Below are 49,411 nucleotides of genomic sequence, written 5' to 3'. Positions count from 1 at the left end.
CACTCCAAGTCAAGTCTGTGGCCGCAAATCCGTCCCGCCCCATCGCCTCTCGCAACCACTCTGCGTGGTCGTAACCTCGGCAGAACAGCGGTGGCGGTGCCGCACGAAACGGCACCGCCACCGGGGGTGAATCGATCAGCTCTGGGTCGTGGTGACCGAATTCAGGATGACATCGGCGTTCGGACGGCCGTCCTCGGTGCCGAGCACGACACCCGCGTTGGCGACCTTCTCCAGGACGTCCATTCCGCCGGTGATCTTGCCGAAGGGGGTGTAGTTCGGCGGCAGCGGCGAGTCCTTGTACACCAGGAAGAACTGGCTGCCGTTGGTGTCGGGGCCGGCATTGGCCATGGCGACCGTGCCAGCGGGGTAGGTGGCGCCGTCGAGGTTCTCGTTCGGGAACTGGTAGCCCGGGCCGCCCATACCGGTGGCGCTGGGATCACCGCATTGCAGGATGAAGATGCCGCTGGTGGTCATGCGGTGGCACTGGGTGTGATCGAAGTACTTCTGCCCGGCCAGGAATACGAACGAGTTCACCGTGCGCGGGGCGCGGGCGGCATCCAGGGCGATGGTCACCGTGCCGCAGGTGGACTCCAGCTTCGCGGTGTAGGTCGCGCCGGTATTGATCGCCACCGCGGGTTCGGCGTCCCACTGCTTGATCTCGGGCTTGACCATATCCGGGGCCACGCATCCGGCGACCGGCGCGCTGCCCGGATTCGCCGAGACGCCGCCCGCGGCGAAGACCGCGAGGGCGGTACCGACAGCGAATACGCCGAGGCCCCGTAGCAGGGCGGACCCGACTCGGCGAGGCTGGCGCCTGCTGGGCTGAGGGTGGTCGAATTGCCGCGCCTGCACGTCGCTGCTCACCGGTCGAGGTCTCCTTCTGTTAGGTATCGCATCGGGTGATGCTCAGCGGATCATTCCATCTCGACGCTGCGCGCGGAACGAGATGGTGCATTACGACTGTGTCGCAACAGGAACGCGGACGTATTCAGCCCGGTGAATGCGCTTGGGCCGGGCGGAAAATCAGCGGAAGCGGCTGGAGGTGTCGGTTAGCATGGCTGCGACGGAGGCACATCTGATCGACCATGGCTCGGCACGTACTGAATCTCCGGTGATACCGCCTCCGCAGGAGGTGTATCGACTTGTCCGGATACGCATTCGGCAGCATCGCGCAGCGATTCGATGAGGGGTGGCGGACCGGTGGCGGGTGGGCCATCGTTCGTCTGCTCACCGCCGTGGTGTGCGTCGGTGCGCTGGTCGGTGGGTGCACCGCGAGCACGGATACGAAATCGTCGTCGTATAAGGGTGCTTGGCCGCCCAACGAAGACCGGGGTTCGTGTGCGGTCGACAAGCAGACCGATGTCGCGGCGACGATGCGCGACGGCACGATCCTGCGCGCCGATGTGTACCGTCCGCAGACCAGCGATCCGCTGCCGGTGGTGCTGATGCGCACCCAGTACGGCAAATCCGCAGCCCAGATCCAGCCCTCGCGCTATCGACCGCCGGACTGGTTCGCCTCGCACTGCTACCTGGTGGTCGTCCAGGACGTCCGCGGCATCGGGAATTCCGAGGGCACCTTCACCGAATTCGGCAATGACACCCACGACGGCTACGACACGGTGGAATGGGCCGCGCGACTGCCCGGTTCGAACGGCAAGGTCGGTATGTACGGTTCGTCGTATGTCGGTGCCACGCAATGGCTTGCCGCCATCGAGACGCCACCGCATCTGAGCACCATCGTGCCCGCCAATACCGCCTCCGACTATTACGACGGCTGGACCTACGAGGGCGGCGCATACCGGCTCGGCTTCGTCGAACCATGGGCCATGGGCACAATCGGACTCGAATCCGCCGAGCAGCGTGCCGACAAGGCCACCGCGGACCAACTGGGCACGGATCTGCAGAACATCACCGCATGGCTGAATTACCGCCCGTACAAAGACTTTCCGCCGCTGCAACCGGGCAATCCGGCCGTCGCGCCGTGGTACTTCGACTGGATCCGCAACTCGGTGCGCAACGACTACTGGAAGCAGTGGAGCATCCGCGACCGCTACCCGAATGTGCGGGTGCCGGTGCTCGATATCGAGGGGTGGTACGACGCCTTCCTCGCGGGCGGCGTGGAGAACTTCACCGGCATGGTCGAGCGCGGCGGCGACCCGCAGGCGCGGCAGAACCAGCGATTGGTGATCGGCCCGTGGGACCACCTCGGTTGGGGACGGCCCACCTCGACGATCGCCCCTCGACTCGAGCAGTTGGGGGCGGTCGGCGACAGCCCGATCAACGAGTTGATGCTCGCGTGGTTCGACCACTTCCTGAAGGGACAGGACAACGGCGTATCGGGTAAACCGCGCGTCGACTACTTCCTCATGGGCGCGAATCGATGGAAGTCGGCGCCGAATTGGCCACTGCCGCAAACACAGTGGAAGGAATACTACTTCGCCGATAGTGGCGCCAACAGCGTGGCCGGGAGGGTCGGCAAACTGGTCGAGCGGGCGCCGAACGGACCCGCGGCGCTCGACCGGTACGTCTACGACCCGGCCTCCCCGGCACCGAGCATCGGCGGACATTCGTGCTGTTCGGTGGGCTCGGGCCCGCAGGGACCGTTCGACCAGTCGGCGGTCGAGCAGCGTTCGGATGTGCTCACCTATACGAGCGATCCACTCACTGCGGATACCGAGGTCACCGGTCCGATCACCGTCAAGTTGTGGGCATCGTCCACCGCACCGGATACCGACTTCGTCGCGCGGCTGGAAGTGGTCGCACCCGACGGATCGGCGGTCAACCTCAACAATGGCATCATCCGCGCCGCATTCCGGGACTCGCTGTCCGAACCCACCGCCCTGGTGCCCGGTCAGCCGTATGCGTTCACCATCAAGATCTGGCCGACGAGTTATCAGTTCACGGCGGGCGACCGGATCCGGGTGGCCATCAGCAGCAGCGACTATCCGCAGTACGCGCCGAACCCGAATACCGGCGAACCCTTCGGCGACAGCGCCCGGACACAGCCCGCGACGCAGACCATTTATAAGGATGCCGAGCACCCGTCGTCGGTGGTGCTGCCGATCATTCCGGCCGGAAATAGCGGCTCGACCAGCTTCGACCTCGAGCCGGGGTCTTAGCCGCGCCGGACGCGGCGGTAGGTGGGCGCGGCAGCGGTCGCGGCGGCGAGTTCGCTGGTGAGCCAGTCCAACTCGCCGTCGGCGATCGCGGCGACGGTAATGCGCAGGTGGTCGCCGTGGGGGTGGTCCTCGACCTCGAAGGGGCGCCCGGGTGCGGCCTTGATACCCGCGGCGGCCAGGGAGATCATCGCCGCGTTCTCATCGGCGACCGGCAACCAGAGGTTGATGCCGTCACCACGGGCGACGGTGATGCCCCTGCGCGCCAGGGCGCGGCGGAGTTCGGTTGCTCGCCTGCGGTATTCGGTGCGAGCGGCCGCGACGGTACGCAGGGCGGTGTCGTCGTCGAGCATCGTGAGCAGCAGACGCTGTAGCAGGCGGCTGGTCCAGCCGGGGCCGAGCATGCGGCGATCGATCATCGGGTCGAGCAGATCGGCCGGACCGCCGACCACCGCGAGACGCAGATCCGCGCCGTGCGATTTGGAGTACGAGCGGATGTGCACCGTCTGGTTCGGCAGTCGCGATCCGAGGGAACGCAATGCGGTGGAAGCGATTCCGGCGGAGTGGTCATCCTCGATGACGAGGGTGCCGGTGCCCGCGAGGATATCGGTCAGTTCGCGCGTGCGGGTGGTGGTGAGCGAGGCACCCGTCGGATTCTGCGCACGGGGCTGCAGTATCACGGCGGTGACATCGTGCTCGGTCACGGCGCGGTCGAGATCGTCCGGTAGGAGGCCGGATTCGTCCATGCGAACCGGAATCGGCCGCGCACCCAGACGGGCGAGCAGGTCGAGAAACGGTGGGAAGCAAGGATCTTCGACCGCGACCGCATCGCCGAGGCGGACATGACTGGTGAGCAGTCGGTCGATGGCGTCGAGTGCCCCGTCGAGCACCGCGAGACGTTCGGCGCGGAAGGGCCAGTCGGCGCGCACCTTGGCGGCCAGCTCCGGCAGCACGGCCGCATCGAGGTAGTCGGCGGCCAGACCGCCGCCGCGACCGTGCTCGGTGATCGTCTGCAATGCGGCGACCAGGTCCGGCAGTAGTTCCGGATCGGGGGTGCCGCGGGACAGATCGATGCGGAAGGCGCTATCCGAGGGGGGATGCAGGCGCTGGTAGCGGCCTGTCGGCGGTGCCGGACGGGTGGCGGGGCGTTCGCCGACAAATGTGCCCGCGCGCCCTCGCGCGACGATTGCGCCGGTGGCCGCCAGCGCCCGCCAAGCCTGGTTGACGGTGGCGGGGGAGACCCGCAACTCGCGGGCGACTTCGCGCACGGTCGGCAGCCTCGACCCGGGTGCGATGGCACCGGACCGAATCCGGCGGCTCACCGCGGCCGCAATTCCCGCCGGGGTTCGATCATCGAGATCGGTGTTGAACAGGCCGGACCCGGCTACGGCAGGTGCTTGCGGGGTGTCTCGCACATCGTCTGCGGGCACCTGCGGCGCGGTAGCGGGGTCGAAGTTCACAGCGTCATTCTGCGTCGGGCACAGCGCCGGAACGATGACCGGCCCCAAGGTTTACGGCTACGAAACTGTTTCCGCAATCTTGTAACACAACCGAATTGGTTCGCAGTGAAGTATAACAAAGCATGGGAATCGTTCGAGCCGCGCTCGTCCAGACCAGCTGGACCGGCGATAAAGAGTCCATGATCAAGGCGCACGAGGACTACGCCCGTCAGGCCGCCGCGCAGGGTGCCAAGGTGATCTGCTTCCAGGAGTTGTTCTACGGCCCGTACTTCTGCCAATTGCAGGACGCGAAGTTCTACGACTACGCGGAATCGGTGCCCGGGCCGACCACCGAGCGATTCGCCGCCCTGGCCGAGGAACTGGGCATGGTGATGATTCTGCCGGTGTACGAGCAGGAACAATCGGGTCTGCTCTACAACACCGCGGCGGTCATCGATGCGGACGGCAGCTACCTCGGCAAATACCGTAAACACCACATTCCGCAGGTCAAGGGGTTCTGGGAGAAGTTCTACTTCCGACCGGGCAACCTGGGCTGGCCGGTCTTCGACACCGCGGTCGGCAAGGTCGGCGTCTATATCTGCTACGACCGGCATTTCCCGGAGGGCTGGCGCGCACTCGGTCTGGCGGGCGCGGAGATCGTCTTCAACCCCTCGGCCACCTCACGCGGCCTGTCCGGCTATCTCTGGAAGCTGGAGCAACCGGCCTCGGCGGTCGCCAACGAATATTTCATCGGCGCCATCAACCGGGTCGGCATCGAGGAATACGGCGATGACGATTTCTACGGAACCAGCTATTTCGTGGATCCGGAAGGTAAATTCGTCGGAGACGTCGCCTCGGACACCGATCCCGAACTGGTGGTCCGTGACCTCGATATGGATCTGATCAAGGTGGTGCGCGACCGCTGGGCGTTCTATCGCGATCGCCGCCCCGACGCCTACGGACCACTGGTGGCTCCCTGAGGCTGGTGATATCGATATGACGAAAACATTCATTCACGGCGGCACGGTGGTCTCGGCTACCGGATCGCAATTGCTCGATGTGCTGATCGACGGCGAAACCATTGTCGCGGTCCTGCAGCCCGGCTCCACCGCGCACGGCGCCGACCTGACCGCGTCCGCGGACGCGGTCATCGATGCGACCGGCAAATATGTGATCCCCGGTGGCGTGGACGGCCACACCCATATGCAGCTGCCCTTCGGCGGCACCGAGGCCTCCGACACCTTCGAGACCGGCACCCGCGCCGCCGCCTGGGGCGGTACCACGACCATTGTCGACTTCGCCGTGCAGAAGCCGGGGGAGCGGGTGCAGGACACCCTCGGTCTGTGGCATGAGAAGGCCGCGGGCAACTGCGCGATCGACTACGGATTCCATCAGATCATCGGTGAGGTGAACGACGAATCCCTCAAGGGCATGAGCGAATTGGTGGCCGAGGGCGTCACCAGCTTCAAATTGTTCATGGCCTATCCCGGCGTCTTCTACTCCACCGACGGCCAGATCCTGCGGGCCATGCAAGCGGCGGGCGACCTCGGTGCACTGCTGATGATGCACGCGGAGAACGGCATTGCCATCGATGTGCTGGTCGAACAGGCGCTGGCGCGCGGGGAGACCTCGCCGTACTACCACGGCGTCACCCGGCCGTGGCAGATGGAGGAGGAGGCCACCCACCGCGCGATCATGTTGGCGCAGTTGACCGATGCACCACTGTATGTCGTGCACGTCTCGGCGAAGCAGGCGATGGAACAGATCGTCGCCGCACGGGGTAACGGGCAGAACGTCTTCGGTGAGACCTGTCCGCAGTATCTGTACCTCTCACTCGAAGAGCAGTTGGGCGCACCGGGTTTCGAGGGCGCCAAGTGGGTGTGCTCGACGCCGCTGCGGTCGCGGGCCGAAGGGCATCAGGACGAGTTGTGGCGCTATATCCGCACCGGTGCGGTCACCTCGGTCAGCACCGACCACTGTCCGTTCTGTATGAAGGATCAGAAAGAGCTGGGCGTCGGCGATTTCAGCAAGATCCCCAATGGGATCGGCGGTGTGGAACACCGGATGGATCTGATGTTCCAGGGTGTGAAGAACGGCTGGATCTCGCTGGAACGCTGGGTCGAGGTGTGTTGCACCACGCCCGCGCGGATGTTCGGGATGTACCCGCGCAAGGGTGTCATCAGCCCGGGTGCGGATGCCGACATCGTGATCTACGACCCGAACGGGCACACCAGCATCGGATTCGGCAAGACCCACCACATGAATATGGACCACTCGGCCTGGGAGGGCTTCGAGATCGACGGGCACGTCGACACCGTGCTCTCGCGCGGCCGCGTGATCATCGATGACGGTGCGTATCTGGGCACTGCCGGGCACGGCCGGTTCATCATCCGCGAACTGTCGCAGAACTTGATCTGACGCCGCCGACTCGCACGGCCCGCGTTCTATTCGAAACGGCCGACGTTCTTGACCCGAAATGGAGAGTGCCGCATGGATATCGGTGTGGTGCTGCAATGCACACCTCCCGCCTCGCGGGTGGTCGAATTGGCCAGGCAGGCGGAGACACACGGCTTCTCGCATGTGTGGACCTTCGATTCGCACCTGCTGTGGCAGGAGCCCTATGTCATCTACAGCCAAATTCTCGCCGCCACCCGCAAGGTCGTCGTCGGCCCGATGGTCACCAATCCGTCCACCCGGGACTGGACGGTTACCGCGTCGACCTTCGCGACGCTCAACGATATGTTCGGCAACCGCACCATCTGCGGTATCGGCCGCGGCGACTCCGCGGTCCGCACCCTCGGCGGCCGACCGGCCACATTGGCGACATTGCGCGAAGCCATCGAGGTGATCAGGGAACTCGGCAATGGCCGCAGCGCCCGCGTCGACGACACCATCGTGCGCTTCCCGTGGGCCAGTGCCTCGCGACTGGAAGTGTGGGTGGCCGGATACGGGCCGCGTGCGCTCGAGCTGACAGGTGAGGTCGCGGACGGATTCATCCTGCAGCTGGCCGATCCGGATATCACCGCGTGGACGATTGCCCGGGTCCGTGCTGCTGCCGAGCAGGCGGGCCGCGATCCCGGATCGGTGAAGATCTGTGTTGCCGCACCGGCCTACGTCACCGACGGATCCGCCGCCGCGATGGCGCACGCCCGCGAACAGTGCCGCTGGTTCGGTGGCATGGTCGGCAATCACGTCGCCGATATCGTCGCGAAATACGGTACCGACGGTGATATTCCGCATGCGCTCACCGATTACATCGCGGGCCGCCGCGGCTACGACTACAACGAGCACGGCCGGGCGGGCAATACGCACGCCGAATTCGTGCCGGATGCGATCGTGGACCGCTTCTGCCTGATCGGCACGCCCGACGAGCAACTGGCCCGGCTGCACGAACTGGAGAAGCTCGGCGTCGACCAGTTCGCGGTCTACCTCCAGCACGACGCCAAGACGGCCACGCTGGAGGCATACGGGGAGTCGGTGCTGCCACGGTTGGCGCATCCGGTCACTGCGACGGAGGGCGCCGAATGATCGTCGCGATGGTGGTGACCCTCGCGCTCGCGGAGTCCGAGGCGGAGCCGGTTGCGGTATCGGCGGGTGATCGATGAGAGCGGGAGCAATGCGGGCACGGCAGGTCGGCTATGCGGTCGGCGTTGCGGTGCTGGTCATCGCGGTCTGGGAGCTCGTCAAGTACTTCGTGCCCGAGCGCGGGGTGAGCATCGGTGACACCCGGATCCTGCCGCGCACGAGTGATGCTGCGCTGCCGCATGTTTGGTCGGTCATCACCGTACTCGGCGATAAGGACGGCACCGGCACCGTTGGTGCGACACTGCTGCGCACGGCCGGATTCACCTTCGGGCTCGCGATGCTGGCACTGGTGATCGGCACTGTGGTCGGCACAGCCCTCGCGGTGGTGATGCAGCGCTTCGCCTTCGTCGAGCGCGGATTGCTGCCCTATATCGTGGTCTCGCAGACGGTTCCGCTGATCGCGCTGGCGCCGCTGGTGGCCGGATGGGGCGGCAAGATCGTCATCGCCGGGCAGCCGTGGCGGCCGTGGATGAGCATCGCGGTCATCGCGTCGTATCTGGCCTTCTTCCCGGTCGCGGTCGGCATGCTGCGCGGCCTGCAGGCACCGTCGAAGGCGTCGGTGGAACTGCTGCACAGCTACTCGGCCAGTTGGTGGGAGACATTGGTGCACTTGCGGTTTCCCGCCGCGGTGCCGCATTTCCTGCCCGCACTGCGCTTGGCCGCGGCGGCATCGGTGATCGGTGCGGTGGTCGCGGAGATCTCCACCGGTACAGCGGGTGGTATCGGCCGCCAGATCATTGTCTTCGCACAGCAGGCCACCGGCGATGCGGCCCGGCTGTACGCGGCCGTGCTCGCCGCGGCACTGCTCGGTGTTGCCGTCACCGCCGTCGTCGGCCTGGCCGAAATGGCACTACGTCGTTACAGCCGTCCCGCCGGGGCGCGCGGCTCTTCAGGAGGTACTCGTTGACCGGGAAAGTGGAATCGGCCGCCACGCATACCGAGGCGGCCGACGAGCCGATCGAGGCATCGGATCCGGTCGGCGTCGAGGCCGATGATGTCGCGGCGGTCGACCTCACGAATGTCGGGAAGATCTTCGACGCGGGTTCGGTCACCGCGCTGGCCGATGTATCGCTGAAAGTGCGCGCGGGGGAGTTCGTCTCGCTGATCGGGCCGTCTGGCTGCGGTAAATCCACCCTGCTACGCATCATCGCCGATCTGGAACAGCCGACCAGCGGCGGCCTGACCGTACACGGCAAATCCGCTCGGCAGGCCAGGATCGACCAGGACTACGGCATCGCCTTCCAACAGGCGGGCCTGCTCGACTGGCGCACCGTACAGGCCAATGTCGAACTGCCCCTCGAACTGCACAGGGTCCCCAAGGCCGAAAGACGCAAGCGCAGTGCGGAACTCCTCGAAATGGCCGGTCTCACCGATTTCGCCCACCGCTATCCGGCGGAACTGTCCGGCGGCATGCAACAGCGCGTGGCGATCGCCAGGGCATTGGCCCGCAAGCCTTCGCTGCTGCTGATGGACGAACCATTCGGCGCGTTGGACGAGATGACCCGCGAACGCATGCAGGGCGAGCTACTGCGCATCGCCGGAGAGACCGGTGCCGCGGTGGTCTTCGTGACGCACTCGATTCCCGAGGCGGTCTTCCTCTCCGACCGCGTGGTGGTCATGTCACCGCGGCCGGGCCGCATCACCGAAATCGTGCCGACCGGCGGCTGGGGCCGTGAGGCGGGCGTCAGCGGCGACGATATCCGTTCCAGCGAGGCCTTTTTCGAGGCCGTCGCCGCGGTTCGCACCGCGCTGCGCGGTGGACACGAGGCGGCCGACATCATCGTGGCGGGACGGGATATGCGATGAGAACCTGGCTACCACCGGTAGTTTTCGGCGTCGGCGGCCTGGCGCTATGGCAGATGCTGACCGTAGTGGCCGGCGTGCCCTCGTTCCTGCTGCCCGCACCAACCGCGATAGCGAAACAGTTCACCGAGAATTTCGACCGCATCGTCGATGCCGCCACCGCCACCGGCACCAATGCCCTCATCGGATTACTGGTCGGCGCCGTCCTCGGCATTGTCGCGGCCATGCTGGCGGTGCGGTTCCGGCTGGTCGAGGGCCTATTGACGCCGCTGGCCGCCGCGGCGGCCGCGGTACCGATCGTCGCGCTCGCCCCGCTGCTGAATTCGATGTACTCGACCACCACCGACATTCCGCGCCGCATGGTGGTCGCGATTGTGGTGTTCTTCCCGATGTTCGTCAGCACCGCGCGTGGTCTGCGGCAGGTTCCGCAGGTGCATGCCGATCTGATGACCTCGTATGCGGCGGGCGGCTGGCAGATCACTCGCATGGTGCGCTTGCCCGCCGCGCTGCCGTACCTGTTCACCGGTCTGCGCATTGCGGCGCCGGGGGCGGTGATCGCGGCCATCATTGCCGAATACTTCGGCGGCCTGCAGAACGGACTCGGCAGTCGGATCACCTCGGCCGCGGCGAATACCGCCTATCCACGGGCGTGGGCCTATGTGGTCGGCGCCATGATCGTCGGCCTGATCTTCCTCGCCGTCGTGCTGATCCTCGAACAACTGACCCGCCGACCTCGGACCATCCTGATTCGTAATATCTTTGGGAGATCAAAATGAGAAGTAACACAGGGCGTTTGCGTGCTTGTCTCGCGCTGGCGGCGTTGGTGGCGGCCGCGCTGACCGGCTGCAGCACCACCGACAACAGCTCGGGGACCACCGCCGAAGGGCTGACCAAGGTCCGGTTACAGCTGCAGTGGTTCAAACAGGGCCAGTTCGCCGGTTATCTGGCCGCCGTGGACCAGGGCTTCTACCGGGAGCAGGGCCTATCCGTCGAAATCCTCGACGGTGGTACCGATATCGTGCCGCAGACGGTGCTGGCGCAGGGCCAAGCCGATTACGCGATCGCCTGGGTGCCCAAGGCGCTCGCCTCTCGTGAGGCCGGGGCGGGCATTACCGAAGTGGCCCAGATCTTCCAGCGCTCGGGCACCAAGCAGGTCTCGTTCAAGTCCGACAATATCTCGGGCCCGGCCGCACTGCGCGGCAAGACCGTCGGAAACTGGGGTTACGGCAATGAATTCGAGCTGTTCGCCGGAATGACGAAGGCGGGCATTGATCCGGCCAGGGACGTGAAGCTGGTCCAACAGCAGTTCGATATGAACGCCTTCCTCGCCAAGGACATCAATGCCGCCCAGGCCATGTCCTACAACGAGTACGCCCAGCTGCTGGAGACAAAGAATCCGGCTACCGGAAAGCTCTACACCGCAGACGATTTCGCCACCATCGACTGGAACGATGAGGGCGTGGCCATGCTGCAGGACGCGATCTGGGCGAATTCGGAGCGGCTGAAGGATTCGAAATACCAGGACCAGACCGTGAAATTCATTACGGCCTCGCTGAAGGGCTGGGCGTTCTGCCGCGACCGTGTCGACAAGTGCCGCGATATCACGGTGGCCGCGGGCAGCACCCTCGGCTCGACCCATCAGCAGTGGCAGATCAATGAGGTCAACAAGCTGATCTGGCCCTCGCCCAACGGTGTCGGCATGATCGATAAGACCGCGTGGGACCGCACCGTGAAAATCGCCGAGGAGACCAAGAATCAGGAGGGTGTCACGGTGCTGAAGAAGGATCCCGACGCGGGCGCGTTCACCAATGAATACGTCACCAAGGCATTGGATCTGCTGAAATCCGGTGGCACCGACGTCACCGGATCGGGATTCACGCCGCAGCAGGTGACCCTGACCGAAGGCGGCAAATAGGTGGTCGATCATGTCTTCTATCCCTGGAGCGCCCAGGCCACACTGAATCCGGTCCCGATCGTCGGCGCGTCGGGTTCGTGGTTCTGGGAGGAGAGCGGCAAGCGCTACCTCGACTTCTCCTCCCAACTGGTGAATGTCAATATCGGCCACCAGCATCCGGATATCGTCGCCGCGATCATCGAACAGGCGCAGAAGCTCACCACCATCTCGCCGATCGTCGGCAATGAGGCGCGCAGCGAACTGGCCAGGCTGATCGTCGAACGCGCACCCGGCGAGCTGAATCGCATACTGTTCACCACCGGTGGTGCCGAGGCCGTCGAACATGCGGTGCGACTGGCGCGCAGTTACACTGGCCGCACCAAAATGCTGGCCGCCTATCGCTCCTATCACGGCGGCACCGGTGTCGCCATCGGTCTGACCGGTGAGCCGCGGCGCTGGGGTGCGGAGCCGACCAATGTCGACGTGGTCCGCTTCTTCGGGCCGTATCCCTACCGATCTCCTTGGGAAACAACAACTCCCGAGGAAGAGACGGCGGCGGCGCTGCGGCATCTGCGCCAGGTCATCGAGTTGGAGGGGTCGCAGCACATCGCCGGGCTGATCATGGAGACCGTCGTCGGCACCAACGGTGTTCTGGTGCCGCCGCCCGGATATCTCGCCGGTGTGCGGGCGCTGTGTGACGAATTCGGCATCGTCTATATCGCCGATGAGGTGATGGTCGGATTCGGCCGGGTCGGCGAGTGGTTCGCGGTGCAGGCCTTCGGCGTGGCACCCGACATCATCACCTTCGCCAAGGGCGTGAACTCCGGCTACGTCCCGCTCGGCGGTGTGCTGATGGCCGAGCGGATCGCTCAGCGCTACGACAATACGGTCTATCCCGGCGGGCTGACCTACGCGGGCCACCCCCTGGCCTGCGCGGCGGCCGTCGCCTCGATCGGTGTCTTCGAACGCGACGGCATTCTCGACCATGTCCGCTCGGTCGGCGCCGATGTGCTCGGAAAAGGGCTGGCGGACTTGGCATCTCGCCATCCCAGTGTCGGCGAGGCGCGGGGTCTCGGATTCTTCTGGGCGCTGGAGCTGGTGCGCGACCCGCAGACCAGGGAACCGCTGATTCCGTTCGCCGCCGCGGGTTCGGCCGCCGAACCGATGAACCGGGTCACCGCCGCCGCCAAGGAACGCGGGCTGTGGCCGTTCAACGCGGGCAACCGCTTTCAGATCGCACCGCCGCTCACCACGACGGCGGATGAGCTGCGCACCGGATTGGATATTGTCGACGAGGTGCTCGATATCGCCGACGAATACGTGCGGTAGTGGCAGGCCGCGCCGACCGACCATGCGGGTAGTCCGCGACGGCCATTTCCCGCTAGATTCGATACGTCCACCTCGGAACTCCTCCAGGAGCTGGCGTGACCGATATCGAAGATCGTCAGAAGCTGGCCACCTCGCCCGAGGAGCGTCCGGCGCTGGCGATCGCGGGCGTCGGCGCGGTCGCGGCGCTGGCGCTTGCGGTCCTGCTGTTCTCCGCGAGCCGGTACGACTACTTCGGCGATGAGCTGTATTTCCTCGCGGCGGGGCGGCGGCCCTCGTTCGGTTACGCCGATCAGGGGCCGGTGCTGCCGATGCTGGCGCGCCTGATGGACACGATCGCGCCGGGCAATTTCTTCGTGCTGCGGCTGCCGGTGGTGGCGCTGACCGTGCTCGGTGTCGTGCTGTGCGCGGTGATAGCGCGGGAACTCGGCGGCGGCCGCGGTGCGCAGATCTTCGCCGCGATCGGCTACGCGACCTCGCCGTTCCTGCTGCTCCAGGGCAAGATGCTGACGACCAATGCGGTCGATACCGTGCTCTGGGTGATCATCACCTGGCTGATCGTGCGCTGGGTGCGGACCCGCCGCGATCGCCTGCTGCTGTGCGCGTCCCTGGTGACCGCGGTCGATATGCAGGTGAAATGGTTGATTCCGTTCTTCTGGATCGCCGTCGCGGTGGCTTCGCTGATCTGCGGCCCGCGCGAACTGCTGCGGCGGCCGCTGTTGTGGCTCGGCGGGGCGATCGTGGTGGCTGCGACGGTGCCGTCGCTGATCTGGCAGGCACGCCAGGATTGGCCGCAGCTGTCGATGGGCGGGGTGATCAGCAGCGAGCAGGGCATTCTCGGCGGTCGGGTGATGTTCGTGCCGCTCGCGGTGCTGCTGGCCGGGTACTTCGGCGCGGTGCTGCTGATGTACGGCGTGTGGGCGTTGCTGTTCCATACCTCGCTGCGGCCGTACCTGTTCCTCGGCGCGACCCTGCTGATACTGGTCGCCACCTTTCTGGTGGTCGGCGGGCGGATCTACTACGTGGCCGGGATGTACGGCGTGGTGCTCGCCGCGGGTGCGGTCGGTCTCCATGAATTGGCGTGTCGACTGGATCCCGTACCGCGACGCTGGGTCGCCGGTGCCGGTGCTGCGCTCGCCGCGGTGGCCACGGGCTTTCTGCTGTGGTCGACTCCATGGCGCGGCGCCGCCCAGGTCGAGCCGCCCGCCAATGCCGCCGAGGCCGCCGTCAATATCGGCGTCTACGGCGAATTCGGCTGGCCGGAGCTGACCTCCGCCGTCAGCAAGGCCTACGACTCGCTCACCCCGGCCGAACGCACCGACGCCATCATCGTCACCGACACCTACTGGCAAGCCAGCGCGCTGGACCAATTCGAGCGCGCCAACCTGCCCCCGATCTACAGCCCCAGCCGCGGCTTCGGATACTTCGGCACACCCTCTGACACCGCGTCGGCAGTCATCGCCGTCGGCGTCAACGATGGCCTCCTGCACTGGGATTTCGACAACTGCGCACCGGTCGCCAAGGTGGACAGCCGAATCGGCTACCCGGGCAACACCCAGGACGTCACGGTATGGACCTGCACCGGCCTGCGCCATTCGTGGTCCGAGGTGTGGCCGAACTGGATGCACCTGTAATCGGTTCAGTCGAGCGCCCCCAGGTGCGCCGGGTTTCGGTCGGCCGGTGCGGACCGAAACCCGGCGGCCATGGTTAATTGGAAGCCATGACATCTGGGCAGACCGAGATCTGGCACAACCCGCGGTGTACCAAGAGCCGCAATGCGACCACGCACCTGGACGAGGCCGGCGTCGCGTACACGGTGCGGCGCTACCTCGACGATCCGCCGACCGTTGCCGAACTGCGCGCCGTGCTGAAGCGGCTGGGAGCCGAACCGTGGGATATCACCAGGACAGGTGAGGAGATCGCCAAGGATCTGGGCATGTCCGGATGGGGACGGACCCCGGCCGATCGGGATAAGTGGCTCGAGGCGCTGGCAACGAATCCCAAACTGATCCAGCGCCCGATCGTGCTCACCCCGGACGGTGGCGCGGTGGTCGCGCGGGACGAGCAAGCACTGCGTTCGTTGGGCTGATCCGAAACCCTCGATATCGGCCTCGATTCGGCCCGCCTTTCGGTGCGAATCAGCCGGTAGGGTCGGCGTATGAAGGTACAACTGCGTCATAGTCCGGCCTCTGCGGTCGCTCGGTGCTTCCTCGCGGGCGGCGAGCCGATGCGGGTCGAGAGCGGCGCCATGGTCGCGCATTCGGCGGGAGTTTCGTTGCAGGCCAAGGCCGAAGGCGGCATCCTCGCCGGGCTGAAGCGTTCGGTGCTCGCGGGCGAATCGTTTTTCGTCTCGACCTTCACCGCGCCGCCGCAGGGCGGCTGGGTGGACGTGGCGCCCGCACTACCCGGTGACATGCTGAATCTGCAGATCACGCCCGATCGGCCGTTCTTCATCAGCCGCGGCGGCTGGATCGCCAATTCGCACGGCGTGCAGGTGGAGGGCAAGTGGGGTGGTTTCGCGAACCTGTTCGGTGGTGAGGGCGGATTCGGTCTGCGCGCGCACGGCGACGGTGAGGTGGTCGTCGGTGTGTTCGGCGCGATCGATGTCATCGATCTGCAGCCGGGTGAGCCGGTCACCATCGATACCGGGCATGTGGTGGCCTATGACCTGGCCATGAACTTCACCATCCGGCGCGCGGTCTCCGGGCGGTCCATCCAGTCGCTCAAGTCGGGTGAGGGCTTCGTCTTCGACTTCACCGGACCCGGCCGGGTCCTGCTGCAGACCCGCAATCCGGGCGCCTTCGCCGCCTGGGCCGGATCGGTGGCGTCCTCGGGGTAGTCGCCCGACTTCACGGCCTCCTTACCTGCTGGACATCTCGATCATGCAGAATGCAAATTTCATATCGGGTCCAGCAAGGGAATGTACATGGAGCTCCTCGAAGTCGTCGCAAACCTCTTTACCCAGGTCATGGGTGCTATGAGCGGCAGCGCCGCCTGACGGATTTGCGGCTCATCGGCCCATCAGGTCTACGACCTGATGGGCCGATGCCATATCAGGCGAGAAGTTGGCCGGTGAGGATGCGGGTGTCGGGTACGAACGCCCACGTCGGATCGGCCAGATGTCGGCGGAGTTCGGCATCGGTCCACCACCAGCCGTCCGCGATCTCCTCGGGCTGGTGGCGAATGGGTCCGTCGTAGCGCAGCTCATAGGCGAACAGATGACAGCGCATCGGTGCGCCCTGCCAGATGCCGTCCCAGGACGCGCGGGCCCGTAGCGGTAGCGGGGGCGCGTCGGCGGGCAGAATGATGCCCAGTTCCTCGGCGAGTTCACGCACCGCGGTCTGCGCCGGGGTCTCGCCCGGATCGACGACACCACCGGCCAGGCAGTCGTGCATGCCAGCGAACACCATCTTCGTCTCGGTGCGACGGTGCACATAGATCCGTTCACCGTCGCCGGAGCGCACCAGCACGCCCGCGCTGGCATGCCAGATCCCGTCGCGATAGACGGTGGCCCGGTCGGCCGCGCCGATCTCGCGGCCCGCGGCGTCATAGACGGCGATCATCTCCGAGTGAGGGTGCACAGCCACCGGTCGAGGGTAACCTGATCACCGCACTCCGCCCTGAGAGAGGACCGCTCCCGATGGTGCTTCCGCGAGCACTTGCGAAATTGAACCGCCATGTCACCAATCCGATCCTGGGCCGATTGGCCGGTCGGGTTCCGCCGATGAGCATGGTCGTCCACAAAGGACGAAAATCCGGGCGCCCCTATAGAACTCCGGTGTTGGCGTTCGACGGCGACGGCGTCTACTGCATCGCGCTGACCTACGGCCGCGATGTCGACTGGGTCAAGAACATCACGGCCGCAGGCGGTTTCGAGCTCGAGACCAAGCGCACGGTCGTGCTGCTCGTCGATCCGGTCGTGCAGAACGACCCGTCGGCGCGGTGGGCGCCACCGGTCATCCGGCAGGCGCTGAAGGCGATGTCGGCCACCTACTACTTGCAGGCTCGTCAGGCGTAAGCAGCCCCTGTCGAATCACCGAAACCCCCTGTCCCAGTGGGCAGGGGGTTTCGGCATCGATAACGCCTCAGGCGCGCTCGCGTGGATCCAGCACCACCTGCACGCCCGGCGTGGCCGCGACCTGCAGGGTGCGCAGCCGCAGCAGCGCCGGGTGCTCCTCCAGCAGGCGTGCGGTATTGGCGAGCGAGCGCAGCGCGGCCGCCTCCGCACGGGCCCGTTCGAGTTCGGCACGGCCGCGCTCCTTGGCGAGCACGGTTTCCAGTGCCGCCCTGCGCAATTCACCCGGCAACATCAGGTCACGGGCAGTGACCCCGTCCACGCGCACACCGAGTCCGGTCACGGCCGTGGCGATTTCGACGAGATCACCGACGAGCAGCCCGCGGTCGGCGACGAGCTCATCGAGGGTGTGGCCCGCGACCGCTCGGCGTGCGGCATCCTGCACCGCGGCATAGAGCACCTGCTCCGGGTACTGTGCGCCGGTGGTGAATTGCTCCGGGGTGGTGACCTGCCAGTTCATCGCATAGCTGACCCGCAGCGCGAGGCCGTCGCGAGTGAGCAGTTCCTGGCCGCTGACGGTCAGCAGCCGGGGGCGCATATCCACGACGATCAGTGTGCAGCGCTTGTCGTCGTAGCGGTGGCGTCCCGGCTCGAGCACTCGCTCGAGTGTGCCGTCCCGGTACAGCAGCGTCCGCTGCCATGCCATAACCGTCGTGTACATATTTTCACTCCTCCCGCGGTGTGTGTCGTTGTCTGCCTTGCCATTTCGAATGTCACCCGGTCCCGGTCACGGAATCGCGGCGGGGGCGTCCCGCGGCCGGAGCCGCGGAGCCCGCAGAGCCGCTTTCCGTATCCGAACGGAACCGAGTGGCATCGCAGAGGAATCGAACCCCATCCAGGCTTTTCGCCCTTCGCCAGGTGCGAGACCGAGCCCGACACGGGGAACGCGGGCCGGAGATTCCGGTGCGCCCCTTGACTCGATCTTCGACAACCATAGGCATCACGACCGGGGCGCGCGAATGATTAATTACCGCCGCTGCCGCTCGGGTTTCACACCGGGTTTCGGGGCCGCGGCAACACGACGTGCGGCGACCTGCGTTGCCTCGGCGGCTGTTTCGGCATCGAGGCGCCGGTAGACGACATGCTGTTGCGCCAGTGTCCACGCATTGTTGGTGACGAAGTACAGCAGGATCGCCACCGGCAGCATCGCGCCGCCGACAATCGCGGCGGCGGGGAACACCCACAGGCTGAGGGTGCGCATGAAGGGAACCGCCGTGGTCCCGGTCTGGCGACCCATTGCCGCGCGTGCGGTGAAATGCGTTGCGACAGCGGCGATCAGCATCAGCGGTAGCGCCACGATTGCCACGGTGGAGAGCAATTCGCCCGCACCGGCGAGCGTTGCCGACAGCGGCGCACCGAACAGGTCGGCGTGCAGAAACGACTGCACATCGGTCGGGCCGAAGAGATAATTCGCGGTGGCGGCATTCTGTTCGGCCGTCATGGCCGCGGCACGGCCGACCGGTAGGTAGTCGAAGGTGCCGGTGCGGTCGAATGAGCGCAGCACATGGAACAGTCCGATGAAGACGAATACCTGGGCGACCAACGGAATCAGGCTGGTGAAGGGATTGACGCCGTTATCGGTGAACAGCTGTTGGATTTCGGTGTTCTTGCGACGCGGCTCGTCTTTGTACTTCTGCTGAATGGCTTTGACCCGCGGCTGCAGTCGCTGCATGACCGCCTGGGTGCGGGCCTGTTTCAGGAACGGAAAGAACAGCGCGGCCCGCAGGGTGATGACGAGAAATATCACCGCGAGCACCCAGGCGATGCCACTGGCGGGGCCGAGGGCGGCGGCAAAGGCGGTATGCCACACCCAGAGAATGGCGGACACCGGATAGTAGATGAAGTCGAGCATGGGAGCACCTGACTGTGCGAATGTGCGCACGTCGATGGGAACGGTCGGCCGAATCGCCTGAAGACCAGGCGGTACGCAGCGACTCGCGAGCAGTCGCTACGCGGCGGCGGATCCGGGTGCTCGGGGGCGCGGTCGTCCCGCGGTGTCGGGATTGCTCTGGCGTAGGAAGGAACCCCGGCGGCGGCGCTGCGCCGAAGGCGGCGGACCCGAGTGGGCCAGCGCCACCGGCAGTTGCGGGCTCCGCAATGCGGCCAGTGTCAGGGCCAGCGATGCGGCGATGACACCGAAGACGGCCAGTGCCGCCGGTTCATTCGCCGGAGCCGTCAGGGCGAATGCGGGGACGACGAGTGCGATAACCGCAAACGCCACCAGATGTACCCGCGAGAACATGCCAAGAGCCTACCGGCCGTCGACTCATCCCGGCGATATAGTGACCGGGCGCTCACCGAATTGATGATGTCCTCATCTATCGAAGGAGCAGTGCCGTGAATTCGTACGACTCTTTCTCCGATGACCCGGCGAGTTCCGAATATGCCGACTACGACCCGCGCCACTACGGTTTCGCGGGATCACCGGAGATCATGCCCCCATCGGTCCGCATGGCCCGGGCCCTGTCCTGGTTCCTGGCCGGACTCGGCGTGGCACTGATCGGCGTCTCGATCATTACCGGGAATCCGGATCTCGGGGGAGCGATCGCCTTCGGCTATCTGTCCGCCTGGCTGCTCGGCGGTGTCGCCTTCGCCTTCGCCATGGTAGGCCGGACCGTGCAGGTGGTCGGTGTTGCGCTCGCGGCCGTTTCCGGATTCCTGTGCCTCGGTCTGATGGCCGTCGGCCCGCTGCCGGGTTTGACGGGCCTGTGCCTGTCGTTCGCCATCATCGTGCTGCTGTGCAAGCGCGAATCCACGGCCTGGTTCCTGCGGCATCGATCGGCCACGTAAGGACTACATTTCGCAGCCGCCGTCCGCTGTGAACGGGTGGACGAGTTGGTCGACGTAGGCGGTCGGGTAATCGGGTTTCGCGGCCATACCGAGGTCGTCGGTGCCGAAACGTCGCGCCGGGTCATAGGAGTACGTGCGCAATAGATGATCCCAGATCAGTGTGAACAGGCCGAAATTGACATCGCCGATACCGGCGAACTTCAGGTGATGGAAGCGATGGCCCTCGTTCAGCGCCAGCAGGTATTTGGCCGGTCCGCTGCGGTAGTCGGCATCGGAGTGCTGCAGCAGCAGTTGGATCGCTACTGAAAGGGCAAGGGCGGCAGCCACATTCGACGGTAGTCCGATCAGGATGAGTGGTCCGACACCGGCTGCCATTTCCACGGTCTGGTGCAGTGGATGTTTCATCAGACCATTGAGGCCGTAGAACCGTTTGACGCTGTGGTGCACGGCGTGGAAGCGCCACAGGAACCCGATCTTGTGACTGGCCAGATGCACCAGGGTGATGCCGAGATCCGCGATCAGGATGGCGATCAGGACCTGGCACAGGAACGGCCACGATATCGGCCAGATGCCGGGAGCGGGCACGATGGCCGCGAGCAACGGGATCGCGGCGACGCTGAGCAGAATGAGCATTTCATTGACGAAGGCGTGGATGCGATCGCGCAGGGTGTCGTTCAGGTCGTGATTCCACTCGACCCGGTACGGAATCGCCCGCTCCACCAGAAATGACGCGATGATCGCGACCGCGAGCACGAGCAACAACCAAAACTTCGGCGCACCAATCGAACTCAGTGCGATGCCGATGCCGTTCAGGCCGATCAGCAGAAAGGGCACGTACCCGTAGCGCGCCAGACGCCGTATGGGGGTGCGGATAACGGTGGTCATCGGGCCAAGCCTGGTCGGCGAGGCCCGCGATCACTTGAACGATTCGGTCGACCTAGGGTGCGTCGCCGAGATCCCACTGGACGCGGCGGCTCAGCACCGACGGGGGCAGACCGAAGGTGCGGCGGCAAGTGCGGGTCAGATGGGAGCTGTCGGCGAATCCGGCGGCGTGGGCGGCGGCGGTCAGGTCGTCGCCGGAGCGGACGCGGGAGATCGCCACATGTAGTCGGAGCCACAGTATGTACGGGCGCAATGGAATTCCGACCTGCTCGGTGAACAGGTGGGTGAGCCTGGTCGCGGAGATGCCGACCCGACGCGCGACCTCCGCGCCGCGGATCGGTCCGTCGCCGACCAGCGACGGCAGCAGCTCGAGCACCTCGGTGACCGCCTCGTGGCGGCCCCGCTCGATATTCTGCGAATCATCGCGTTCGAGATCGTCGACGACCTCGGCGACCAGCTCTGCCAGGGTTTCCCGCTCCGGATCGATCGGCAGCGAATGTGCGCTGTCGGCCCAGCCGTAGTTGTGGGCCCTGCGGTCGGCGGCCGCCCCCGCGACGGATTCGGGGTCGAGATAGATGGCGGTGCCGCGTTCGGCGCCGGAGGCGATGCGATGCGGTGCGTCGGCGGGCACGATCACATGGGTGCCGTGATGCCGATTGCCGCTGGCGTCCACCACGACCACCGGCGTGCACGCGGCGAGCACCCGTACGGCGTGGTGGGCGTGCAATGCGGTGGGGCCGATGCTGCCGCCGAAGGCCAGCACGCCAGCGCGCAGCAGTGCGGTACCTTCCCAATGCAATTCACCGGGAGTCCCGGAGGCATAGTGCACGGATCGGGCGGAGGTGGCTGCCCCGTTGGTAACCAGAGCCTTCATCATCGGACGCTCCCGGGTGACTGCGAATCCCGAATCGGATCCCTCACGGAGACTATCCCGGTCACCCGGCCGCTGTCAGGGTAACGGCGACGCGTTCGAGGAACTCGGTGATCAAGGCACGGGCAGTAGGGGGTCCGGGAATCGGGCGCGCGGGAAATGCGGGAGGTCGCCGCCCGCGTTGTGCAGGAAGTCGCGCCAGCGTAGCCGGGGTCGGCCGAGTGCGCGTTCGGGCAGTCAGGGGGCGAAGTCCGCAGACTCGAGACGACGGGCCAGCCGGGCCGCGGACAGGGTCATCGCATCGGCGGGACGGTGCGGGTCCAGGCCGGTGAGTTCGTGTACGCGGGACAGCCGGTAGGTCACGGTGTTGCGATGCACGCTGAGTTGTCGCGCCGTCGCCAACTGGTTGAACCCGCTGTCGACGAACACCTCCAGTGTCTCCGCCAGCATCGGCTGGGTGTCCAGGGGGGCGAGCACCGAGGCCAGGCCCGGGCGGGCGGCATCGCTGACCGCGACCGTGTACTCGAACTGCAAATTCGTTCGGCGGCAAAGGATTTCGCGACGTTCCAGACAGCGGCCCAATTCGGCGAGCACCCGCGCCTCGGCGAATTTTGCCGGAATCTCCGCCCTGCTCGCCGCCGCGCCGACACCGACCCAGTACGGCGGCGACTGATCGGGCTGATGAGCGGGCAGTCGCGAAGTGAGGACGCCGACTGCGGCGCTACCGTCGTCGCCGGATTGCAGTGGGATCAGTGCGGTCCATCCGCCCGTGTCCAGCCGCAGGAAGACTCCCGGAATCGCCTCCACCCGGTGCCGCAGCGCCGACGCGTGCCCGCCACGGGTGCCGCACAGGCGGAAGACCGCGACAAGAAAGGCATCGGCGACCGGAATGACCGGATCATTGGCCCACTCGACCGGGTCGCGCCCGGTGAGCAGGGCGTCGGCGATGCCGCGGCGCCGTTCCACCAGTTCCCAGCGCGGATCGTGTGCGCGCTGGGTGGCCGCGGTGGCGATGCGGGTGGTCACCAGCGTGATGTACTTCAGCAGCACCAGTGCGGCATCGAGCATCAGGTCCAGCTCGGCCGCGGTGGCCGATTCGCGCAGTCGCTCCCAGATGAAGGCCGCGCCGAGGCGATAGCGGTCCAGGACTTCCGGCAGGGGTGTGCCATCGCGGAGCCGGTCCATGGCCAACTCGACGAGTTCCCTGGTGTCCTCCTCCGAGGGGTCGGTGCCCCCGCGCAGATACTCGAAGAACAGATCGACATTGAGCTTGGTGCCGCGCGCGAAATCGGTCTCCATCAGTGACTGCGGTAGCCGCGGATACGGCGGCATCGACGCGTAGAACCCGTCGACCAGTGCTGCGGCTCTGCGGTGCAGATCATCGAAGGCTCGGGTCCGCGTTGGCATCATATGAACTTCTCCGTCCCGGACTTACGAGTACAAGCGCTCGATCGTATCCGTGTAGCGGGCGGCGATCGAGGTGTGTTCGAGTTTGCCGGTCGCCGTCAGGACATCGCTGCCCGGCTCCGACACCTCGGGTAACACGATGCACTTCTTGATCTGCTCCACCCGGGAGAGTTTGCCATTGGCGGCGGCCGCACCTTGCTCGATTGCCGCCAAGACCTCCGGATTCTTCGCCAATTCGGCGACGGTGGTCGCGGTGAGCCGGTAGCGCTGTCTGATCGGTGAGACCAAGATCGGGCGGCATTGATGGGGCGCTGCGATGCCGCCTAGGTTGATCTCGATCGCGTGTCAGGCGTAGGCCGGGAGTTGAGCGATGGCCAGGGCTGCTGCGGTATTGGGGGACAGGTAATTTCGGCCCGGGCTACCCAGACGGCTCGTTGACGTTCTCGGCGAGATTATCGGTCGATACGGCGGTGACCTGGGCCGTACCGGAGTTGCGGACACGCCGGATCGGTCTGCTTCTCGCCTGGATTCGGGTCCGCCGCCGATGCCGAAGTCGTATCGTGAGACTCGGCGAGCAGGACCTGCCGTGACCCCGTGAACGGGTCCGGTTGTGATGGGACGGTCGCCTCGCCATCCGCGGATAGAAAAACCTGCGCCGCGAGAGCGAGGAGCGAGCCGTGCTGGAAGAGCGAGCAGCCTTGACTGCAACCACCGAGGGAGTGCTGGAATATATCTGCGCCGAAGAAGTCGAATACGTCGATATTCGATTCTGCGACGTTCCCGGTGTACAGCAACATTTTTCGATTCCGGCCGTAGCGTTCGGTGCGGATCTGGTCGATAACGGGATCGCCTTCGACGGTTCGTCGGTGCGCGGCTTCCAGTCGATCCACGAATCGGATATGTTGCTGCTGCCGGACCTGCGCACCGCGCAATTGGATCCGTTCCGTGCCGCGAAGACATTGAATCTGAACTGCTTCGTCCACGATCCGCATACCCATGAGGCCTATAGCCGTGATCCGCGCAATATCGCGCGCAAGGCCGAGGAGTATCTGAAGAGCACCGGCATCGCCGATACCGCCTATTTCGGCCCGGAAGCGGAGTTCTACATCTTCGATGCCGTGCGCTACGACACAAAGATGAACGGTGCCTTCTACGAGGTGGATTCTTCCTCCGCCGACTGGAACACCGGTGCCAAATACAATCCGGACGGCTCGATCAACCGCGGCTACAAGGTGCGCGCCAAGGGCGGCTATTTCCCGGTGGCTCCCTACGACGCCGACGTCGACGTGCGCGATCGGATGTGCACCAACCTGCAGAACGCGGGCTTCGAATTGGAGAAGGGGCACCATGAGGTCGGCACCGCGGGCCAAGCCGAGATCAACTATAAATTCAATACCCTGCTGGCGGCCGCCGATGATCTGCAGCTGTACAAGTACATCATCAAGAACACCGCGTGGGTCGAGGGCAAGACCGTCACCTTCATGCCCAAACCGCTGTTCGGCGATAACGGTTCCGGTATGCACGTGCACCAGTCCCTGTGGCTGGACGGAACGCCGCTGTTCTACGACGAATCGGGCTATGCGGGTCTGTCCGATCTGGCCCGGCACTATATCGGCGGCCTGCTACGCCACGCGTCGTCATTGCTCGCCTTCACCAACCCGACCGTGAACTCCTATAAGCGCCTGGTTCCGGGCTTCGAGGCCCCGGTCAATCTCGTCTACAGTCAGCGCAATCGGTCGGCGGCCGTCCGCATTCCGGTTACCGGTGCCGATCCGAAGGCCAAGCGCCTCGAATTCCGCTGCCCCGATTCTTCCGGGAATCCCTACCTGTCCTTCGCCGCCATGATGATGGCCGGTCTGGACGGTATTCGCCGCAAGATCGAACCCGCCGCGCCGATCGATAAGGATCTCTACGAACTCACTCCCGAGGAGTCCGCCGAGGTCACCCAAACCCCACCCAGCCTCGACAGCGTCATCGACCGCCTGGAAGCCGATAACGACTACCTCACCGAAGGCGATGTCTTCACCGACGACCTCATCCAAACCTGGATCCGGCTCAAGCGTGACAACGAGATCGCCGAAATCAACGTCCGTCCGCACCCCTACGAATTCGAACTCTATTTCGACGTATAGGCCCGTACCGGATCAGTCGATATGCAGTTCGCCCTTGATGGTGGTGAAGGCGGTGGGGGTGAGGCCGAACATGGCGCGGAAGGTGTCGCTGAAATGTGAAGGGGAGGCGAAGCCTGCGTCGACGGCGGCTCTGGTGAGGTCATGGCCCGCGGCATAGGCCTTGGCAACGCGGAGCATGCGCGCCCATTGCACATAGCGGCGGAAGCTGGTGCCGGTCTGTTCGGCAAAGGTGCGCAGGAAGTGGGAGGTGGATAGTCCTGCGGCACTTGCCTTTTCGGCGGCGCGCTGCTGTTGGGTCGGATCGGCGCGGATGGCCTCGGCGACGGCGGCGATGCGGGGATCGCGGATGGTGGGGACCGGGATGCTGGCCAGGTCGAGTAGCCGGTCGATATCCGGTGCCGGATCGGCGCACAGTTCGATCAACTCGGCCTCGTTCCGGTGGTCGGTGCGGTATCCGTTGACAGTGCGCCGCATGCCGCCGAGGCAGCGGGCCATGCTGGTCGAGGTCGGGTCGAAGAAGCAGAAGAGCTTGGGGACGTCGGTATCCAGGATGTGGTGGGTGACCCGGGCGCGGAACAGAAAACTGCGGGCGCTGATGTCCGGAGCGTCGGTGACGCGGACGCGGAATGGGCCGTCCAGTCCCACCCCGAGACTGGCAATCGCGGTGGAGTGCGCGCCAAGGGCCATACCGGGCCCGATGTAGATCGCGTGCCCGAGCCGTAGCCACAGCCGCGCCGGAGTGATCGCCGTGTCGAGAGCGCACGTTTCTGGAAGTGCCGACCGCGTCATATCCGCGACGATACCCAAAGACGCAGGACAGACGGGAGATCAAGGATGAAGCCGGATAGCGAAGCGGAGTCGAGCTTCGAACTGCGGGAGGTGACTGTCGACGGTGCGCAGCTGCGCTATGTCGATATCGGGCAGGGTGATCCGCTCGTGCTACTGCACGGCTGGCCGGAAAGCCATGCCGCGTGGCGACACCAGATCGGGCCGCTCGCCTTATCGCGCCGGGTCATCGTGCCGGACTGGCTCGGATGGGGTGCCTCCGACCGGGATGAGGCGCTCAGTTGTGACTACGACAGCGAGGTCGAACGTATCGGCCGCATGCTGGATGCCCTCGGCTTGGATCGCGTCGACCTGGCCTGTCACGACTACGGCGGCTTTCTCGGATCGGGTTTTGTGCAGCGTCATCCGGAACGGGTGCGCCGCTTCGCGATTCTGAATTCGCGGGCCCATGGCGTTTTTACGCTGCCGTACTACATCTTGTTCGGATTGCTGACGGTGCTTGCACGCACTGCACTGCTGCGTGCGCTGCTCACCACGCGACCGATCCGCTGGGTGCATCGCATCGGTCTCGCAAGCTACGTGCGCAACGGGTCCTTCGACACCGCCCAATTGGACCGGTACCTCGCTTTCCTGAATACTGCCGCGGGCCGCCGCTGGTACGCGCACTTCTGGTCCGGCTACCGCGTCCGGATCCGGCCGGAATTGGCCGCCGGACTCGATGCCATCGACTGCCCGACGACCGTGATCTGGGGCGACCGCGATCCGGCCATCCCCATGCGCACCGCCGAGGAACTCGCCGACCGCATTCCGTACGCCACGCTCGTCCGCATCGACGGCAGCCATTTCATCATGGAAGAACGCCCCGACGAGGTCACCGCGGCATTGCGGGCCTGGCTCCTGCGCCCGGCCACCCGCTGAGGGTGACTTCTACTGGAACCTCCGTGCCAGGGGCGTCCAGCAGTGCGGGCCTCGAATACTCGTGTGCTGGTTCACGATCCGCTGGCACGGTGAGGTCGTAGTGTCGCGGACTCGGTCGTAGCCGAACCTCGGTGCGTCATCTCGTACACGACATCCGAAAGTTCATGTGGCGCAACCTGATTTCACCCAGGCCAGCGCGGTCTCGACGTGCCCGATGCGTCGGGGTTCCGCTACAGCGGGAGGTGCGACGAGAGCTGTGCGGAACCCGTTGTCATCGCGTCAGCCAGCGCGCGCAGCGGCGGGTGAGGAACGGCATCACGACCCACACCATGGCCGCGACGGCGATCGGAACGATGATCGCCAGCCGTAGCGGCGGCGCCAGCGGCTCGAGCAAGGGGCCGGTAGCCGTCACCAGAACGGTGAGCAGCGGGTAGATCCCGACTACCGTCAGCAACCACAGTTTCCACTTGACCGGCGCCGCGGACTGCGTAGCAGGACTGAGGGTTTCGTTCGTCTGCTGCTGAGTCATCGGGTGGCCGCCAGGATTTCGTCGACCAGCCGAACGGCCTCGGGCAATTCGATGTGATCGTCGGGATGGTTGCCCAGGTGGCTACCGGTGGCGGTGAGCACCGCGCTGGCTGCCAATCCGCGGACCAGCAGTCCGACATGTGCGACCGGATCGGGCACGTTGACCGGATCGTCGGCGGCCGCCAGCACCCGGAACTCACGCGCCGCGCCGCGGATGCGCGCCCAGTCGAACGGCCCGTCGAAGAATTCGGCCAGCAGGTCATAGCCGACCTCGTGCGCGGCGGTGGATACCAGGACTACCCCGGCGAATTGCCCGGCCGCGGCGACATCGTGCTGTTCGAGCATCCGCAGCACATTGACGCCGCCGATGCTGTGGCCGACCAGCACGATATCGCGCGCCGGACCCGCCGCTGCCGCCGCCTCGGCGAAGGTCTTGCGCCACGAATCCAGCCGGGGCGCTTCGGGTTCGGGCAGATTCGGGATCGTCACCGCATGCCCCTGTGCGGCCAACTCCGCCGCGAAGTAGGGGAACCACACACTGTCGCTGCGAGCTCCGAGGCCATGGCTGACGACGATCGCACTCATTGATCACTCCACTCTGAATCGAAACGCTACGTAGCGTTTTGCAAACGATACACTGACCGGCATGGCCAACGGAAGTGATGCGGATGACAGCGCGGCGCCGCGCACCGGCGGGCGGATTCGCAGCCGGTCCGCGCGCGATGCGGTGCTGCGGGCAGCGGCCGAGTTGCTGGAGGAGCAGGGCTTCGGCAAGGTGACGATCGAAGGTGTCGCGGCCCGGTCGGGCGTCGCCAAGAGCACGATCTACCGCTGGTGGAAGTCGAAGGCGACCCTGGTAATGGATGCCCAAGGTGCCGCGGTCAGCGCGCGCATGCCGGACCCGGACACCGGATCGGCCGAGCGGGACCTGACCGTCTTCCTCGAGGCGCTCTACGGAGTCGTCGACTATCCGTTGCGGGTCAAGGCTTTGCGCGGGCTGATGGCCCAGGCCCAGCTGGACCCGGACTTCGCCGAGCCGTTCCGAGCGTGGGTGCAGACCCGGCGAGATGTCGTGGTTCGCATACTGAACCGCGGTGTCACGCGCGGTGAGCTCGCCGCCGACCTGGAGGTGGAATACGCCACCGACCTGATCTTCGGGCCGTTCTGGTACCGCCTGCTCGTTGAACACGCACCGCTGCGGCCGGAGCACGCGTCGGCCGATATCGCCAGGCTGCTCAGTGGATTTCGCGCACCGGAGTGATCATGCCCGATGGAATTCGATTGCGAGGGCGATCAATTCGGCCATATGGTCGCCGTCGCTTCGGGACCGGCGCATTGCTTCATCGGGCGCGAATGTGCCGACCTCGAGAATGTTCTCCGCATCATCGGGATTGGTCGGCGCGGAATCCAGCACTACATCCGCCGTACACCACAGCCATGCCTTGTGCGGATGCGGTTGCCAAGGATAATGCGGCGCAGGGCGATCGGTGGTCGTGTGGTGGGCTCCGAACGGGCGCACCGGTCCGGTCGGGCGGGCACCGGCCTCCTCCATGAGTTCGCGGCGCACACAGTCGTCGATCGATTCACCCGCTTCCCGGGTGCCGCCGGGCACGATCCAGATATCGCGATCGTCGCGGCACAGCACGATATCGGTGCCGATGAAGCAAATGACATGGATATTGGTGACGAGTTCGTCGGGCGGCAGATCGGTGGAGAACCGGACGTCCAGACCGCCCCATTCCCAGCGGGTCGGCGTGTGCAGCAACGGATATCGGTCGGCCAACGTCACACCGTCGACGCTAGTCCACTCACTCGGTTCCCGACTTGCCGATCTGGCAGTGGATGTGGTCGACGGAGCGGGTGTCGGGATGGTCGGGATGGTCGGGATGCCGGATGAAACTCGGATCGCCGATGGTGGAGATGGCGCACGCGGGATCGGGACTGTCGGAGCAGTCCTGCCATTCACTGGCCGCGAAATCGTAGACGCTGCGGAAGAAGTCGGCGACGAAGAGATCGCCGTCCGGGTCGCCGAGCGGACTCGCATCGGGTTCGTCGAGTCGGTAGCGCATCTGGGTGCCGCCGGGCCAGCTGCCACCGGGTGTCACGGCGGTCTCGACCGTGCCCCAGTGCGACGCCACGGTGATCCTGCGCGATACATCACCGACCGGCATGGTGACCCCGGCGAAATCCATGGCGCGGCCCTGGCCGTGACAGTCGACGCGCGGAGTGCCGTCCGGGTACTTCCCGCCGCCGTCCATCCCGAGCGCCGACAGCTCGGTGACGCCGAAGTTGGCGGCTAGGAAACGACAGAATCGCACCAGCGCCAACGCATTTCGCGGATCCAGGCGCTTGGGAGTGGCCGGGGTGTTGCCGCGGCGGATGATCACCCCGGCGAGACCGCCGGGTTGGTGCCGCCCCGAGTGCGGGTCGAATCCGGCGAATCCGACCAGGGCCGGTGATCCGGGCCCGTCGAAGCGGATCAGGTCCTCGCTCGCGAGTCGTTCGAGCTCGGCGAATGCGTGGTCCTTACTCATTGCTCGGGCCGGTTCCGACACGACGCACCTCCGATACAACCGAATCGATACGCCGACCCAGTTTGGTGACGCAGCGTCAGAATCTGGCACCCGCGCGAAAAGAACACGAGTAGTCCTGTACTCGTGTTCTTTCCGGCGCGCGCTCGACCGCATGCGGCCGCCATTTTCCGGATTTCCGGTCCTCGAGCTGCGGCGTCATATATCAGCGCGGGGTTGACTCAGCGTTCGCGGGCCAACGCTCGATAGCTCAGATTCCACATCCACTCGACCGGACCGCGCTCGAACCGACGCAGCCACAGGTGTGCGGCGGTCACGATGATCAGCGCGACCGTCAGGTAGATACCCACCGTGAACGGCACCCTGGCATCGGCGGACACGTGTGCGGCCAGCCCGAAGCCCCAGCCGTAGCACAGGATCGAAGCGACGAGATTCTGCAGGATATAGCAGCTCAACGCGGTACGGCCGACCTCGGTGAGCCGCCTGCCGACGAATCCGACGCGCGGGCGGCGCAGGTAGAACTCGGCGACCGACGCGAGCAGGCCGAAGGCGACGAACGGGGCGCTGCCGTACCTGGTCAGCAACACCAGGTCACCGCCGCCGAGCACGCCGACCGCCAGGTCGATCGGCGCGGCGATCGCGAACCCGATGATCATGAGTCGGCGGCGCAGGCGGGCGCCCTCCGGCCGGAACACTCCGGCCCGGAACAACTGCGCACCGGCGAGGAACAGCGCGATCGACATCGGGAAGATGAAGATCGGCTCGAAACGGAACATGCCCGCATGCTCCAGCCGGAACAGCACCAGATCCCAGAACGATCCGTCCGCATAGGGATTCGGGTCCAGCGCTTCGCGTCGCGTCGAATCCTGCTGATCGGCAAGGGACATCGCGATCCCGATGAGGGTGAGCATCGCGATATGGAGGCCCGCCGCGATGACCAGCCAACGACGTTGCGCGCGTTCACTCGTCGCGAGGATGCAGGCGACGACAAGTCCGGTGACCGCATACCCCATCAGCACGTCGAACTCCGCGATGAAGACGAAGTTCAGCACACCGTCGAGAAACAGCAGTCCGGCCCGCCACGGATAGCTACCGGGCCACCGTCGCCCGCCGCGCACCGCGGAACCCTGCTGGATGGCGAGGCCGATGCCGAACATGATGGTGAGCAATCCGAGGAATTTGCCCTGGGCCAGTTGCTGCAGCACCCGCTCGGCCCACATCCAGCCGGTTGCCGATCTGCCCAGTTCGTCGAGGTACCCGACCAGGCCCTCGGCATTGGTGAGGATCCAGATATTGGTGCCGAGCGTGCCCAGGATCGCGATGCCGCGCAGCACGTCCAGGGCGACCAGCCGCGCGGAGGCCGTCGGTGCGGCGGTGATCGGCTCGCGCTGGCGTCCGGTGATTTCGACGATCGAATCGGTCATCCTCCGAATATCCGGGCCGCCGCGGCCTGCACGTATCCTCCGGAAGTACCACCCTTGGTATGACATTGCGGTCCACCGTCGATCGCCGATGCCGCCGGTCCGCACAGACGGCAGGCTCGCGTCGCCTAGGCTCGACGTATGCAGCGCATCATCGGCATCGAGGTCGAATACGGCATATCCACCCCCACCGAGCCGTCCGCCAACCCGATCCTGACCTCCACCCAAGCGGTTCTCGCCTATGCGGCCGCCGAGGGTGTGCCGCGCGCGAAGCGCACGCGCTGGGATTATGAGGTGGAGTCGCCGCTACGCGATGCCCGCGGTTTCGACCTGAGCCGGATGAACGGTCCGGCCCCCGTGATCGACGCCGACGAGGTCGGCGCGGCCAATATGATCCTCACCAACGGTGCCCGGCTCTACGTCGACCACGCCCACCCGGAGTACTCCGCGCCGGAGGTCACCGACCCGCTGGAGGCGGTCATCTGGGACAAGGCGGGCGAACGCGTCATGGAGGCGGCGGCCCGGCACGCCTCCAGCGTGCCCGGCGCGCCGCGGCTTCAGCTGTACAAGAACAATGTCGACGGCAAGGGCGCCTCCTACGGCACCCATGAGAACTACCTGATGAGCCGCGACACCCCGTTCAACCAGATCATCGTCGGCCTCACCCCGTTCTTCGTCTCCCGTCAGGTGATCTGCGGCTCCGGTCGGGTCGGCATCGGCCAGTCCGGTGACCACGCCGGATTCCAGCTGTCCCAGCGCGCCGACTACATCGAGGTCGAGGTCGGCCTGGAGACCACACTCAAGCGCGGCATCATCAATACCCGCGACGAACCGCACGCCGACGCGGACAAATACCGCCGCCTGCACGTCATCATCGGCGACGCCAACCTCGCCGAAATGTCGACCTACCTCAAGGTCGGCACCACCGCGCTGGTGCTCGACCTGATCGAAGCGGGCGAGGATCTCTCGGATCTGCAGCTGGCCCGCCCGGTCACCGCGGTGCACCAGATCAGCCACGATCCGACCCTGCGCGCGACGGTGGCGCTCACCGACGGCCGCGAACTCACCGGACTCGCGTTGCAGCGCATCTACCTGGACCGGGTGGAGAAATTCGTGGCCCGCAGCGGTAACGACGACGAGCGCGTCAAGGACATCCTGGAGAACTGGGCCATGGTGCTCGACCTGCTCGAACGCGATCCGATGGAATGCGCCAACCTGCTCGACTGGCCCGCCAAACTGCGCCTGCTCGAGGGCATGCGCAAGCGTGAGGGCCTGAGCTGGGCCGCACCCAAACTGCACCTGATGGACCTGCAGTACTCCGATGTGCGCCTGGACAAGGGGCTCTACAACCGCCTGGTCGCGCGCGGGTCGATGAAGCGCCTGATCAACGAACAGCAGGTCCTCGACGCGATGACCAAGCCGCCGACCGACACCCGCGCCTACTTCCGGGGCGAATGTCTGCGTCGATTCGGTGCCGATATCGCCGCCGCCAGCTGGGATTCTGTGATCTTCGACCTTGGTGGCGATTCTCTGGTGCGCATCCCGACCCTGGAACCGCGCCGCGGCACCAAGGCGCACGTCGGCAAGTTGCTCGACGGGGTGCATACCGCCGCTGAGTTGGTCGAACAGCTCACCACCTAGCCCAGATGGGCGAATAAGCCCAGGTAGCAACGAGTATCGCGAATATACGCAGCACGGAGCGAGGCTTACGAGCGAGGAGTTCGTAAGCCTCGCTCGTGTCCGAGTCCTCGAAGCGCATGCGCCGTAGCCGCGAGTCTCGGCGGCTCGGACGCGAGACGAAGGGGCCGCGAACACGCCGCGCCCGCGCGGGCGATAACAGAGCACAGTGTCGGTATGGCTGGGTAGTGTTGAGATACGGGCACGGACATTGCTCATGATCAGGGTCGTGCTCAGAATGGAGCCCTGGTCATGATGAGGACAGAGGAGGTCGGCTGCCATGGCACAAGAGCAGACCAAGCGCGCCGGGGGCGGCGACGAGGACGAGGGCCCGGAGGGCGTCGACGCCGCCGGTCAGGAGCGCCGCGAGAAACTGGCGGAGGACACCGACGACCTGCTCGATGAGATCGATGATGTGCTCGAGGAGAACGCGGAAGACTTCGTTCGCGCGTATGTGCAGAAGGGCGGCCAGTGACAGCAGGTGACCCCTTGCGTCTCCACCCGGGGCACGCCCTCTCGTCGTTCACCGAGCACCTGCGCATGCACGCACCGGAACTGTTGCCAGCCAACCGATTCGGCGCGATCGCGGGTGCCACCGGAACTTCCGGTGGCACCGCCGCGAAGGATCTGGCTCCGCATGGAACCACCATCGTGGCGGTTGCGTTCCGCGGCGGTGTGCTGATCGCCGGTGACCGGCGGGCCACCCAGGGAAACCTGTTGGCCAGCAGGGATATCGAGAAGGTCTACATCACCGACACCTATTCGGCGGCCGGTATCGCAGGCACCGCGGGTATGGCCATCGAGATGGTGCGGTTGTTCGCGGTGGAGTTGGAGTACTACGAGAAGATCGAGGGCGTCTCGCTGACCTTCGACGGCAAGGCCAACAAGCTGTCGAAGATGGTGCGCGACAACCTCCCTGCCGCACTCCAGGGTCTTGCGGTGGTTCCGGTGCTGGTCGGCTACGACCAGCACGCCACCGATCCGGATAAGGCGGGTCGCATCGTGTCCTACGACGTGGTCGGCGGGCGCAGCGAGGAGCGGTTCGGCTACACCGCGGTCGGCTCGGGTTCGATGTTCGCGAAATCGTCGTTGAAGAAGCTGTACGCCAAGGGAATCGATGAGGACCGCGCGTTGCGGATCGCCGTCGAATCGCTGTTCGACGCGGCCGACGACGATACCGCCACCGGCGGTCCGGATCTGGTGCGCGGCATCTACCCGACGGCGATCGTGATCAACGATGAGGGCGCCGATGAGGTGACCGAATCGCGGTTGGAGGAGATCACGCGGGCGATCGTCGCCGATCGCGAGGCCGCGGAAGAGGGGAGTGCCTCAGCATGACACTGCCGTATTACGCGTCGGCCGAACAGATCATGCGCGATAAGACCGAACTCGCGCGCAAGGGTATCGCCCGCGGTCGCAGTGTGATCGTGCTGACCTACGACAAGGGTGTGCTGTTCGTCGCGGAGAATCCGTCGGCAACGCTGCACAAGGTGAGTGAGCTGTACGACCGGGTCGGGTTCGCGGCCGTCGGCAAGTACAACGAGTTCGAGGCACTGCGCCGCGGCGGCATCCTGCAGGCCGACCTGAAGGGCTACCAGTACGACCGGCGCGATGTCACCGGTCGCGGACTGGCCAACGCCTACGCGCAAACTCTCGGCACGATCTTCACCGATCAGCTCAAGCCCTACGAGGTCGAGATCTGCGTGGCCGAGGTGGGCTATCCGGAGCAGTCACCGGAATCGGTGCTGTACCGGATCACCTTCGACGGTTCGATCGTGGACGAGCGCGAATACGTGGTGATGGGCGGCACGACCGAGCCGATCCTGACCGCGTTGAAGGCGTCCTACAAGTCCGGCCTCGACCTGGCCAATGCCGTCGCCGTGGCGGTCAAGGCGCTACAGGCGGGAGTGCCCGAGGGCACCGCGGACAAGGACAAGCGCGTCCTGGGCGTGAGCTCACTCGAGGTCGCCACCCTGGAGCAGGCCCGGCCGCGGCGTGCCTTCCGGCGGGTCGCCGGTCCGACCTTGGAGCAGTTGCTGACCAGCGGTAAGTCGGGCAGTAAGGCCAAGGCGGCGGCAGCGACGGCCGCGGCCGAGGAGGAGTCGAAGGACGCTCCGAAGTCGGAGTAGTTCACCGGGTTCGTGCCACTGCGAAGGCCCTCTCGATTTATCGGGAGGGCCTTCGTCATGGGCGATGGTTTTCGGTTGAACGTTTCGCTCACGTGCGAAATTGTTGTGAAGACGTATGCATCGGGGTTGTCCGCAGCCCCACGCGAGTGCATGACATGGCTGTAATGTCGATAGTGTGCAGCGACGAATCATGGGGATCGAGACCGAATTCGGTGTGACGTGCACCTTCCACGGACACCGTCGGCTCAGCCCTGACGAGGTGGCCCGGTATTTGTTCCGCCGGGTAGTTTCCTGGGGCCGTAGCTCTAACGTGTTCCTCCGCAACGGTGCTCGGCTCTACCTCGATGTCGGGTCGCATCCGGAGTACGCCACCGCAGAGTGCGACAACTTGGCGCAGCTGGTCACCCACGACCGGGCCGGCGAGCGCGTGCTGGAGGAATTGCTGATCGACGCCGAACAGCGCCTCGCGGAGGAAGGCATCGGCGGCGATATCTACCTGTTCAAAAACAACACGGACTCCGCGGGCAACTCCTACGGCTGCCATGAGAACTTCCTTGTTGTGCGTGCGGGAGAGTTCTCCCGCATTTCGGACGTATTGCTGCCGTTCCTGGTCACCCGCCAGCTGATCTGTGGCGCGGGCAAGGTGCTGCAGACGCCGAAGGCCGCCACCTTCTGCCTCTCGCAGCGCGCCGAGCACATCTGGGAGGGCGTCTCCTCGGCGACCACCCGCTCGCGGCCCATCATCAATACCCGCGACGAGCCGCACGCGGATGCGGAGAAGTACCGCCGCCTGCACGTCATCGTCGGCGATTCGAATATGTCCGAGACCACCACCATGCTCAAGGTCGGCACCGCGGCTCTGGTGCTGGAGATGATCGAGGCGGGCGTCTCGTTCCGCGATTTCGCCCTGGACAATCCGATCCGCGCCATCCGCGAGGTCAGCCACGACCTGACCGGCCGTCGTCCGGTTCGGCTCGCCGGTGGACGCCAGGCCAGCGCACTCGAAATCCAGCGCGAGTACTACGCCCGCGCCGTCGAGCACCTGCGCAACCGGGACCGTGACCCGAATATCGACCAGGTCGTCGACCTGTGGGGCCGCACCCTGGACGCGGTCGAGGCACAGGACTTCGCCAAGGTCGATACCGAGGTGGACTGGGTGATCAAGCGCAAACTCTTCCAGCGCTACCAGGACCGCTACGGCATGGAGCTGTCCGACCCCAAGATCGCCCAGCTGGATCTGGCCTACCACGACATCAAGCGCGGTCGTGGTGTCTTCGACCTGCTGCAGCGCAAGGGCCTGGCCAAGCGCGTCACCGAGGACGATGCCGTCGACGCCGCCGTGGACACCCCACCGCAGACCACCCGCGCCAAACTCCGCGGTGACTTCATCACCGCGGCTCAGGAGGCGGGCCGCGACTTCACGGTCGACTGGGTGCACCTGAAGCTCAACGACCAAGCGCAGCGAACGGTGCTGTGCAAGGACCCGTTCCGCTCGGTCGACGAGCGGGTGGATCGCTTGATCGCCTCGATGTAGGCGGTTCGGCCGTACCCAGGTGGGGCCGGCACGGGCGCGGCTAGCCCTCCGCCAGATAGCGCTCGACGGTCTCCACCTTCGAGGTGATCGCGCCCGTGACACCCGGGCGGATATCGGCCTTGAGCACGAGACTGCAGCGCGGTGCCACGGCGAGGATGGCATCGGTGGCGGACTTGACCACGGCCATCACCTCGTCCCATTCGCCCTCGATGGTGGTGAACATGGCGTCGGTGCGGTTCGGGAGGCCGCTGGCTCGCACCACTCGGACCGCTTCGGCGACGGCTCGGCCGACATCGACACCATCACCCAGTGGTGTCACAGAGAACGCGATGATCATGGGTCCATGATGGCGGCGCGGTAACCGAAATGGGGGGAATCGCGCGCCGACGCGCGGTCGTGGCGGCGGGCCGATTACCCTGTGTCGAGTGGCGATATCCAAGGTCGAGCGGCTGATGAATCTGGTCATCGCGCTGCTGTCGACCCGGCAATTCCTGACCGCGGAGCGGATTCGGGACAGCGTCGCGGGGTACGAGGATTCGGCCAGCGACGAAGCGTTCAGTCGAATGTTCGAGCGGGATAAGAACGAACTGCGTGACCTGGGCATTCCCCTGGAGGTCGGGCAGGTGAGCCGATATTCGACAGTGGAGGGCTACCGGATCAACCGGGATGCCTATGAGCTGCCCGAGATCGATCTGACCAGTGAGGAAGCGGCGGCGGTCGCGGTCGCGGTGCAAATGTGGGAGTCGCCGGAACTGGCCGCCGCGGCCGAGGGCGCGCTGTTGAAATTGCGCGCGGCCGGGATTCATGTGGAGACCGATGCCGCGGTGGCGTCGGTGCCCGCGGTTCCCGCGCGCACCCGCGGATCGGATGCGGTGCTCGGCAAGCTGCTCGCCGCCATCGACGCCGGTCAGGCGGTGCGCTTCGAACATCGGGGTGCGATCAACGAGCCCTACGTCATGCGCGATGTCGAGCCCTGGGGCGTGGTGACCCATAACGGCCGCTGGTATCTGGTCGGGCACGACCGGAACCGGGAGGCGATCCGCAGCTTCCGGCTATCGCGCATCGGCGACGATGTGACCGCCTATGGCCCGCCGAATGCGGTCGGCAAGCCCGAGGGCGTCGACCTGCGGGAGATCGTCGGCACGGTCACCGGCAGCGCCCCGGTCAGTGGCACCGCGATGGTGTGGGTGGCCGATGGCCACGGACGCGAAATCCGCAGGCTCGGACCGATACTGGAGCAGCGGTCCATCGGCGGCCGCACCGGTGTGGTCGTCGAACTCCCGATCCGATCCCGAGACTGGTTGGCGCGCTTGATCACCGGGCTCGGACCCGACGCCGTGGTGCTGGCACCACAGGAACTGCGCGCGGATGTGGTCGAGCGCCTGCGGTCGGTGTTCGACCATACGGAGGTCACCGCATGAGCGAGCGAACGATGAGCACAGCTGGGCATCCTTCGCTGATGACGGAGCCGAGCGCCGGCGAGGTGCAGTCATGAGTGAGCGCAGTCGGCTCTCGGTTCGGCTCTCGCGGCTGCTGAACATGATTCCGTACTTCATCGCCAATCCGGGCATCAGCGCCGCCGAGGCCGCGGCCGACCTGGGGGTTACGACCAAGCAGTTGATGAGCGATCTCAACCAGCTGTGGATGTGCGGTCTGCCCGGCTATGGTCCCGGCGATCTGATCGACCTGTCGTTCTCCGAGGAGAGTATCGAGGTCACCTTCTCGGCGGGTATCGACCGCCCGCTGCGCCTGACCTCCACCGAGGCGACCGCGCTACTGGTGGCGCTCCGGTCGATCGTGGATATGCCGGGCATGGTCGATCCGACCGCGGCGCATGCGGCGATCGCCAAACTCGAATCCGCCATTGTCGGCGGCAAGACCGTCGATGACGCCGAATCCCGCGAGCAGCTGCCGCCGACCGAGGCACCGGCTGTTGCGACGGTGCGTTCCGCGCTGGCCCGCCAGCGCGCACTGCGGCTGGTCTATTACTCGGCGAGTCGCGATGTGGTCTCCGAACGTGTCGTCGATCCCATTCGTATTGTCCTAGTGGACAACAACAGCTATTTGCAGGCCTGGTGCAGGCAGGCCGAGGGCGTGCGGCTGTTCCGTTTCGACCGGATCGAGGCGGCCACCGAACTCGATGAGCCCGCCCGTCCGCCGAGCCATGCGACCGAAGAGTCCGCGGCACTCGACCTGTTCCAGGACGATCCCGCGGTTCCATTGGCGCGCTTGCGTATTCGCGGCGACTACGGCTGGGTACTCGACCAGTATCCGATGCACCGGATGGCGGTGCATCCGGACGGAAGCATCGAGGCGACCATGCGTTTCGCGACCCTGGACTGGATGGCGCGGCTGCTGCTCGGCTTCGGTTCCGGTGTCACCGTGCTCGGTCCGCCGGAATTGATCGCCGCGGTACGTGAGCGCTCGAATGCCGCCCTTGCCGCCTATGAGGCGGCCGGTTTCCTGGAGACCAGATGAACGCACGGAGGCTGGATCGGCGTGAGTGACATGATGGTGCCCGCTCGGGTGCTGGTCCTCGGCGCCGGGAGCATCGGATCGTTCATCGGCGGGAAGCTCGCGGCGGCCGGGGCCGATGTGACCTTCGTCGGTCGGCAGCGGGCAGTGGACGAGATCAGCGCGTCCGGGCTGCGGCTCACCGATCTGGACGGCGGCGATGTCTCGGTGGCCGGGGATGCGGTCCGGGTCGCGACCACCCCCGAGGATGTCGGATCCGCCGACTTGGTGCTGGTAACGGTGAAGTCGGCGGCGACCGCGACGGCCGTGCGCGATCTCGATGGCAAGATCCGTCCCGGCACCGTGGTGCTGAGCCTGCAGAACGGGATCGGCAACGATGCGGTGATCCGCGAGATCCTGCCCACCTGCGTGGTGCTGGCGGGCATGGTGATGTTCAATGTCGTGCACCAGTCCGAGGGCCGATTCCATCGAGGCACCGACGGCGGGCTCGCGGTCGCGGACGATCCGGCGCTCGCCGCGTTCACCGACGTCTTCGCGCGGGCCGGTCTGACGTTGCGTCGCCATCCGGACCTGCTACCGGTGCAATGGGCGAAGCTGCTGCTCAACCTCAACAACCCCATCAATGCGCTGTCGGGCCGCCCCTTGCGGGAGGAGCTGGCCGACCGCGACTATCGCCGCTGCCTGGCGCTGACCCAGGGCGAGGCGCTCGCCGCGATGAAGCGGGCGCGCATTCGCCCGGCCCGGCTGACACCGCTGCCGCCGGAGTTGATGGCCCGGGTGCTCACCGTTCCGGACGCGATCTTCCGCCGGGTCGCCGCCAAGGTCCTCGCCGTTGATCCGGAGGCCCGCTCGTCCATGGCCGATGACCTCGCGATCGGGCGTAAGACCGAAATCTCCTGGTTGTGCGGGGAGATCGTGAGCCTCGGGGCGATGGTCGGACTGCCGACACCGGTGAACCAGCGCCTCATCGAACTGATCGTGGCCGCCGAACACGGCGACCGGCGCACCTGGACCGGACCGGAATTGCTGGATCAGCTGCTCGCGGCGGCTGACCCAAGGAACGACTGATTTCGTGAGCACATGGGTAACTCGTCGGGTTCGCCCAGCACTGACCGACCATTCCACTGCCGGTCCGCGACGGTGCTGTCGAGGCACCTACGACCGGCAAAAGGCTCGGGAGGTGGGGGAGTAAATGCACATCAACGCCGGATTTCTCCCATGTCATAGTCCGGTAGCATCAGAGCTACCACATTCTTTGGAGGTTAATTATGGGCAGTCTGAGCATCTGGCACTGGCTGATCATCGCCGCGGTCTTCGTGATGTTCTTCGGCGCGAAGCGTATGCCCGATGCTGCCCGTAGCCTGGGCCGCTCGCTGCGCATCTTCAAGAGCGAAGTCAGCCAGATGCAGAACGAGAGCAGCGCACAGGCGAGTGCAGCACCGGCCCAGCAACCGGCCGCGGAGCTTCCGCAGGCTCCGGTCGTCCAGCCGACGGTGACCCAGCCGCAAGCAGAGCCCCAGGCACAGCCGAAGTCGCTCTGAGCCCAGCGTTGCCGCCGGGGTGAGTGCGAACTCGCTCCGGGTGTAGTGCTGTTGCCCGCCGACCGCCGCGGGCACCTTCGACCCAGGGGCCAACACACCACCATGCGAATCCCGTTCGATCCCCGGCGCAGTAAGCGCAGGACGAATCCCGACGGCACCATGTCGTTGGTCGAGCATCTGCAGGAGCTGCGTCGTCGGCTGCTGATTTCGATCGCCGCGGTCGTCGTCACCACGCTGTTCGGCTTCTTCTGGTACGCGCATACGATCTTCGGCATCGAAAGCCTCGGATCGGTGCTGACCGGACCGTACTGTTCGCTGCCCGCCTCGTCGCGCGCCGTGTTGACCGCCGACGGCGCCTGCCGCCTGTTGGCGACCGCGCCGTTCGAACAGTTCATGCTGCGGTTGAAGGTCGGCATGACCGCGGGTGTCGTGCTCGCTGCCCCGGTATGGCTGTACCAGATCTGGGCGTTCATCACGCCGGGCCTGTACGCGAAGGAACGCAAGTACGCGGTCGGGTTCGTCACCTCGGGCAGTGCGCTGTTCGCGACCGGTGCCGTACTGGCGTATTGGGTTGTCGCGCATGCGTTGAGCTTCCTGCTCAATATCGGCAACAATGCGCAGATCACGGCCCTGAGCGGTTCGCAGTACTTCAGCTTCATCATCAATCTGCTGGTGATCTTCGGTGTCAGCTTCGAAATCCCGCTGCTGGTAGTCGGATTGAACCTGGTCGGGTTGCTCAAGTACGAGAAGCTCGCCAAGTGGCGGCGCGGAATCGTGTTCGGGCTCTTCGTCTTTGCCGCGATCGTGACCCCGCAGGATCCGTTCTCGATGCTCGCGCTGGCCTTCGCGCTGACGGTGCTGTTCGAGGTCGCCATCCAGTTCTCCCGGATCAACGACCGGCGCCGCGCGCGCCGGGAGGCCGAAGCCCTGGCGGCGCTCTCGGATGAGGAGGCCTCCTCGATCGCCGGACCCGACCCGATCAGCGCGGCCGAGTCGATCACGGATCCGGCCGAGAAATCGGCGCGCCCCATGTCGGACTACTCCGATACCCTCTGACGGTGACATATCACCTGTCGCAGGCGGGCGAGCTGGCCAAGTTCTCCGCCGAGCTGACTTTCGGGCTGGACCCCTTCCAGCGCAATGCCTGTGTGGCCCTCGAAGGTGGGCACAGTGTACTGGTCTGTGCCCCGACCGGCGCGGGTAAGACCGTCGTCGGCGAATTTGCGGTGCACCTCGCGCTGGCCGCGGGCGGAAAGTGTTTCTACACCACGCCGATCAAGGCGCTGTCGAATCAGAAGTTCGCCGATCTGACCGAGCGGCACGGACGCGACCAGGTCGGATTGCTCACCGGGGACCAGTCCATCAACCCGGACGCGCCGGTGGTCGTGATGACCACCGAGGTGCTGCGCAATATGCTCTACGCCTCCTCGGACGCGTTGCGCGGACTGTCGTATGTGGTGATGGATGAGGTGCACTACCTCGCCGACCGGTTCCGTGGTGCGGTGTGGGAGGAGGTCATCCTGCATCTGCCGCCGGATGTGCGGCTGGTCAGCCTGTCGGCGACGGTCAGCAATGCCGAGGAGTTCGGTGCGTGGATGGAGACCGTACGCGGCGATACCGCGGTGGTGGTCGATGAGACCCGCCCGGTGCCGCTGTGGCAGCACGTGATGGTCGGGCGGCGGATGTTCGACCTTTTCGACACCAATTCCAGCGAGCAGAAGGTGCTCGTCGACGAGGATCTCGTCCGCTATATCCGCCATCGCGAGGCCGCCGACCGGATGAACGGCTGGGGCGGACCGCGCGGCGGTCGCGGCGGGAACCGCAGTTTCCGGCCGCTGCCACGGCCGGAGGTGCTGGCCAAACTGGATGAGGAAGGGCTGCTGCCCGCCATCACCTTCATATTCAGCCGGGCCGGATGCGACGGTGCGCTCGCGCAGTGCCTGCGTTCGCGGCTCGATCTCTCGGGGACGGCAGTCAGCGGAGCCGACGGGGTGGGTAAGCACACGGGGACGGCAGTCGGCGGAGCCGACGGGGTGGGTAAATACAGCCGGGCGGACGAGGCCGAAGAGATCGACGCGATCATCGAGAAGCACACCGGGGATCTGCCCAAGGGTGATCTCGAGGTGCTCGGATACTGGGAGTGGCGGGAGGCGCTGCACCGCGGGCTGGCCGCGCATCACGCGGGCATGCTGCCCGCGTTCCGGCATACCGTCGAGGAACTGTTCGTGCGCGGTCTGGTGCGGGCCGTATTCGCTACCGAGACACTGGCATTGGGCATCAATATGCCCGCGCGCACGGTGGTGCTCGAGCGGTTGGTGAAGTTCAATGGCGAATCACACGCCGAGCTGACGCCAGGGGAATACACCCAGCTCACGGGCCGTGCAGGGCGCCGTGGCATCGATGTCGAGGGCCATGCGGTGGTGCTGTGGCAGCCGGAGGTCGACACCAGTGCGGTCGCCGGTCTGGCCTCGACGCGGACCTATCCGCTGCGCAGTTCGTTCCGCCCCGGCTACAACATGTCCATCAACCTGATCGACCGGATGGGCGCAGACGAGTCGCGTGCGCTGCTCGAACGGTCCTTTGCACAGTTTCAGGCGGACCGGTCGGTGGTGGGGCTGGTGCGTGGCATCGAACGCAATGAGGGGCAGTTGCGCAAATTGCGCGATCAGCTCGGCGGCGAGGATGGCGGCTTCCTGGAATACATTTCGCTGCGAGAGCGGATCAAGCAGCGGGAACGTCAGATCGAACAGCAGGGTCGCGCGGATCGGCGCGGTGCCGCGGTCGATGCGCTGGTATCGCTGCGGCGCGGGGATGTGGTGGCGATTCCGTCCGGGCGGCGAGCCGGGCTCGCGGTGATCCTGGAACCCGATGCCACGCCTGGAGATCCGCGTCCGCTGGTGCTCACCGAGGACAAATGGGCCGGGCGGGTGTCGGTCGCCGATTTCCCGGTGCCCGCGAAGACATTGGGGCATATGCGGTTGCCGCGCAAGATCGATCACCGGACCGCGCGCACCCGGCGGGATCTGGCATCGGCATTGCGCAGCACCGGGATCTCGGCGCCGGGGCGGCAGCGGCGCGGCGATCGTTCGAAGGCGGGCGATGACCGCGAACTGTCGACGCTGCGACGCAGTCTGCGTTCACATCCGGCGCACACCCGACCCGATCGCGAGCAGATGAGCCGGGTCGGCGAGCGCTACAACCGGCTGCTGCGCGAGACCGAGACGATGCGCCAGAAGGTTGCCGCGACCACCAATTCGCTGGCGCGCACCTTCGATCGGATCCTCGGCCTGCTAGAGGAGCGTGGCTTCGTATACGAGGGCGAGGTGACCTCGGAGGGCCGCCGGTTGGCGCGAATCTACGCCGAAAGCGATCTGCTGGTCGCCGAATGCCTGCGGCGGGGACTCTGGCGCGGGCTGGGACCGGCCGAATTGGCCGCGGTGGTCTCCATCCTGGTGTACGAATCCCGCCAGGAGGGTGGATATCTCGGCGCCAGCGGGCCGACCGAGCCGATCCGGCGTGCGGTCGGTGCGACCGTCGGTGTGTGGAGCGAGTTGCGCTCCGATGAGGCGCGGCACAAGCTGCCGCCGACCCGCGAACCGGATCTCGGTTTTGTGACCGGCGTTTATAAATGGGCGCGCGGCGATGGGTTGGCCGATTCGTTGCTGGCCAGCGGTGATCAGAACACGCCACTGTCGGCGGGTGATTTTGTGCGGTGGTGCCGACAGGTGATCGATCTGCTCGATCAGATCCACGGGACCGCAGACGATGTGGAGATCGCGGCGACCGCGGCCAAGGCCGTCCGGGCGATCCGACGGGGTGTCGTAGCCGTGGACGCCGCGTAGCCGATTCGATTGTGATTTGATTTCTTTCGCGTACCGACCGTGGCGGAGGAGTCGGACAGGATCGCGCGTCATACCGGATTGGTCCTGTTGTGCGACGAGTCTCACGCGGGGGGCTACCGTGTGTATAACGATGCGAGTGGAGGCAACCAGATGAGCGGCCCGTACGGACCGAACGACGCCCCTGGTCCCAAGGAGGGACGCAACGATCCCACCCAGCAATGGGGTGGACAGCAGGCACCCGGTGCAGCCGGGCCTACTCAGCAGTGGGGTGCTACGCCCGCGGCGCAGCCGACCCAGCAGTGGGGGGATCCGAACGCGCAGCAGCAGCCTTGGGGTCAGCCGAACCCGCAGAGCCAGCCGAGTCAGCCACAGTGGGGTCAGCCCCAGCCCAGTCAGCCGAGTCAGCCGCAGTGGGGTCAGCCTCAGCCCGGTCAGCCGAGTCAGCCGCAGTGGGGTCAGCAGCCGACGCAGGACTGGTCGGCGCAGCAGGTCCAGCAGCCCTGGCAGCAGGGCCAGCAGCAGCCATGGCAGCAGCAGGCGCCGCAGCCCAGCAGTGGTGGCAAGAGCAAGGGCCTGTTCATCGGCCTAGGTGTGCTCGCGGTCGCCGTGATCGGTGCCATCGTGGTGCTGGTGCTCGTGCTGACCAGCAAGGACGAACTCGATCAGGCCGCCGTCCAGGATGGCGTCAAGAAGGTGCTCTCGGATTCCTACGGGATCCAGGACGTCGCCGATGTGTCCTGCCCGTCCGGTCAGCAGGTCAAGGTCGACGCGACGTTCACCTGTGATCTGAAGGTCAGCGGCGAGCAGAAGAAGGTCACCGTCAAGATCACCAAGGACGACGGCACCTACGAGGTCGGCCGCCCGAACTGACGGTTCGAGCCTGCGGCCGACAGGTTGGCGAGCGGGTGCCGGTGGGGCGGCCCCGCTGCTCAAACCTTCAGTGGGCTCTGCTGATGCACATGCCGTAGGTGCCTCCCACAAGCTGCAACCTCTGCGAGGTCGTTACCGGGTGTGTGAAGCCGTAATTCTCATGTGTGACCACCGGTCCCGTGGCCTGGCGGTCACGCCGAGCGCGCGGCGGTCAGTGCCGTGATCAGCCGAGTGATCGGGCTTTCGGCGTTGTAGGCGGTGGCCAGTTCGCGCAGGCGATCCGGGTCGGCGGGGGTAGTGGGGAGAGTGTCGGGGCGGGACAGTTCCACATCGGCGTCGCGGACCACGCGGGTGACCGGCGCGGCGGCCTTCAGATAGGCCTCGGCGGCTCGTAATTTGGCGCGGACGCCCTGGGCCAGGTCAGAGGTCGGATCCGCGACGGCGACGGTGAGCGCATCGAGCGAGCCGAATCGGCAGATCAGGGTCGCGGCGGACTTCTCACCGATACCGGCCACGCCCGGCAGACCATCGGAGGAGTCGCCACGCAGGGTCGCCATATCCGCGTAGGCCGGGCCCGCATTCTCCAGTGGCACACCGTATTTCGCGGATACCTCGGCGGGGCCGAACAGTTCGGCCTTGGCCAGGCCGCGTCCGGCGTAGAGCACGCGGACCGGGGGTGCCGGTTCATCGCGGACGAGCTGGAGCAGATCGCGGTCCCCGCTGACGACCACCACGGGATCGGTGTGCTCGCGGGTGGCCAGGGTGCCGAGCACGTCATCGGCCTCCAGACCGGCCGCGCCGCCGGTGGCGATCCCGGCCGCGGCGAGGACGTCGAGGATCATCTCGACCTGTGGGGTCAGTGTGTCCGGCACATCCTCGGCGCCGGGTGCGGCATCGGCCGCTGTGTCGAGGCGGTGGGTTTTGTAGGTCGGCACCAGCGCTACCCGAAAGGCGGGTCGCCAATCCAGATCCAGGCATACGACCACCCTGCTCGGCCTGTGCTTGGTGATCAGCGAGGCCACCATGTCGGTGAAGCCGCGCAGCGCATTCACCGAGCGGCCGTCGGGTGCGGTGATCTTCTCCGGAATCGCGTGGAATGCGCGGAACCACAGGCTCGCGCCATCGAGCAACAGCAGGGGCCCACCGGACGTAGCGTTCACGCCGCTGAGGCTACCTGCCCGATCCGACAACCCTGATGCGATCGGCGTTCGCGTCCGGCGTGATCGGGGTGGCGGGTAACGTCAGCGGTATGAGCTCGCACACGGAATCCCGATTCGCGGCGAATGTCTATGGTGATCGACTCGAGCGGGCGGTGCAGTTGATGCGCTCCGCCCATCTGGATGCCTTATTGATCACGCCGGGCCCGGATCTGCGTTATCTGATCGGCTCGGCGGCGGAATCCTTCGAGCGGCTGACCTGTCTGGTGATCCCGGCCGACGGCGCCACTCCGGCGGTGGTGATCCCGAAGCTCGAGTTGGCCTCGCTGGAGGGTTCGGCCGCGGGTGATCTCGGTCTGCAGGTGCTGGATTGGGTCGACGGCGTCGATCCGTACCAGCTGGTGAAGTCGGCGCTGCACGTCGGATCCCGGGTCGCGGTCACCGATGTCATGCCCGCGCTGCATCTGCTGCCATTGGCCGAATCCGTCAGCGGCCTGCCGGTTTCCGCCACCCCGGTGCTGCGGGAATTGCGAATGATCAAGGATCAGGCCGAGATCGAGGCATTGCGCCGCGCGGGTGCGGCCATCGACCAGGTGCACGCGCGGATGGGCGAATTCCTGCGGGTCGGGCGCACCGAAGCCGAGGTCGGCGCCGATATCTCGGCCGCGATCGTCGAGGAGGGGCATACCGAGGCGGCCTTCGTCATCGTCGGCAGTGGACCGCACGGCGCGGATCCGCACCACGGCGTTTCCGACCGGCGCATCGAATCCGGTGATGTGGTCGTCATCGATATCGGCGGCCCCGTCGAACCCGGCTACTACTCGGACTCGACCCGCACCTACGTCCTCGGCCAGCCCGAGCCCACCGTGGCCGCGCAATTTGCCGAACTGGAACGCGCACACGCCGCCGCCGTTGCGGCTGTTCGTCCCGGCGTCACCGCGGAGTCGGTGGACGCCGCCGCTCGAAACGTGTTGACCGAGGCCGGTCTCGGATCCGCCTTCGTCCATCGCACCGGCCATGGCATCGGACTCTCGGTCCACGAGGAGCCATACATCGTGGTAGGCAACACCCTGCCCCTGCAACCCGGTATGGCCTTCAGCATCGAACCCGGCATCTACTTCCGCGGCGACTGGGGTGCGCGCATCGAGGACATCGTGGTGGTCACCGAAGACGGCTGCGAGTCGATGAACCAGCGGCCGCACGGGTTGACGGTGCTCTGAGAGTTCTGCCGGAGTCGATTCAGGCTGGCGCGTGCGCGAGAGTGCTGCTGGAGAGTACGCGATGGACTTGAATGGCGATGACGACGCGGGTCGGGTTCTCGCGGGGCACCCGATACCGGCCCGCGTACCGGTCGACCGCCTCGCTGACATTGTTCGGATCGTCGAGCACGGTGGCCGGTCCTTCCAGGGTGAGCCAACGGATCCCATCCACCTGGCTCACTGCCGCATACCCGGAGCGCCGCACATTGCGCACCTTCACCGACCCGTCATTGGTGATCACCCGCGCGATCCCCGCCTCCGCATCCCAGGTGAACCCCACCGCCACCACATGCGGCGTCCCATCGGCGCGCAGCGTGGTCAGGGTGGCAAGATGCCGCTCGGCAACGAACTCGAGCGCGGCAGGAGACAACTGTGCAGTGCTGATCGGCATCCCCCGACAGTAGCGGTGCCCTGGTCGCCTGCCCACAGCCAATGCCGTGCCAGAGCAAGCCGTCGATCAAACGGCCGCACTCTTTTGTCGGGCTCCCGCACCATTAGGCGCACCCACGAGGCGCGCGGACCTCGGCGAGGGGTGCGAATGGACCCCGGAGGAGTCGTTGCGGCCGGGTTCGCGCCGAGGGTGCTGCGTTTGGGCGACAGCGCTTGGTCCGAGTGCGTGGCGCCGCGAGGATGGCGTGGGCCAACAACGGGTGTGCCGCGAGGGCGGTGCAACAGCGAGGGAGTGGGCGGAGCGGTAGGACTGAGGACTGTGGGTCGGTCTGGGTGGGCGGGGGTGGGGTGAAAGACTGGGGGTATGGGATTGCGTGGGATTGCCGACGGGGCGGTGGTGGTGCTCGGGGGGCGCAGTGAGATCGGGCTCGAGGTGGCGCGGCGGCTGGCGCCGGGGCGGGTGGTGGTGTTGGCGGCGCGGCGCAGTGGGGAGTTGGTCGAGGAGAGTGCCGCGATTGCGGCGGCGGGGGCGCGGGCGGTGCATGCCGTCGAGTTCGATGCCGACGATACGGCGAGTCATCCGGCGCTGTTGGAGAAGATCGCGGCGGAGTACGGCGGGATCGGGGTTGCGGTGGTTGCATTCGGGGTGCTCGGTGATCAGGCGCGGGCCGAACGTGATCCGGCACATGCGATCGCGGTGGTGCACATCGATTACGTCGCGCAGATCAGTGTGCTCACCATTCTCGCGAATCTGCTTCGCGCGCAGGGCAGTGGACACATCGTCGTCTTCAGTTCGTTCGCTGGCGCGCGGGTGCGGCGCGCCAACTACGTCTATGGTTCGGCGAAGGCGGGGCTCGACGGTTTCGCCAGCGGTCTCGCGGATGCGTTGCACGGCAGCGGTGTTCACCTGCTGCTGCTCCGCTGTGGTTTCGTCATCGGCCGGATGACCGAGGGCATGGAATCGGCCCCGATGTCGAGTACTCCCGACCAAGTGGCGGACGCGGTCGTGCGCGGCCTGCGCCGTGGCGCAGGC

General features: G+C 66.0%; 50 protein-coding genes. 31 read left to right on the top strand and 19 right to left on the bottom strand.

The window, feature by feature from the left end:
• Positions 1-135: 135 nt before the first annotated feature.
• Positions 136-864 (bottom strand): peptidylprolyl isomerase, encoded by a 729-nt coding sequence (locus ABZW16_RS22965; protein WP_354958008.1) that lies wholly within the window; start codon positions 862-864, stop codon positions 136-138.
• Positions 865-1,373: 509 nt separating this feature from the next.
• Between ABZW16_RS22965 and ABZW16_RS22960 the strand changes: the two genes are divergently transcribed.
• Complete coding sequence (locus ABZW16_RS22960; protein ID WP_354958012.1) at positions 1,374-3,119, top strand: CocE/NonD family hydrolase; 1,746 nt, start codon at positions 1,374-1,376, stop codon at positions 3,117-3,119.
• Here ABZW16_RS22960 and ABZW16_RS22955 read toward each other — a convergent pair.
• Positions 3,116-4,576 carry an aminotransferase class I/II-fold pyridoxal phosphate-dependent enzyme gene (locus ABZW16_RS22955; RefSeq protein WP_354958007.1) on the bottom strand — a complete coding sequence of 487 codons (1,461 nt, stop codon included), beginning with the start codon at positions 4,574-4,576 and terminating at the stop codon, positions 3,116-3,118. The genes ABZW16_RS22960 and ABZW16_RS22955 overlap by 4 nt on opposite strands.
• 122 nt (positions 4,577-4,698) lie before the next feature.
• On the opposite strand from ABZW16_RS22955, the gene ABZW16_RS22950 reads away from it, so the two are divergent.
• The 11 genes from ABZW16_RS22950 (at position 4,699) to ABZW16_RS22900 (ending at position 16,002) form a co-directional block, all read left to right on the top strand.
• Positions 4,699-5,535, top strand: coding sequence for a nitrilase-related carbon-nitrogen hydrolase (locus ABZW16_RS22950; RefSeq protein ID WP_354958006.1), 837 nt, complete (start codon positions 4,699-4,701; stop codon positions 5,533-5,535).
• Between the two features lie 16 nt (positions 5,536-5,551).
• Positions 5,552-6,973, top strand: a complete 1,422-nt coding sequence (gene hydA / locus ABZW16_RS22945) for a dihydropyrimidinase (protein WP_354958005.1) — start codon at positions 5,552-5,554, stop codon at positions 6,971-6,973.
• 72 nt (positions 6,974-7,045) lie between these two features.
• Entirely contained in the window at positions 7,046-8,083 is a 1,038-nt protein-coding gene (locus ABZW16_RS22940; protein WP_354958004.1) for a TIGR03842 family LLM class F420-dependent oxidoreductase, read from the top strand.
• Between the two features lie 88 nt (positions 8,084-8,171).
• The gene (locus ABZW16_RS22935) at positions 8,172-9,047 is read left to right on the top strand and encodes an ABC transporter permease subunit (protein WP_354958003.1); all 876 of its coding nucleotides are present in this window, start codon (positions 8,172-8,174) and stop codon (positions 9,045-9,047) included.
• Entirely contained in the window at positions 9,044-9,946 is a 903-nt protein-coding gene (locus tag ABZW16_RS22930; protein WP_354958002.1) for an ABC transporter ATP-binding protein, read from the top strand. The genes ABZW16_RS22935 and ABZW16_RS22930 overlap by 4 nt, the downstream gene beginning before the upstream one ends.
• Entirely contained in the window at positions 9,943-10,719 is a 777-nt protein-coding gene (locus ABZW16_RS22925) for an ABC transporter permease subunit (protein ID WP_354958001.1), read from the top strand. Before ABZW16_RS22930 ends, ABZW16_RS22925 begins: the two co-directional genes overlap by 4 nt.
• The gene (locus tag ABZW16_RS22920) at positions 10,716-11,858 is read left to right on the top strand and encodes an ABC transporter substrate-binding protein (protein ID WP_354958000.1); all 1,143 of its coding nucleotides are present in this window, start codon (positions 10,716-10,718) and stop codon (positions 11,856-11,858) included. The genes ABZW16_RS22925 and ABZW16_RS22920 overlap by 4 nt, the downstream gene beginning before the upstream one ends.
• Positions 11,859-13,166 (top strand): aspartate aminotransferase family protein, encoded by a 1,308-nt coding sequence (locus ABZW16_RS22915; protein ID WP_354957999.1) that lies wholly within the window; start codon positions 11,859-11,861, stop codon positions 13,164-13,166.
• Positions 13,167-13,261: 95 nt separating this feature from the next.
• Positions 13,262-14,797, top strand: a complete 1,536-nt coding sequence (locus tag ABZW16_RS22910; RefSeq protein ID WP_354957998.1) for a glycosyltransferase family 39 protein — start codon at positions 13,262-13,264, stop codon at positions 14,795-14,797.
• Positions 14,798-14,883: 86 nt separating this feature from the next.
• Entirely contained in the window at positions 14,884-15,252 is a 369-nt protein-coding gene (locus ABZW16_RS22905; protein ID WP_354957997.1) for an arsenate reductase family protein, read from the top strand.
• A 69-nt stretch (positions 15,253-15,321) separates the two neighbouring features.
• Positions 15,322-16,002 (top strand): TIGR00266 family protein, encoded by a 681-nt coding sequence (locus ABZW16_RS22900; RefSeq protein WP_354957996.1) that lies wholly within the window; start codon positions 15,322-15,324, stop codon positions 16,000-16,002.
• Positions 16,003-16,216: 214 nt separating this feature from the next.
• Here the strand turns inward: ABZW16_RS22900 and ABZW16_RS22895 are convergent, their stop codons facing one another.
• A complete protein-coding gene (locus ABZW16_RS22895) occupies positions 16,217-16,726 on the bottom strand; it encodes an NUDIX domain-containing protein (protein ID WP_354958011.1) in 510 nt (169 codons plus the stop codon).
• Positions 16,727-16,803: 77 nt separating this feature from the next.
• On the opposite strand from ABZW16_RS22895, the gene ABZW16_RS22890 reads away from it, so the two are divergent.
• On the top strand, positions 16,804-17,181 hold the full coding sequence (locus ABZW16_RS22890; protein ID WP_354957995.1) for a nitroreductase family deazaflavin-dependent oxidoreductase: 378 nt from the start codon (positions 16,804-16,806) through the stop codon (positions 17,179-17,181).
• A 67-nt stretch (positions 17,182-17,248) separates the two neighbouring features.
• On the opposite strand, the gene ABZW16_RS22885 is transcribed toward ABZW16_RS22890, so the two are convergent.
• The 3 genes from ABZW16_RS22885 to ABZW16_RS22875 all read right to left on the bottom strand — a co-directional run bounded on the left by ABZW16_RS22885 (position 17,249) and on the right by ABZW16_RS22875 (position 19,480).
• The gene (locus tag ABZW16_RS22885) at positions 17,249-17,899 is read right to left on the bottom strand and encodes a slipin family protein (RefSeq protein ID WP_354957994.1); all 651 of its coding nucleotides are present in this window, start codon (positions 17,897-17,899) and stop codon (positions 17,249-17,251) included.
• A 306-nt stretch (positions 17,900-18,205) separates the two neighbouring features.
• Positions 18,206-19,090 (bottom strand): membrane protein insertase YidC, encoded by an 885-nt coding sequence (gene yidC, locus ABZW16_RS22880; protein WP_354957992.1) that lies wholly within the window; start codon positions 19,088-19,090, stop codon positions 18,206-18,208.
• A 96-nt stretch (positions 19,091-19,186) separates the two neighbouring features.
• Complete coding sequence (locus ABZW16_RS22875; RefSeq protein ID WP_354957991.1) at positions 19,187-19,480, bottom strand: DUF6412 domain-containing protein; 294 nt, start codon at positions 19,478-19,480, stop codon at positions 19,187-19,189.
• A gap of 95 nt (positions 19,481-19,575) precedes the next feature.
• On the opposite strand from ABZW16_RS22875, the gene ABZW16_RS22870 reads away from it, so the two are divergent.
• A complete protein-coding gene (locus ABZW16_RS22870; protein WP_354957990.1) occupies positions 19,576-20,028 on the top strand; it encodes a hypothetical protein in 453 nt (150 codons plus the stop codon).
• Positions 20,029-20,031: 3 nt separating this feature from the next.
• Here the strand turns inward: ABZW16_RS22870 and ABZW16_RS22865 are convergent, their stop codons facing one another.
• The 4 genes from ABZW16_RS22865 to ABZW16_RS22850 form a co-directional block, all read right to left on the bottom strand.
• Positions 20,032-20,913, bottom strand: coding sequence for a sterol desaturase family protein (locus ABZW16_RS22865; RefSeq protein ID WP_354957989.1), 882 nt, complete (start codon positions 20,911-20,913; stop codon positions 20,032-20,034).
• 52 nt (positions 20,914-20,965) lie between these two features.
• Positions 20,966-21,784, bottom strand: a complete 819-nt coding sequence (locus ABZW16_RS22860) for a helix-turn-helix domain-containing protein (protein WP_354957988.1) — start codon at positions 21,782-21,784, stop codon at positions 20,966-20,968.
• Between the two features lie 234 nt (positions 21,785-22,018).
• Positions 22,019-23,191, bottom strand: coding sequence for a helix-turn-helix domain-containing protein (locus ABZW16_RS22855; RefSeq protein ID WP_354957987.1), 1,173 nt, complete (start codon positions 23,189-23,191; stop codon positions 22,019-22,021).
• Positions 23,192-23,212: 21 nt separating this feature from the next.
• Positions 23,213-23,476: a fatty-acid--CoA ligase gene (locus ABZW16_RS22850; RefSeq protein WP_354957986.1), complete on the bottom strand. Its 264-nt coding sequence runs from the start codon at positions 23,474-23,476 to the stop codon at positions 23,213-23,215.
• 410 nt (positions 23,477-23,886) lie between these two features.
• On the opposite strand from ABZW16_RS22850, the gene glnA reads away from it, so the two are divergent.
• Positions 23,887-25,320 (top strand): type I glutamate--ammonia ligase, encoded by a 1,434-nt coding sequence (glnA, locus tag ABZW16_RS22845; protein ID WP_354958010.1) that lies wholly within the window; start codon positions 23,887-23,889, stop codon positions 25,318-25,320.
• A gap of 12 nt (positions 25,321-25,332) precedes the next feature.
• On the opposite strand, the gene ABZW16_RS22840 is transcribed toward glnA, so the two are convergent.
• Positions 25,333-26,109 (bottom strand): AraC family transcriptional regulator, encoded by a 777-nt coding sequence (locus tag ABZW16_RS22840; protein WP_354957985.1) that lies wholly within the window; start codon positions 26,107-26,109, stop codon positions 25,333-25,335.
• 45 nt (positions 26,110-26,154) lie between these two features.
• Between ABZW16_RS22840 and ABZW16_RS22835 the strand changes: the two genes are divergently transcribed.
• Positions 26,155-27,024 carry an alpha/beta hydrolase gene (locus tag ABZW16_RS22835; RefSeq protein ID WP_354957984.1) on the top strand — a complete coding sequence of 290 codons (870 nt, stop codon included), beginning with the start codon at positions 26,155-26,157 and terminating at the stop codon, positions 27,022-27,024.
• A 271-nt stretch (positions 27,025-27,295) separates the two neighbouring features.
• Here ABZW16_RS22835 and ABZW16_RS22830 read toward each other — a convergent pair whose 3' ends face one another.
• Positions 27,296-27,553 carry a hypothetical protein gene (locus ABZW16_RS22830; RefSeq protein ID WP_354957983.1) on the bottom strand — a complete coding sequence of 86 codons (258 nt, stop codon included), beginning with the start codon at positions 27,551-27,553 and terminating at the stop codon, positions 27,296-27,298.
• Positions 27,550-28,137: an alpha/beta fold hydrolase gene (locus tag ABZW16_RS22825; protein WP_354957982.1), complete on the bottom strand. Its 588-nt coding sequence runs from the start codon at positions 28,135-28,137 to the stop codon at positions 27,550-27,552. The genes ABZW16_RS22830 and ABZW16_RS22825 overlap by 4 nt, the downstream gene beginning before the upstream one ends.
• A 61-nt stretch (positions 28,138-28,198) precedes the next feature.
• On the opposite strand from ABZW16_RS22825, the gene ABZW16_RS22820 reads away from it, so the two are divergent.
• The gene (locus ABZW16_RS22820) at positions 28,199-28,813 is read left to right on the top strand and encodes a TetR/AcrR family transcriptional regulator (protein WP_354957981.1); all 615 of its coding nucleotides are present in this window, start codon (positions 28,199-28,201) and stop codon (positions 28,811-28,813) included.
• Here ABZW16_RS22820 and ABZW16_RS22815 read toward each other — a convergent pair whose 3' ends face one another.
• From ABZW16_RS22815 to ABZW16_RS22805, 3 genes are all read right to left on the bottom strand, one after another.
• On the bottom strand, positions 28,814-29,341 hold the full coding sequence (locus tag ABZW16_RS22815; RefSeq protein ID WP_354957980.1) for an NUDIX domain-containing protein: 528 nt from the start codon (positions 29,339-29,341) through the stop codon (positions 28,814-28,816).
• Positions 29,342-29,360: 19 nt separating this feature from the next.
• A complete protein-coding gene (locus ABZW16_RS22810; RefSeq protein WP_354957979.1) occupies positions 29,361-30,086 on the bottom strand; it encodes a hypothetical protein in 726 nt (241 codons plus the stop codon).
• Positions 30,087-30,304: 218 nt separating this feature from the next.
• Complete coding sequence (locus ABZW16_RS22805) at positions 30,305-31,507, bottom strand: DUF418 domain-containing protein (RefSeq protein WP_354957978.1); 1,203 nt, start codon at positions 31,505-31,507, stop codon at positions 30,305-30,307.
• A 138-nt stretch (positions 31,508-31,645) separates the two neighbouring features.
• Between ABZW16_RS22805 and dop the strand changes: the two genes are divergently transcribed.
• The 5 genes from dop to pafA all read left to right on the top strand — a co-directional run bounded on the left by dop (position 31,646) and on the right by pafA (position 36,844).
• On the top strand, positions 31,646-33,145 hold the full coding sequence (gene dop, locus ABZW16_RS22800) for a depupylase/deamidase Dop (protein ID WP_354957977.1): 1,500 nt from the start codon (positions 31,646-31,648) through the stop codon (positions 33,143-33,145).
• A 316-nt stretch (positions 33,146-33,461) separates the two neighbouring features.
• Positions 33,462-33,656 (top strand): ubiquitin-like protein Pup, encoded by a 195-nt coding sequence (locus tag ABZW16_RS22795; protein WP_014351559.1) that lies wholly within the window; start codon positions 33,462-33,464, stop codon positions 33,654-33,656.
• The gene (gene prcB / locus ABZW16_RS22790) at positions 33,653-34,519 is read left to right on the top strand and encodes a proteasome subunit beta (protein ID WP_354957976.1); all 867 of its coding nucleotides are present in this window, start codon (positions 33,653-33,655) and stop codon (positions 34,517-34,519) included. The genes ABZW16_RS22795 and prcB overlap by 4 nt, the downstream gene beginning before the upstream one ends.
• On the top strand, positions 34,516-35,310 hold the full coding sequence (prcA, locus tag ABZW16_RS22785) for a proteasome subunit alpha (RefSeq protein WP_354957975.1): 795 nt from the start codon (positions 34,516-34,518) through the stop codon (positions 35,308-35,310). The genes prcB and prcA overlap by 4 nt, the downstream gene beginning before the upstream one ends.
• A gap of 175 nt (positions 35,311-35,485) precedes the next feature.
• Positions 35,486-36,844 carry a Pup--protein ligase gene (gene pafA / locus ABZW16_RS22780; RefSeq protein ID WP_354957974.1) on the top strand — a complete coding sequence of 453 codons (1,359 nt, stop codon included), beginning with the start codon at positions 35,486-35,488 and terminating at the stop codon, positions 36,842-36,844.
• A 40-nt stretch (positions 36,845-36,884) separates the two neighbouring features.
• Here the strand turns inward: pafA and ABZW16_RS22775 are convergent, their stop codons facing one another.
• Positions 36,885-37,181: a thiamine-binding protein gene (locus ABZW16_RS22775; protein WP_354957973.1), complete on the bottom strand. Its 297-nt coding sequence runs from the start codon at positions 37,179-37,181 to the stop codon at positions 36,885-36,887.
• 88 nt (positions 37,182-37,269) lie between these two features.
• Here ABZW16_RS22775 and ABZW16_RS22770 point away from each other — a divergent pair, with 88 nt between their 5' ends.
• The 7 genes from ABZW16_RS22770 (at position 37,270) to ABZW16_RS22740 (ending at position 45,572) form a co-directional block, all read left to right on the top strand.
• Positions 37,270-38,265 carry a YafY family protein gene (locus ABZW16_RS22770; protein ID WP_354957972.1) on the top strand — a complete coding sequence of 332 codons (996 nt, stop codon included), beginning with the start codon at positions 37,270-37,272 and terminating at the stop codon, positions 38,263-38,265.
• Between the two features lie 70 nt (positions 38,266-38,335).
• Positions 38,336-39,322 (top strand): YafY family protein, encoded by a 987-nt coding sequence (locus tag ABZW16_RS22765; RefSeq protein ID WP_354957971.1) that lies wholly within the window; start codon positions 38,336-38,338, stop codon positions 39,320-39,322.
• A 30-nt stretch (positions 39,323-39,352) separates the two neighbouring features.
• Positions 39,353-40,387 carry a 2-dehydropantoate 2-reductase gene (locus ABZW16_RS22760; protein WP_354958009.1) on the top strand — a complete coding sequence of 345 codons (1,035 nt, stop codon included), beginning with the start codon at positions 39,353-39,355 and terminating at the stop codon, positions 40,385-40,387.
• Positions 40,388-40,587: 200 nt separating this feature from the next.
• Positions 40,588-40,860 (top strand): Sec-independent protein translocase subunit TatA, encoded by a 273-nt coding sequence (gene tatA, locus ABZW16_RS22755; protein WP_354957970.1) that lies wholly within the window; start codon positions 40,588-40,590, stop codon positions 40,858-40,860.
• 102 nt (positions 40,861-40,962) lie between these two features.
• Positions 40,963-41,916 carry a twin-arginine translocase subunit TatC gene (gene tatC / locus ABZW16_RS22750; RefSeq protein ID WP_354957969.1) on the top strand — a complete coding sequence of 318 codons (954 nt, stop codon included), beginning with the start codon at positions 40,963-40,965 and terminating at the stop codon, positions 41,914-41,916.
• Between the two features lie 2 nt (positions 41,917-41,918).
• Complete coding sequence (locus tag ABZW16_RS22745; RefSeq protein ID WP_354957968.1) at positions 41,919-44,702, top strand: RNA helicase; 2,784 nt, start codon at positions 41,919-41,921, stop codon at positions 44,700-44,702.
• 150 nt (positions 44,703-44,852) lie between these two features.
• A complete protein-coding gene (locus ABZW16_RS22740; RefSeq protein WP_354957967.1) occupies positions 44,853-45,572 on the top strand; it encodes a DUF4333 domain-containing protein in 720 nt (239 codons plus the stop codon).
• Positions 45,573-45,763: 191 nt separating this feature from the next.
• On the opposite strand, the gene ABZW16_RS22735 is transcribed toward ABZW16_RS22740, so the two are convergent.
• Complete coding sequence (locus tag ABZW16_RS22735) at positions 45,764-46,732, bottom strand: 5'-3' exonuclease (RefSeq protein ID WP_354957966.1); 969 nt, start codon at positions 46,730-46,732, stop codon at positions 45,764-45,766.
• Positions 46,733-46,821: 89 nt separating this feature from the next.
• On the opposite strand from ABZW16_RS22735, the gene ABZW16_RS22730 reads away from it, so the two are divergent.
• Positions 46,822-47,949 (top strand): Xaa-Pro peptidase family protein, encoded by a 1,128-nt coding sequence (locus ABZW16_RS22730; RefSeq protein ID WP_354957965.1) that lies wholly within the window; start codon positions 46,822-46,824, stop codon positions 47,947-47,949.
• Positions 47,950-47,968: 19 nt separating this feature from the next.
• Here the strand turns inward: ABZW16_RS22730 and ABZW16_RS22725 are convergent, their stop codons facing one another.
• Positions 47,969-48,379: a PPOX class F420-dependent oxidoreductase gene (locus ABZW16_RS22725; RefSeq protein WP_354957964.1), complete on the bottom strand. Its 411-nt coding sequence runs from the start codon at positions 48,377-48,379 to the stop codon at positions 47,969-47,971.
• A gap of 363 nt (positions 48,380-48,742) precedes the next feature.
• Here ABZW16_RS22725 and ABZW16_RS22720 point away from each other — a divergent pair.
• The coding region (locus tag ABZW16_RS22720) for an SDR family NAD(P)-dependent oxidoreductase (protein WP_354957963.1) at positions 48,743-49,411 on the top strand (669 nt) is incomplete at its 3' end.

Source organism: Nocardia sp. NPDC004604 (assembly GCF_040609795.1).
GTDB lineage: Bacteria > Actinomycetota > Actinomycetes > Mycobacteriales > Mycobacteriaceae > Nocardia.
This window is presented reverse-complemented; position numbering and strand designations above follow the sequence as displayed.

Excerpts from the sequence above, each read along its gene's own strand:
- ABZW16_RS22840 (WP_354957985.1), bottom strand. The coding sequence starts at position 26,109 with ATGACGCGGTCGGCACTTCCAGAAACGTGCGCTCTCGACACGGCGATC.
- ABZW16_RS22920 (WP_354958000.1), top strand. The coding sequence starts at position 10,716 with ATGAGAAGTAACACAGGGCGTTTGCGTGCTTGTCTCGCGCTGGCGGCG.
- ABZW16_RS22740 (WP_354957967.1), top strand. The coding sequence starts at position 44,853 with ATGAGCGGCCCGTACGGACCGAACGACGCCCCTGGTCCCAAGGAGGGA.
- tatA (WP_354957970.1), top strand. The coding sequence starts at position 40,588 with ATGGGCAGTCTGAGCATCTGGCACTGGCTGATCATCGCCGCGGTCTTC.
- ABZW16_RS22795 (WP_014351559.1), top strand. The coding sequence starts at position 33,462 with ATGGCACAAGAGCAGACCAAGCGCGCCGGGGGCGGCGACGAGGACGAG.
- ABZW16_RS22855 (WP_354957987.1), bottom strand. The coding sequence starts at position 23,191 with ATGATGCCAACGCGGACCCGAGCCTTCGATGATCTGCACCGCAGAGCC.
- ABZW16_RS22820 (WP_354957981.1), top strand. The coding sequence starts at position 28,199 with ATGGCCAACGGAAGTGATGCGGATGACAGCGCGGCGCCGCGCACCGGC.
- ABZW16_RS22890 (WP_354957995.1), top strand. The coding sequence starts at position 16,804 with ATGGTGCTTCCGCGAGCACTTGCGAAATTGAACCGCCATGTCACCAAT.
- ABZW16_RS22935 (WP_354958003.1), top strand. The coding sequence starts at position 8,172 with ATGCGGGCACGGCAGGTCGGCTATGCGGTCGGCGTTGCGGTGCTGGTC.
- hydA (WP_354958005.1), top strand. The coding sequence starts at position 5,552 with ATGACGAAAACATTCATTCACGGCGGCACGGTGGTCTCGGCTACCGGA.
- ABZW16_RS22725 (WP_354957964.1), bottom strand. The coding sequence starts at position 48,379 with ATGCCGATCAGCACTGCACAGTTGTCTCCTGCCGCGCTCGAGTTCGTT.
- ABZW16_RS22765 (WP_354957971.1), top strand. The coding sequence starts at position 38,336 with ATGAGTGAGCGCAGTCGGCTCTCGGTTCGGCTCTCGCGGCTGCTGAAC.
- ABZW16_RS22825 (WP_354957982.1), bottom strand. The coding sequence starts at position 28,137 with ATGAGTGCGATCGTCGTCAGCCATGGCCTCGGAGCTCGCAGCGACAGT.
- ABZW16_RS22860 (WP_354957988.1), bottom strand. The coding sequence starts at position 21,784 with ATGAAGGCTCTGGTTACCAACGGGGCAGCCACCTCCGCCCGATCCGTG.
- ABZW16_RS22905 (WP_354957997.1), top strand. The coding sequence starts at position 14,884 with ATGACATCTGGGCAGACCGAGATCTGGCACAACCCGCGGTGTACCAAG.
- prcA (WP_354957975.1), top strand. The coding sequence starts at position 34,516 with ATGACACTGCCGTATTACGCGTCGGCCGAACAGATCATGCGCGATAAG.
- ABZW16_RS22830 (WP_354957983.1), bottom strand. The coding sequence starts at position 27,553 with ATGACTCAGCAGCAGACGAACGAAACCCTCAGTCCTGCTACGCAGTCC.
- ABZW16_RS22875 (WP_354957991.1), bottom strand. The coding sequence starts at position 19,480 with ATGTTCTCGCGGGTACATCTGGTGGCGTTTGCGGTTATCGCACTCGTC.
- ABZW16_RS22925 (WP_354958001.1), top strand. The coding sequence starts at position 9,943 with ATGAGAACCTGGCTACCACCGGTAGTTTTCGGCGTCGGCGGCCTGGCG.
- ABZW16_RS22835 (WP_354957984.1), top strand. The coding sequence starts at position 26,155 with ATGAAGCCGGATAGCGAAGCGGAGTCGAGCTTCGAACTGCGGGAGGTG.
- ABZW16_RS22775 (WP_354957973.1), bottom strand. The coding sequence starts at position 37,181 with ATGATCATCGCGTTCTCTGTGACACCACTGGGTGATGGTGTCGATGTC.
- ABZW16_RS22900 (WP_354957996.1), top strand. The coding sequence starts at position 15,322 with ATGAAGGTACAACTGCGTCATAGTCCGGCCTCTGCGGTCGCTCGGTGC.
- ABZW16_RS22810 (WP_354957979.1), bottom strand. The coding sequence starts at position 30,086 with ATGAGTAAGGACCACGCATTCGCCGAGCTCGAACGACTCGCGAGCGAG.
- ABZW16_RS22885 (WP_354957994.1), bottom strand. The coding sequence starts at position 17,899 with ATGTACACGACGGTTATGGCATGGCAGCGGACGCTGCTGTACCGGGAC.
- ABZW16_RS22895 (WP_354958011.1), bottom strand. The coding sequence starts at position 16,726 with ATGATCGCCGTCTATGACGCCGCGGGCCGCGAGATCGGCGCGGCCGAC.
- ABZW16_RS22730 (WP_354957965.1), top strand. The coding sequence starts at position 46,822 with ATGAGCTCGCACACGGAATCCCGATTCGCGGCGAATGTCTATGGTGAT.
- dop (WP_354957977.1), top strand. The coding sequence starts at position 31,646 with ATGCAGCGCATCATCGGCATCGAGGTCGAATACGGCATATCCACCCCC.
- tatC (WP_354957969.1), top strand. The coding sequence starts at position 40,963 with ATGCGAATCCCGTTCGATCCCCGGCGCAGTAAGCGCAGGACGAATCCC.
- ABZW16_RS22950 (WP_354958006.1), top strand. The coding sequence starts at position 4,699 with ATGGGAATCGTTCGAGCCGCGCTCGTCCAGACCAGCTGGACCGGCGAT.
- ABZW16_RS22865 (WP_354957989.1), bottom strand. The coding sequence starts at position 20,913 with ATGACCACCGTTATCCGCACCCCCATACGGCGTCTGGCGCGCTACGGG.
- yidC (WP_354957992.1), bottom strand. The coding sequence starts at position 19,090 with ATGCTCGACTTCATCTACTATCCGGTGTCCGCCATTCTCTGGGTGTGG.
- ABZW16_RS22960 (WP_354958012.1), top strand. The coding sequence starts at position 1,374 with ATGCGCGACGGCACGATCCTGCGCGCCGATGTGTACCGTCCGCAGACC.
- ABZW16_RS22940 (WP_354958004.1), top strand. The coding sequence starts at position 7,046 with ATGGATATCGGTGTGGTGCTGCAATGCACACCTCCCGCCTCGCGGGTG.
- ABZW16_RS22805 (WP_354957978.1), bottom strand. The coding sequence starts at position 31,507 with ATGACCGATTCGATCGTCGAAATCACCGGACGCCAGCGCGAGCCGATC.
- ABZW16_RS22760 (WP_354958009.1), top strand. The coding sequence starts at position 39,353 with ATGATGGTGCCCGCTCGGGTGCTGGTCCTCGGCGCCGGGAGCATCGGA.